The sequence below is a fragment of the Nostocoides japonicum T1-X7 genome, assembly GCF_001046855.1.
GTDB classification, from domain to species: Bacteria; Actinomycetota; Actinomycetes; order Actinomycetales; family Dermatophilaceae; genus Nostocoides; species Nostocoides japonicum.
The window spans coordinates 2,796,648-2,838,772 of the sequence record NZ_HF570958.1; the positions used below are offsets into that span (position 1 = coordinate 2,796,648).

General features: G+C 71.6%; 38 protein-coding genes and 1 pseudogene. 29 read left to right on the forward strand and 10 right to left on the reverse strand.

All coding sequences use genetic code 11. The annotated features are described in order from the left end of the window. Window positions 1-1,666, forward strand: a 1,666-nt coding sequence (rho, locus tag BN12_RS12485) for a transcription termination factor Rho (protein WP_083454619.1), incomplete at its 5' end; no start/stop codon positions are given. Window positions 1,667-1,889: 223 nt separating this feature from the next. Here the strand turns inward: rho and BN12_RS12490 are convergent. The 3 genes from BN12_RS12490 to BN12_RS12500 form a co-directional block, all read right to left on the reverse strand. Then, on the reverse strand, window positions 1,890-2,738 hold the full coding sequence (locus tag BN12_RS12490) for an LLM class flavin-dependent oxidoreductase (RefSeq protein ID WP_048552900.1): 849 nt from the start codon (window positions 2,736-2,738) through the stop codon (window positions 1,890-1,892). A gap of 69 nt (window positions 2,739-2,807) precedes the next feature. After that, the gene (locus BN12_RS12495) at window positions 2,808-5,384 is read right to left on the reverse strand and encodes a glycoside hydrolase family 65 protein (RefSeq protein ID WP_083454620.1); all 2,577 of its coding nucleotides are present in this window, start codon (window positions 5,382-5,384) and stop codon (window positions 2,808-2,810) included. Window positions 5,385-5,389: 5 nt separating this feature from the next. Beyond that, the gene (locus BN12_RS12500; RefSeq protein ID WP_083454621.1) at window positions 5,390-6,172 is read right to left on the reverse strand and encodes an HAD family hydrolase; all 783 of its coding nucleotides are present in this window, start codon (window positions 6,170-6,172) and stop codon (window positions 5,390-5,392) included. A 114-nt stretch (window positions 6,173-6,286) separates the two neighbouring features. On the opposite strand from BN12_RS12500, the gene BN12_RS12505 reads away from it, so the two are divergent. From BN12_RS12505 to BN12_RS12590, 18 genes are all read left to right on the forward strand, one after another. Continuing rightward, a complete protein-coding gene (locus BN12_RS12505) occupies window positions 6,287-8,410 on the forward strand; it encodes an MMPL family transporter (RefSeq protein ID WP_083454622.1) in 2,124 nt (707 codons plus the stop codon). 127 nt (window positions 8,411-8,537) lie between these two features. Then, a complete protein-coding gene (rpmE, locus tag BN12_RS12510) occupies window positions 8,538-8,756 on the forward strand; it encodes a 50S ribosomal protein L31 (protein ID WP_048556359.1) in 219 nt (72 codons plus the stop codon). A 128-nt stretch (window positions 8,757-8,884) separates the two neighbouring features. Further along, a complete protein-coding gene (prfA, locus tag BN12_RS12515; protein WP_048552901.1) occupies window positions 8,885-9,964 on the forward strand; it encodes a peptide chain release factor 1 in 1,080 nt (359 codons plus the stop codon). Between the two features lie 55 nt (window positions 9,965-10,019). After that, window positions 10,020-10,907, forward strand: a complete 888-nt coding sequence (gene prmC / locus BN12_RS12520) for a peptide chain release factor N(5)-glutamine methyltransferase (protein ID WP_048552903.1) — start codon at window positions 10,020-10,022, stop codon at window positions 10,905-10,907. 314 nt (window positions 10,908-11,221) lie between these two features. Beyond that, window positions 11,222-12,118 carry an L-threonylcarbamoyladenylate synthase gene (locus BN12_RS12525; RefSeq protein WP_048552905.1) on the forward strand — a complete coding sequence of 299 codons (897 nt, stop codon included), beginning with the start codon at window positions 11,222-11,224 and terminating at the stop codon, window positions 12,116-12,118. Continuing rightward, window positions 12,111-13,385, forward strand: a complete 1,275-nt coding sequence (locus tag BN12_RS12530; protein WP_048552907.1) for a serine hydroxymethyltransferase — start codon at window positions 12,111-12,113, stop codon at window positions 13,383-13,385. Before BN12_RS12525 ends, BN12_RS12530 begins: the two co-directional genes overlap by 8 nt. Before the next feature lie 21 nt (window positions 13,386-13,406). Next, complete coding sequence (locus BN12_RS12535) at window positions 13,407-14,519, forward strand: MraY family glycosyltransferase (protein ID WP_048552909.1); 1,113 nt, start codon at window positions 13,407-13,409, stop codon at window positions 14,517-14,519. A 363-nt stretch (window positions 14,520-14,882) separates the two neighbouring features. Then, a complete protein-coding gene (locus BN12_RS12540; protein ID WP_048552912.1) occupies window positions 14,883-15,335 on the forward strand; it encodes a hypothetical protein in 453 nt (150 codons plus the stop codon). A 15-nt stretch (window positions 15,336-15,350) separates the two neighbouring features. After that, complete coding sequence (locus BN12_RS12545; RefSeq protein WP_157635478.1) at window positions 15,351-15,695, forward strand: AtpZ/AtpI family protein; 345 nt, start codon at window positions 15,351-15,353, stop codon at window positions 15,693-15,695. A 103-nt stretch (window positions 15,696-15,798) separates the two neighbouring features. Continuing rightward, the gene (gene atpB / locus BN12_RS12550) at window positions 15,799-16,611 is read left to right on the forward strand and encodes a F0F1 ATP synthase subunit A (protein ID WP_053080027.1); all 813 of its coding nucleotides are present in this window, start codon (window positions 15,799-15,801) and stop codon (window positions 16,609-16,611) included. Between the two features lie 101 nt (window positions 16,612-16,712). Beyond that, the gene (atpE, locus tag BN12_RS12555; protein WP_048552916.1) at window positions 16,713-16,919 is read left to right on the forward strand and encodes an ATP synthase F0 subunit C; all 207 of its coding nucleotides are present in this window, start codon (window positions 16,713-16,715) and stop codon (window positions 16,917-16,919) included. A gap of 50 nt (window positions 16,920-16,969) precedes the next feature. Continuing rightward, window positions 16,970-17,590, forward strand: a complete 621-nt coding sequence (locus BN12_RS12560) for a F0F1 ATP synthase subunit B (protein ID WP_083454623.1) — start codon at window positions 16,970-16,972, stop codon at window positions 17,588-17,590. Next, window positions 17,590-18,405, forward strand: a complete 816-nt coding sequence (locus BN12_RS12565) for a F0F1 ATP synthase subunit delta (RefSeq protein WP_048552917.1) — start codon at window positions 17,590-17,592, stop codon at window positions 18,403-18,405. Before BN12_RS12560 ends, BN12_RS12565 begins: the two co-directional genes overlap by 1 nt. Window positions 18,406-18,482: 77 nt before the next feature. Continuing rightward, the gene (gene atpA, locus BN12_RS12570) at window positions 18,483-20,120 is read left to right on the forward strand and encodes a F0F1 ATP synthase subunit alpha (protein WP_048552919.1); all 1,638 of its coding nucleotides are present in this window, start codon (window positions 18,483-18,485) and stop codon (window positions 20,118-20,120) included. A gap of 76 nt (window positions 20,121-20,196) precedes the next feature. Further along, window positions 20,197-21,096 carry a F0F1 ATP synthase subunit gamma gene (locus BN12_RS12575; RefSeq protein WP_048552921.1) on the forward strand — a complete coding sequence of 300 codons (900 nt, stop codon included), beginning with the start codon at window positions 20,197-20,199 and terminating at the stop codon, window positions 21,094-21,096. Between the two features lie 42 nt (window positions 21,097-21,138). Continuing rightward, window positions 21,139-22,617, forward strand: coding sequence for a F0F1 ATP synthase subunit beta (atpD, locus tag BN12_RS12580; RefSeq protein WP_048552923.1), 1,479 nt, complete (start codon window positions 21,139-21,141; stop codon window positions 22,615-22,617). Window positions 22,618-22,858: 241 nt separating this feature from the next. Further along, window positions 22,859-23,125 (forward strand): F0F1 ATP synthase subunit epsilon, encoded by a 267-nt coding sequence (locus BN12_RS12585; RefSeq protein WP_048552924.1) that lies wholly within the window; start codon window positions 22,859-22,861, stop codon window positions 23,123-23,125. 16 nt (window positions 23,126-23,141) lie between these two features. Beyond that, complete coding sequence (locus BN12_RS12590; protein ID WP_048552925.1) at window positions 23,142-23,570, forward strand: DUF2550 family protein; 429 nt, start codon at window positions 23,142-23,144, stop codon at window positions 23,568-23,570. Window positions 23,571-23,596: 26 nt separating this feature from the next. On the opposite strand, the gene BN12_RS12595 is transcribed toward BN12_RS12590, so the two are convergent. Together BN12_RS12595 and BN12_RS12600 are read right to left on the reverse strand one after the other, a co-directional pair. Beyond that, window positions 23,597-24,472: a neprosin family prolyl endopeptidase gene (locus BN12_RS12595; RefSeq protein WP_053080028.1), complete on the reverse strand. Its 876-nt coding sequence runs from the start codon at window positions 24,470-24,472 to the stop codon at window positions 23,597-23,599. Window positions 24,473-24,543: 71 nt separating this feature from the next. Then, entirely contained in the window at window positions 24,544-25,167 is a 624-nt protein-coding gene (locus tag BN12_RS12600; RefSeq protein WP_048552926.1) for a cob(I)yrinic acid a,c-diamide adenosyltransferase, read from the reverse strand. Between the two features lie 129 nt (window positions 25,168-25,296). Here BN12_RS12600 and BN12_RS12605 point away from each other — a divergent pair, with 129 nt between their 5' ends. Both BN12_RS12605 and BN12_RS12610 read left to right on the forward strand, forming a co-directional pair. Then, on the forward strand, window positions 25,297-25,635 hold the full coding sequence (locus tag BN12_RS12605; protein WP_048552927.1) for an STAS domain-containing protein: 339 nt from the start codon (window positions 25,297-25,299) through the stop codon (window positions 25,633-25,635). Window positions 25,636-25,764: 129 nt separating this feature from the next. After that, window positions 25,765-27,843 carry a protein meaA gene (locus tag BN12_RS12610; RefSeq protein WP_083454625.1) on the forward strand — a complete coding sequence of 693 codons (2,079 nt, stop codon included), beginning with the start codon at window positions 25,765-25,767 and terminating at the stop codon, window positions 27,841-27,843. 198 nt (window positions 27,844-28,041) lie between these two features. On the opposite strand, the gene nucS is transcribed toward BN12_RS12610, so the two are convergent. After that, window positions 28,042-28,737 carry an endonuclease NucS gene (nucS, locus tag BN12_RS12615; RefSeq protein ID WP_048552929.1) on the reverse strand — a complete coding sequence of 232 codons (696 nt, stop codon included), beginning with the start codon at window positions 28,735-28,737 and terminating at the stop codon, window positions 28,042-28,044. Window positions 28,738-28,956: 219 nt separating this feature from the next. Between nucS and BN12_RS12620 the strand changes: the two genes are divergently transcribed. Further along, a complete protein-coding gene (locus tag BN12_RS12620; RefSeq protein ID WP_048552931.1) occupies window positions 28,957-29,361 on the forward strand; it encodes a hypothetical protein in 405 nt (134 codons plus the stop codon). Between the two features lie 143 nt (window positions 29,362-29,504). Here BN12_RS12620 and BN12_RS12625 read toward each other — a convergent pair whose 3' ends face one another. Together BN12_RS12625 and BN12_RS12630 are read right to left on the reverse strand one after the other, a co-directional pair. Then, window positions 29,505-30,188 carry a response regulator gene (locus BN12_RS12625; protein WP_048552932.1) on the reverse strand — a complete coding sequence of 228 codons (684 nt, stop codon included), beginning with the start codon at window positions 30,186-30,188 and terminating at the stop codon, window positions 29,505-29,507. Next, window positions 30,167-31,351 carry a sensor histidine kinase gene (locus BN12_RS12630; RefSeq protein WP_048552933.1) on the reverse strand — a complete coding sequence of 395 codons (1,185 nt, stop codon included), beginning with the start codon at window positions 31,349-31,351 and terminating at the stop codon, window positions 30,167-30,169. The genes BN12_RS12625 and BN12_RS12630 overlap by 22 nt, the downstream gene beginning before the upstream one ends. Before the next feature lie 139 nt (window positions 31,352-31,490). Between BN12_RS12630 and BN12_RS12635 the strand changes: the two genes are divergently transcribed. The 6 genes from BN12_RS12635 to BN12_RS12660 all read left to right on the forward strand — a co-directional run bounded on the left by BN12_RS12635 (window position 31,491) and on the right by BN12_RS12660 (window position 38,334). Continuing rightward, window positions 31,491-32,387, forward strand: coding sequence for an ABC transporter ATP-binding protein (locus BN12_RS12635; RefSeq protein WP_083454626.1), 897 nt, complete (start codon window positions 31,491-31,493; stop codon window positions 32,385-32,387). After that, window positions 32,384-33,193: an ABC transporter permease gene (locus tag BN12_RS12640; RefSeq protein ID WP_048552938.1), complete on the forward strand. Its 810-nt coding sequence runs from the start codon at window positions 32,384-32,386 to the stop codon at window positions 33,191-33,193. The genes BN12_RS12635 and BN12_RS12640 overlap by 4 nt, the downstream gene beginning before the upstream one ends. A gap of 409 nt (window positions 33,194-33,602) precedes the next feature. Continuing rightward, complete coding sequence (locus BN12_RS12645; RefSeq protein ID WP_048552940.1) at window positions 33,603-35,369, forward strand: MFS transporter; 1,767 nt, start codon at window positions 33,603-33,605, stop codon at window positions 35,367-35,369. Then, a complete protein-coding gene (locus tag BN12_RS12650; RefSeq protein WP_048552942.1) occupies window positions 35,366-35,953 on the forward strand; it encodes a MarR family winged helix-turn-helix transcriptional regulator in 588 nt (195 codons plus the stop codon). The genes BN12_RS12645 and BN12_RS12650 overlap by 4 nt, the downstream gene beginning before the upstream one ends. A gap of 270 nt (window positions 35,954-36,223) precedes the next feature. Next, the gene (locus BN12_RS12655; protein WP_048552945.1) at window positions 36,224-38,002 is read left to right on the forward strand and encodes a 3-hydroxyacyl-CoA dehydrogenase family protein; all 1,779 of its coding nucleotides are present in this window, start codon (window positions 36,224-36,226) and stop codon (window positions 38,000-38,002) included. Window positions 38,003-38,034: 32 nt separating this feature from the next. After that, entirely contained in the window at window positions 38,035-38,334 is a 300-nt protein-coding gene (locus tag BN12_RS12660) for a hypothetical protein (protein WP_048552946.1), read from the forward strand. Here BN12_RS12660 and BN12_RS12665 read toward each other — a convergent pair. Both BN12_RS12665 and ccrA read right to left on the reverse strand, forming a co-directional pair. Then, complete coding sequence (locus tag BN12_RS12665; RefSeq protein WP_048552948.1) at window positions 38,331-39,590, reverse strand: AI-2E family transporter; 1,260 nt, start codon at window positions 39,588-39,590, stop codon at window positions 38,331-38,333. The genes BN12_RS12660 and BN12_RS12665 overlap by 4 nt on opposite strands. A gap of 69 nt (window positions 39,591-39,659) precedes the next feature. Continuing rightward, window positions 39,660-41,000 carry a crotonyl-CoA carboxylase/reductase gene (gene ccrA, locus BN12_RS12670; protein ID WP_048552949.1) on the reverse strand — a complete coding sequence of 447 codons (1,341 nt, stop codon included), beginning with the start codon at window positions 40,998-41,000 and terminating at the stop codon, window positions 39,660-39,662. 236 nt (window positions 41,001-41,236) lie between these two features. Between ccrA and BN12_RS25200 the strand changes: the two are divergent. Beyond that, a pseudogene (locus BN12_RS25200) lies at window positions 41,237-42,125 on the forward strand (hypothetical protein); the annotation flags it as partial.

Sequence of the window (42,125 nt, forward strand, 5' to 3'; positions counted from 1 at the left end):
CGCCACGCTCCGGGACGCGGAGCAGCCCGCCGCCCGCACCGAGTCGGCCGAGCAGCCCGACGCCAGGCCCGAGCGGTCGGCGGCGCAGGCCGAGCCGGCGGCGTCGCATACCTCCCCCGCCACGTCCGCCGGGGAGAAGGGTGCCGAGCGCCCACGCCGGGTGGGGACGACCGACCGTGCGGAGCGCTCGGAACGCCCCGAGCAGGGACAGCGCGACCACGAGGACCAGAGCCGCCAGCGTGGTCAGGGAGCCGCGCAGCGCGGCCAGGGGTCCGCCGCCCAGGGGCACCAGGGAGGTCAGAGCGCCCAGGGTCAGGGCACCCAGGGACAGGGGAGCCAGCAGCAGGGCACCCAGCAGAACAGGCAGGGTGGGCCCGACGACGACGAGGGCCGCGGCGGCCGGCGCCGCCGCAACAGGAACCGCAACCGGGACAAGCGGCGCGGGCGCGGGCAGGACTTCGGCGAGCTCGACCAGGGCGAGACCCCGATCCACGACGACGACGTCCTCCTGCCCGTCGCCGGGATCCTCGACGTCCTCGACAACTACGCCTTCGTCCGCACCTCCGGCTACCTCCCGGGCCCCGGCGACGTCTACGTCCCGCTCGGCATGGTGAAGAAGAGCGGTATGCGCAAGGGCGACGCCGTCACGGGGGCGATCCGCGCGCCGCGCGACGGCGACCAGCCACAGCAGCAGGGCAACCGGCAGAAGTACAACCCGCTCGTCCGGCTCGACACGGTCAACGGTATGACGGTCGAGGAGGCGCGCCGGCGGCCGGAGTTCGGCAAGCTGACGCCGCTCTACCCGCAGGAGCGGCTGCGCCTGGAGACCGAGTCCAACATCCTGACGACGCGGATCATCGACCTCGTCGCCCCCATCGGCAAGGGGCAGCGTGGTCTCATCGTCGCTCCCGCCAAGGCCGGCAAGACGATGGTCATGCAGGCCCTCGCGAACGCCATCACGACGAACAACCCCGAGGTCCACCTCATGGTCGTGCTCGTCGACGAGCGTCCGGAGGAGGTCACCGACATGCAGCGCGCCGTCAAGGGCGAGGTCATCGCCTCGACCTTCGACCGGCCCGCCGACGACCACACGACGGTCGCCGAGCTGTCCATCGAGCGCGCCAAGCGGCTCGTCGAGATGGGCCACGACGTCGTCGTGCTCCTCGACTCCATCACCAAGCTGGGACGCGCCTACAACCTCGCCGCCCCCGCGAGCGGCCGGATCCTCTCCGGCGGTGTCGACAGCGCCGCCCTCTACCCCCCGAAGAAGTTCTTCGGCGCCGCCCGCAACATCGAGCACGGCGGCTCCCTCACCATCCTCGCCACGGCTCTCGTCGAGACCGGCTCCCGGATGGACGAGGTGATCTTCGAGGAGTTCAAGGGCACCGGCAACATGGAGCTGCGGCTCGCTCGCGACCTCGCGAACCGCCGGATCTTCCCGGCCGTCGACGTCAACAACTCCGGCACCCGCCGTGAGGAGATCCTCCTCGCGCCCGAGGAGCTGAAGATCATGTGGAAGCTGCGCCGGGTCCTCGCGGCCCTCGACAGCCAACAGGGCATCGAGCTGCTCCTCGACCGGCTCCGCAAGACGCGGAGCAACTACGAGTTCCTCGTCCAGGTCCAGCAGACCTCCAACATCCGCCTCGACGACGAGGACGCCGGCTGACGAACTGACCGTCGCCCACGGACCGGGCGGCCGGCGCCGGTCGGTCTCACGGTCTGTCCGGTGTGGGTCGGTGTGGTGCACAGGCCCCGATCGGGTGCCAGATCGCCAGGTGGGGGATGCCGGTGGGTCTCACGGTCTGTCCGGTGTGGGTCGGTGTGGTGCACAGGCCCCGATCGGGTGCCAGATCGCCAGCCGGGTGGCGGCGGAAGGGTCGAGGGTCGGCTCAGCGGACGGGGCCGAGGTCGACACGGCGGAACAGCTCGGCGACGCCCTCCTCGCCCCCGGGGAGGTCCCACCAGCTCTCGACCCACCATGTCGCGCCGAGGTCCGCCCACTCCGAGGCGGGCCCGTGGATGTCGCCGAACCCTCCATGGCTGTCGCCCTCGATGACGACGTCGTAGCTCTCCCACGGCAGGCCGAGGTCGGAGCGCACGCGACGGAGGTGCTCGACGATCTCGCCGAGCCCGTCCCGGGTGAGGCCCGAGCTGCCCTCCGGGCCGCCGCTCACCGCCGGGAAGATGCCCTGCCAGCGGGCGGCGCGGTCGAGCGACGGCTGGCGGGACCGGCCCCGGACGAGCATCCCGACGACCCACACCGGCGGGTGCGGCCGCTGGACCGGCGGGGGAGGGACGAGCTCGGTCACGGGGCGGACGGTCCAGAACCGGCCCTCGTGCTCGTAGGGCTGACCGGCCAGCAGCCCGGCATACACCTCCAGGCCCTCGTCGAGCTGGGCCGCCCGGACCGCCCGGCCCTCGTCCGGCGCGAAGGCGAGCCAGTTGCCGTTGACGGCGCCCAGCCCGGCGCCGAGGACGACCCGCCCCTCGGAGAGCCGGTCGACGGTCGCGACGCGTCCCGCGAGGTCCCACGGCCGGTACCGGGGGACGGGCGTCAGCAGCGTGCCGAGCCGGATCCGCGAGGTCTCGACGGCTGCGGCACCGAGCGTGACCCACGCATCCGGACCGTGGACCGCCTCCCACGAGAAGACCGCGTCCCATCCGCGGGCCTCTCCGAGCCGGGCGAGCTCGACGAACTGGCGTTCACTGGCGAAGGGGACGACGAATCCGTAGCGCATGGCTCGAGCAAAGCACAGCCCTCCGACACCGGGTCCGGTCCGCGGGCCGCAGGGCCCCCGGATGGTCCGTCAGCGGGCGGCGTCGCCGCCACCGGGCGCGTCGCCACCGCCGTGCCCGTTCCCGTTCGTCGTCCTCCGCCGCCGGTTGGGGTCGGGCACGCCGGCGGTGTAGACCATCTCGTGCTCGTCGCCGGACCCGACGAGCGGCATGCTCCCGAGGCGCCGCTCGATGACCGGACCCTGGTCGGGGAGGGGGATCTCGCACGGTGCACCGGGCTCCGCGACGCACCGCTCGCCGCGGACGACGACGGGGACCGGGCCGCCCTCGACGACGGTGAGGACGAGCCGGTCCGGCTCGACCCGGACGCGCACCCGGGACCCGCGGTACTGGAGCGGGAACTCCAGGCCGGACCATCCCCGGGGCAGCCGGGGGTCGAAGGACAGCGTCCCGCGGTAGTCCCGCAGGCCGCCGAACCCGTAGACGAGCGCTGTCCAGACCCCACCGGTCGATGCGACGTGGACGCCGTCGGCCGCGTTGCCGTGGAGATCGGCGAGGTCGACGAAGAGCCCGGCGCGGAAGTACCCGAGCGCGAGGTCCGCGTATCCCACCTCGGCCGCGATGATCGACTGGACGACGGCGGACAGCGTCGAGTCGCCCGTCGTGATCGGGTCGTAGTACTCGAAGTCGGCGCGCTTCTGCTCCTGGGAGAACTCGTCGCCCTGGAGGAAGAGGGCGGCGACGACGTCGGCCTGCTTGAGCACCTGGAAGCGGTAGATGACGAGCGGGTGGTAGTGGAGCATGAGCGGGCGCTTGCCGGCGGGGGTCGCCGCGAGGTCCCACACCTCGCGCTCGAGGAAGTGCTGGTCCTGCGGGTGGACCTTGAGCGCCTCGTCGTAGGGGATGTGCATGCCGTCCGCGCACCGTGACCACTCCTGGACCTCCTCGGGGTCCAGCTCGAGGACGTTGACGAGCCGGGCGTGCTTCTCCGGCCACTCCCGCTCGACGCGGGTGCACCAGTAGGCGGCCTGCCGCAGGTTGTGGCGGGCCATGACGTTGGTGAACAGGTTGTTGTTGACGACCGTCGTGTACTCGTCGGGTCCGGTCACGCCGTGGATGTGGAACCGGTCGCCGTCCCGGTGGCGGAGCCAGAAGCCGAGGTCGGCCCACATCCGCGCGGTCTCGACGAGGATCTCGACGCCCTCCCGCAGCATGAAGTCCTCGTCGCCGGTGGCGCCGACATAGCGCGCCATCGCGAAGGCGATGTCGGCGTTGATGTGGTACTGCGCGGTCCCGGCCGCGTAGTAGGCCGACGCCTCCTCACCCGAGATGGTCCGCCAGGGGAACAGGGCGCCCGCCTGCGCCATCTCCCGGGCGCGGCGGCGCGCCGCGGGCAGCTGGCCGTACCGGAACCGCAGGGCCCCCCGGGCCACCCACGGCGAGGTGTAGGAGAGGAACGGCAGGACATAGACCTCGGAGTCCCAGAAGTAGTGGCCCTCGTAGCCGGTGCCGGACACGCCCTTCGCGGCGATCCCGCCCTGCTCGACCCGCAGCGACGCCTGGGCGAGCTGGAAGAGGTTCCAGCGGACCGCCTGCTGCAGCGCGGGCTGCCCCTCGATGACGACGTCGGAGTCGGCCCAGTAGCGGTCGAGGACCTCGCGCTGCGCGACGAAGCAGGACTCGACCCCGTCCTCGCGCACGCGGTCCAAGGTGCGGCGGCAGCGGTCGACGAGCTCGCGCGTCGGCACGCTGCGGGACGTGTGGTATGCCGCGACCTTCGTGATGCGGATCGGCACGCCGGCCCGCGCCCGGACGCGGTAGATCTTCTTCGCGAGATCCTCTTCGGCGTGGGTGAGCTCCTCGTACTCGTTGGCGGTGTCGATGCCGTGGTCGACGCCGACCGCGAGGGTCATTCCCGAGTTCGCGCATCGGTAGCTGAGGACGATCCGCCGCTCGCCGCCCCAGTGGCTCTGGGGCACGAGGACGCGCTCGGAGAACGCCGCCGCGCGCCGCGGGTCGAAGCCCGGGTGCCCCGCCGAGGCGGCTCCCTCCGCGGGGCGGACCGGGCGGGTGCGGTACTCGTCGAGCCCGTCCTGCCGGTTGAGCAGCTGGGAGGAGATGGCGATCGGCGCGTTGCCCTCGAGCATCGTCAGCTCGAACGTCATGACGGCGAGGTGCCGGTGCTCCAAGGACGTCATCCGGCGCGAGTCGACCCGGATGCGCTTGCCCGACGGGGTGCGCCACACGAGCGAGCGGCGGAGCACGCCGGCGGCGAAGTCGAGCGACCGCTCGTAGTGCTCGAGGTCGGCGACGGCGAGCAGGAGAGGCTCGTCGTCGACATACAGCTTGATCGTCGTCGTGTCGGGGGCGTTGACGATGGTCTGGCCGGTCCGGGCGAAGCCGAACGCCTCCTCGGCGTGCCGGATCTGCCACGTCTCGTGGAAGCCGTTGACGAAGGTCCCGTGGGCGTGGGCCAGCCGGCCCTCCTCCGGGGTGCCCCGCATCCCGAGGTACCCGTTGCCGACGGTGAACAGGGTCTCGGTGACCCCGAGATCCTCGGTGCCGTACCACGTCTCGGCGAGCTCCCAGTCCCGGACGGGGAACCGCGTGCGGTCCAGCGGGTCCTCGCCGATCTCCGGTGCGCCCATCGCCCTCAGCCCTCCTCGATGCGCTCGGGGGCGCGGTCGTCCGCGCCCCCGTCGTCGGGTTCCACGAGCTCGTCGGGCTCTACGAGCTCGTCGAGCTCACGGACCACGCGGTCGGCACCTGCGGCGAGCAGCTGCGCGGCGCCGGCACCACGGTCCACGCCGACGACGAGGCCGAACCCGCCGGCCCGGCCGGCCCGGACCCCCGAGAGCGCGTCCTCGAGGACGACCGCGCGCCCCGGCTCCACTCCGAGGAGCTGGGCGGCATGGAGGAAGGTGTCGGGTGCGGGCTTGCCAGCCAGCCCGAGCCGCGCGGCGAGGGCCCCGTCGACGACGACCCCGAACCGGTCGGCGAGGCCGGCGGCGGCGAGGACGGCCGGGGCGTTGCGGGAGGAGGAGACGACGGCCATCCGCACCCCGCGGGCGGCGAGGTGGTCGAGCAGGGCGACCGACGCGGCATACGGTCGTACGCCCTCGGTCTCGAGGATGCGCGCGAAGACGACGTTCTTGCGGTTCCCGAGGCCGCACACCGTCCCGGCCTCCGGCGGGTCCTCGACCGACCCCTCGGGCAGGTCGATGCCCCGGGAGGAGAGGAGAGCCCGGACCCCCTCGTACCGCGGCTTCCCGTCGACGTGGGCGAAGTAGTCCTCGTCCGTGTAGGGCGGCTGGTCCGCGAGGCCGGAGAGGAACGCGGTGAACATCGCGGCCCACGCGTGCATGTGCACCTCGGCGGTCGGCGTGAGGACGCCGTCGAGGTCGAAGAGGGCCGCGTCGTGGTCGTTCCAGGTCACGTGGCAGAGCGTAGAAGCACGAGGGGCCCCCGCGGGGGATCAGGGCTCGTTTGGGGTCGGCTCAGGGTGATAACCCGTGTGCGCGTATCGCGGCGCCGTGGTTCGCTGGATCGCATGCATCAGCGGATCGCGGGTCGACTCACCGGTCGGGTCACCAAGTGGCTCGTCCTCGCCTTCTGGCTCGTCGTCGTGGGCGTCGCCGGGGGGTATGCGGGGAAGCTCACCTCGATCCAGAACAACGAGGCCTCGTCGTGGCTGCCGGCCTCCGCGGAGTCCACCCGTGCCCTCGACAAGCTCGGCCCCTTCCAGGACGAGAACGACATCCCGACCGTCGTCGTCTACGAGCGGACGAGTGGGCTGACCGCCGCCGACGTCGAGGCGGCGACCACTCAGGCGGCCCGGCTGCAGCAGCTGGACGGTGTCGTGGGGAAGGTCGTCGGCCCCGTCCCCTCGCAGGACAAGCAGGCCATGCAGACGGTCGTCACGTTCAACTTCGGCAAGGACGGCTGGAGCAGGATGCCCGACGTCGCGGACGAGATCCGCGCGATCGCCCCCTCGGGGCACGGCCTCTCCGTCCACGTCGCGGGGCCGGGCGGCCAGGCCGCGGACTCGGCCGAGGCCTTCGAGGGGCTCGACAGCACGCTGCTGTTCGCGACGGCCGGCGTCGTCATCGTCATCCTCCTGCTCACCTATCGCAGCCCCGTCCTCTGGCTGCTGCCCGTCGTCAGTGCGGGGGTGGCGCTCACCGTCGCGCAGGGCGTCATCTATCTCGCGGCCAAGCACTTCGACCTCACCGTCAACGGCCAGAGCCAGGGCATCCTCACCGTCCTCGTCTTCGGCGCGGGCACCGACTACGCCCTGCTCCTCGTCGCCCGCTACCGGGAGGAGCTGCGCCGCCACGAGGACCGGCACGAGGCGATGGCCTTCGCCCTCCACCGGGCCGCCCCGGCGATCGTCGCGAGCGGTGCGACGGTCATCCTCGGGATGCTCTGCCTGCTGCTCGCCGAGATGAGCTCGACGGCCGGGCTCGGCCCGGTGGCCGCGATCGGCATCGCCGTCGGCCTCCTCGTCATGATCACCCTCCTTCCGGCGCTCCTGGTCATCTGCGGGCGCTGGGTCTTCTGGCCCGCGCGGCCCTCGTTCGGCTCCGTCGAGCCCACCTCGCGCGGCTTCTGGGCGAGGGTCGGCCGCCGGATCTCCGGGGCGCCCCGGAAGGTGTGGGTCGGGACGGCCGTGCTTCTCGCCGTCGCGAGCCTCGGCATCGTCAAGCTCGACGCGACCGGCCTGACGACCGCGGAGTCCTACACCAAGCAGTTCGACTCGGTCCTCGGCCAGCAGGTCCTCACCCGGCACGGGCTCGCCGACACCTCCAGCCCGCTCATGGTCGTCGCCGACGGTGGCCACGGCCGGCAGGTAGCCGAGGCGCTGAAGGGCGTGAAGGGCGTCGTCGAGGTCGGCGACCCGGTCGTCAAGGACGGCGTCGCCTTCGTCGCCGCGCCCATCAGCGGCGACGCGACGTCCCAGGCCGCCTTCGACACCGTCGAGCGGGCTCGGGACGCCGTCCACGCCGTCACCGGTGCCGACGCGCTCGTCGGGGGCGCGAGCGCCCTCCAGCTCGATGTCGAGAACGCCTCGAACCGCGACAACCGCGTCGTCATCCCCGCCGTGCTCGTCGTCGTCTTCCTCATCCTCATGCTGCTGTTGCGAGCCCTCGTCTCGCCGCTGCTGCTCGTCGGCACCGTCGTGCTGTCCTTCGGCGCCGCGCTCGGGCTGTCGGCCCTCCTCTTCCACTACGTCCTCGGCTTCGCGGGGGCGGACGCGTCGATGCCGCTCTTCGTCTTCGTCTTCCTCGTCGCGCTCGGCATCGACTACAACATCTTCCTCATGACCCGCGTCCGGGAGGAGACGGCGACGCGAGGGACGCGTCAGGGCTCGCTCGTCGCGCTCGCCGCGACCGGCGGGGTCATCACCTCCGCCGGCATGGTCCTCGCCGCGACCTTCCTCGTCCTGTCGACCATGCCGCTCGTCGCGTTCGTCGAGATCGGGGTCGCCGTCGCCCTCGGGGTCCTCCTCGACACCCTCATCGTCCGGTCGGTCCTCGTCACCGCCCTCAACCTCGATCTGGGCAGCCGCATCTGGTGGCCGAGCACGCTCGACCGACCCGGTCCCGGCCGACACGTCTCCACCCCGGCGAGAGCCGCCGAGCCGGGGAATGAGGCCGAGCGGGTGCGCGTTTAGGTGACGGTGCGCCATCTCTGGCACACTTGACCGCTGGACCGGTTCACGGCACGCCCCTGTCGGGGGCAGGACCTGCATCGAGACGATGGGCCCGCCGACCCGGACGACCTCCAAGGAGCGCTCGCACATGAAGAAGGACATCCACCCGGAGTACGTGGAGACCACGGTGACCTGCACCTGTGGCAACACGTTCACCACCCGCAGCACGGCCAAGAACGGCGTCATCCACGCCGAGGTCTGCAGCGCCTGCCACCCGTTCTACACGGGCAAGCAGAAGATCCTCGACACCGGTGGCCGCGTGGCCCGGTTCGAGGCGCGCTACGGCAAGAAGGTCGCCGCCAAGTAGCTTCGCGTCCGCTGCGCCGGTCGCGTCCGAAGGGACGTGGCCGGCGCAGCGGCCTTTTCCCGTATGCCGTCCCGCCCGGACCGGCATCCGGCCCCTGTCCGTCCGTGCGCCGGTGAGGAGGCGACGTCATGCTGGAGTCCGCTCGGGCTCTCGTCGAGGAGCACGCCACCCTCGAGCGGCAGCTCGGCGACCCCGAGGTCGCCTCCGACCCGGACCGGCTCCGCGAGGTGACCAAGCGGTATGCCGCGCTCGGCCCGACCGTCGCCGCCTACCGGGCCTGGCGGGTCGCCGTCGACGATCTCGCGGCCGCCCGCGAGCTCGCCGCGGAGGACGACGGCTTCGCCGACGAGGTGCCGGCGCTCGCGGAGGCCGCCCACGGGGCCGAGGAACGGCTGCGCCGGCTCCTCGTCCCGCGCGACCCGGACGACGACCGCGACGTCATCCTCGAGGTGAAGGCCGGGGAGGGCGGGGAGGAGTCGGCCCTCTTCGCGGGCGATCTGCTGCGGATGTACCTGCGGTACGCCGAGCAGCGCGGCTGGCGGACCGAGATCCTCGACGCGACCGAGTCCGACCTCGGCGGATACAAGGACGTCCAGGTCGCCGTCAAGGCGAAGGGGACGCCACAGCCCGGCGAGGCACCGTGGGCGCGCCTGAAGTACGAGGGAGGCGTGCACCGGGTGCAGCGTGTCCCCGTCACCGAGAGCCAGGGCCGGATCCACACGTCCGCGGCCGGCGTGTGGGTCATGCCGGAGGCCGAGGAGGTCGAGGTGACGATCGACCCGAACGACCTGCGGATCGACGTCTACCGCAGCAGCGGCCCCGGCGGCCAGTCGGTGAACACGACCGACTCCGCCGTGCGGATCACCCACCTGCCGACCGGCCTCGTCGTCTCCTGCCAGAACGAGAAGTCCCAGCTGCAGAACCGCGAGGCCGCGATGCGCGTCCTACGGGCCCGGCTCCACCAGCTCGCGCAGGACGAGGCGGACGCCGAGGCGAACGCGGCGCGCCGGTCGCAGGTCCGCACCGTCGACCGCTCCGAGCGGATCCGGACCTACAACTTCCCGGAGAACCGGGTGAGCGACCACCGGACCGGCTTCAAGGCATACAACCTCGACCGCGTCCTCGACGGCGATCTCGACCCCGTCGTCCAGTCCGCCATCGACGCGGACGAAGCGGCCCGGATGGCCGCGCTGGCGGACGGCTCGTGAGGCCCGGCCCGGGCCGCGCGGCGCGCGTGGCCGCCGTGCGTCCGGTGGTCGGCTCGTGACCAGGGAGCTGGGTGCGGCGGTGCGGGCGGCCACCGCTCGACTGGCCGACGCCGGTGTGCCCTCCCCCGAGGCCGACGCCGTCGCGCTCGCCGCCCACGTGCTCGGCACCAGCGCTGCCGAGGTCCGCAAGGCGATGGTCCTCGGCCGTGCCGCGCCGGACGGCTACGAGACGCTCGTCGACGAGCGCGCCCGCCGGGTCCCGCTCCAGCACCTCACCGGCCGGGCGGGGTTCCGTGGGATCGAGCTGCGCGTCGGGCCCGGGGTCTTCACCCCCCGGCCGGAGACCGAGCTCGTCGCCGGTCTCGCCGTCGAGGCCGCTCGTGTCGTGGCCGCCGGCGGGGCATCACCCGTCGTCGTCGACCTGTGCACCGGCTCGGGCGCCATCGCCCTCGCCGTCAAGGACGAGGTGCCGGGCGCGCAGGTCCATGCCGTCGAGCTGAGCCCGGACGCGTATGCCTGGGCCCTCGCCAACCGCGATGCCCTGGCACTCGACGTCGATGTCCGGCTCGGCGACGCGACGGAGGCCTTCGACGACCTCCTCGGCGCCGTCGACGTCGTCGTGTCGAACCCGCCGTACATCCCGGCGGGCATGGAGCCGGTCGACCCAGAAGTGCGTGACCACGATCCGGGGGTCGCCCTCTACGGCGGCGATCCCACCGGGCTCGCGATCCCGCTCGTCGTCGCGGCGCGGGCGGCCCGGCTGCTGCGTGCCGGCGGCCGGCTGCTCATGGAGCATGCGGACACCCAGGGCGGGACGCTCCCGGCCCGGCTCCGGGCGACGGGGCAGTGGCGCGACGTCGTCGACCACGTCGACCTCAACGGGCGCCCCCGCGCGACGTCGGCCGTCCGGTCCACGGCGAGGTCGGCCGAGGAGCCTGCGTAGGCGACGTCGGCCGTCCGGTCCACGGCGAGGTCAGCCGAGGAGCCTGCGTAGGTGAGGTCGGCCGAGGAGCCCGCGGCGTCGGGCTCGGAGTCGCCGACCACCTCCACCCGTCCCTGACGGCGCCCGCTTTATCGGGTGACCCCGGAAGGCTGAGCCGGACCCGGGAAGCGTTGTCGGGTGAGGCTCAGTGTTATCGGGTGACCCCGGAAGACATGTCCCCCAGCGTTATCGGGTGACCCCGGAAGACGTGTCCCGCAGCCTTGTCGGGTCACCCGATAAAGCGGGACGGCGGAAGGGGCCTACGCTGGGTCGTCGTGAGTCCCGTGTTCGACTGCTCGACCCCGGAAGGGCGCGCCGACGGGGTGCAGAAGGCGACCGACGCGGTGCGCTCGGGCAAGCTCGTCGTCCTTCCCACCGACACCCTCTACGGCATCGGGTGCGACGCCTTCGCCGCGGAGGCGGTCGCCGACCTGTTGGCCGCCAAGGGCCGCGGGCGCGAGATGCCTCCACCCGTCCTCGTCCCCGACGCGCGGACCGTCGACGGGCTCGCGACGGACGTGCCGGCATACGCCCGGGCCCTCATCGAGGAGTTCTGGCCCGGACCCCTCACGGTCGTCCTGCGCTCCCAACCCTCCCTCCACTGGGACCTCGGCGAGACCAACGGCACCGTTGCGGTCCGGATGCCGGACGACGAGCTCGCCCTCGAGGTCCTCCGGGCCATCGGGCCGATGGCGGTGAGCAGCGCGAACCGCACGGGCTATCCCGCGGCCAAGGACATCCTCGACGCGGCGACCCAGCTCGGGGCGGCCGTCCAGGTGTACCTCGACGGGGGACCGGTTCGCGGTGGGCTCGCCTCGACGATCGTCGACTGCACGGGCGAGGAGCCGGAGATCCTCCGCGAGGGGGCGCTCGGCGCCGACGTCGTCGAGGCGGTCGTCGCGCGCGTCCGCGAGACGGAGTCCGCCGACGCCGAGCCGGACACCGACCCCGCGGACGAGCCGACCGCGGACGAGCCGACCGCGGACGAGCCGACCGCGGACGAGGAGTCGACCACGGACGTGCCGACGTCGACGGTCGGCGCCGACCAGCCCACCGATGACGACGACGATCGGGTCACCGAGTCGGCGCCCGGCCCTGGGCCGGATCCGGGCCCCGACCCCATAGAGTTCACGAGCAGCCCCGCCGCGAAGGAGAGCACTGGCGATGAGTGACACGTTCTACGGTTCCGACTACGAGGCCCTCGAGGCGTTCGATCCCGACATCGCGGGGGTGCTCCTGTCCGAGCTGGGCCGCCTGCGCGGCGGGCTCCAGCTCATCGCGAGCGAGAACTTCTCCTCGCCGGCCGTCCTCACCGCCCTCGGCTCGACACTGTCGAACAAGTACGCCGAGGGCTACCCGGGCCGGCGCTACTACGGCGGCTGCTCGGAGGTCGACAAGGCCGAGACGCTCGCCATCGAGCGGTGCAAGGCCCTCTTCGACGCGGACCATGCCAACGTCCAGGCGCACTCCGGCGCGAGCGCGAACCAGGCCGTGTACGGCGCGTTCCTCACACCCGGCGAGACGATCCTCGCGATGAGCCTGCCGCACGGCGGTCACCTCACCCACGGCACGAAGATGTCGTTCTCGGGCAAGTGGTTCGACGCGGTCCACTACGGCGTCGACAAGGACACCGAGGACATCGACTACGACGAGGTCGAGCGGCTCGCCAAGGAGCACCGGCCCAAGGTCATCCTGGCCGGCGGATCGGCGATCCCGCGCCTCATCGACTTCGCCCGGTTCCGGGCCATCTGCGACGAGGTCGGCGCGATCTTCTGGGTCGACGCGGCCCATTTCATCGGGCTCGTCGCCGGGAAGGCCATCCCGAGCCCCGTGCCCTTCGCGGACGTCGTGTCGTTCACGACCCACAAGGTGCTCCGCGGCCCGCGCTCCGGCGCCATCGTCTGCCGGGAGGAGCACGCGTCGGCCATCGACCGGGCCGTCTTCCCGATGATGCAGGGTGGCCCGCAGATGCACACGATCGCCGCGAAGGCCGTCAACTTCAAGGAGTGTGCGACGACCGGGTACCAGGCCTACGCAGCCCAGGTCATCGCCAACGCCAACGTCCTCGCGACCGCGCTCGGCGAGTACGGCATCCGGCCGACGACCGGCGGGACCGACACGCACCTGTCGCTCCATGACCTCCAGTCCGTCCTCGTGACCGGCGTCGAGGCGGAGGCGCGCTGCGACGCGGCGGGCATCACCCTCAACAAGAACGCCATCCCCTTCGACCCGCAGAAGCCCAACATCGCCTCCGGCATCCGCGTCGGCACCCCGTGCGTCACGACCCAGGGCATGGGCGCCGACGAGATGCGAACCATCGCGCGCCTCATCGCGACCGCGGCGACCAAGGGCGACGCCGACCCCGACCACCCCGTCTCCAAGGAGGTGCGGGCCGAGGTGACCGACCTCGTGGCCCGCTTCCCCGCATACCCTCGCTGACGAGGGCACGCCGGGGGCAGGGTGCGCGAGTACCTCTTCGTCATCGTCGTCGCGGCGATCGTCACGTATGCCGCGACGCCGCTCATGCGATGGCTCGCCGTCCGCTTCAGGGCCTACACCCCGGTCCGTGACCGCGACGTCCACAGCGTGCCCATCCCGCGGCTCGGCGGCGTGGCGATGCTCCTCGGCTTCGCCGCGGCCGTCGTCGTCGCGAGCCATCTGCCCTTCCTCACCCAGGTCTTCGACACGGGTGAGGTGTGGGGCGTCCTCACCGGTGCCGCACTCGTCTGTCTCGTCGGGGCCATCGACGACGTCCACGAGCTGTCGGCGCTCACCAAGCTCGCCGGGCAGCTCATCGCCGCGGGGATCATGGCCTTCCAGGGGGTGCAGCTCTTCTCGCTGCCCCTCGGGGGCTACACCGTCCTGCCCGCCCCGATCCTCGTCATGCTGACGATCCTCGTCGTCGTCTTCACGACGAACGCCGTGAACTTCGTCGACGGGCTCGACGGCCTGGCGACGGGCATCGTCGCGATCGCCGCGGTGTCCTTCTTCGCCTACGCCTACGTCATCTCGCACAGCTACAGCCCGGCGAACTACTTCACCCAGGCGGCCTTCATCGCGGCCGGCATCCTCGGCTGCTGCCTCGGGTTCCTGCCCCACAACTTCTTCCCGGCCCGGATCTTCATGGGCGACAGCGGCGCGCTGCTCCTCGGCCTGCTCGTCGCGGCGGCCTCCATCACCCTCACCGGGACGGTGAGCGGCGCCGACATCTCGACGAACCCGGTCGTCGCGACGTTCCTGCCGTTCGTCGTCCCCATCGCGGTCCTCCTGCTGCCCGCGGCGGACCTCCTGTTCGCCGTCGTGCGCCGAACCCGGGCCGGCGTGAGCGTCTGGCAGCCGGACGCCAAGCACCTGCACCACCGGATGCTGCGGATCGGCCACGGGCACCGTCGCGCCGTCGTCCTGCTGTGGGCCTGGGCGGCCGTCGCCGCGATGGGGTCGGTGAGCTTCGTCTTCCTCGACGGCTGGGTCGCCACGGCGCTCGTCCTCGGCGGTGTCGTCGTCCTGGCCGCCCTCACCATGCTCCTGCCGCGTCTGTCGCTGCCCGGCCACCGTCCGCGCCGCATCCCCTGACCCTCCCGCGCCTCGCCGGTGCGCTGGCCGGTCGTCCTGCCCGCCGGCTTTCGCACGTGCCGAGTTGATGTCGTCGAGGAACACGTCGGGGAGCATCTTCTCGGCACGTGTGGGGACCCGCGTCGCACGTGCCGAGTTGATGTCGTCGAGGGACACGTCGGGGAGCATCTTCTCGGCACGTGCGGTGTCGGGACGGAGTGTCGAGCTGGGCGGAGGATGGTCGTGGGGAAGGGACCCTGCCAAGATGTGTGCGCAGAGTGCGATTGGGTATGCCGACGGTGCTTGTGATAGTTTTCACAAGCACCCAAGACCCCTTCGCGAGACCCGACGCAGTGCCCACGACAGGCGGACAGGATGACCGTGATGACGCCCCAGGCGGCCGCCCCCGGCGCTCCCGTCGCCGGCCCGACGCGGGGCGTCTTCGCACCGACCCTGGCGCTCGGTCCGGTGGTCGTCATCGCCGGCGCGGTGCTCGGCGGGGGCCGTGCCGCGCTCGCTGCGTGCTTGGGCTTCCTCGTCGTCGTGGCCTTCTTCGGCCTCGGTCAGCTCGTCACGCGCAGGCTCTCCGTCGCCGTCGACCCGCCGCGCTTCGTCGCCCGGGCGAGCGCGATCGTCCTCGGCCAGCTGATCTTCCTCCTCCTCGTGATCCTCGCCCTCCGCGACGCCGCCTGGCTGGACGGCCCGGCATTCGGCCTCTCGGCGCTCGCGGTGGCCCTCGCCTGGCAGGTCTTCCAGGTGATCGCTTTCGTGCGATCCCGCCGCGTCGTGTTCGACGCGCCGGACAAAACCCGGCAGGATGGGACCCCGCCGACATGACAGGAGGAGCTCACGGTGACCACCCCCTCGCCACGCCCCTCCGGCGGACGCTCCCGCGCGACGTCGTCCGGCGCACCCACCCACGGTGCCTCCACTCCCGCTGCGCCGATGCGCCGGGAGCCCACGTCGAGGACGTCTCCCGGCGCCTCCTCTGCCCGGGAGCCGGACGACGGAACCCCGGCCGAGGAGCTGCGCGCGTGGAACGCCATGGCATACGTCATCACGGGCCCGGTGATGTTCGGTGGGATCGGACTCGGACTCGACCACTGGCTCGGCACATCGTGGCTCGTCGCCGTCGGAATCCTCGGGGGGATGGCCCTGTCGTTGTACCTCGTGTGGGTCCGGTACGGTACCCAGTGACATCCACACGCTGGAGGCCTGGCCTGATGGTCGGGATCGGGCCGGGCATCACCGCCCCCCGCAACATGTGTGGACTGCTGGGTAATACGTTCGAGGAGACTCTGTGAGCCCGACTGCGCTGGCCACCCCCTTCCTCGCCGCCGCGAGCGGCGACGGGGGCGGCTACCACGCCCCAGAACCGCAGGAGTTCTACCAGCCGCTCATCGGCCACGGTGACTGGGCGCTGACCCGCCCGATCGTCGTCATGGCGATCTCGGTCGGGCTCATCGCCTGGTTCCTCCTCGCGACGACCAAGCGGGCGTCCGTGGTCCCGAGCCGCGGGCAGTGGGTCACCGAGGCGCTCCACACCTTCGTCCGTAACTCCCTGGCGCGCGACATCATCGGGAGCAAGGAGTTCCTGCGGTTCGTTCCGGCGCTGTTCACGCTGTTCTCCATCCTCCTCGTGAACAACCTCTTCGGGATCATCCCGCCGATCCAGTTCCCGACGATGGGCCGGATCGGCTTCCCCATCGCGCTGACCCTCGTCGTGTACGTCGTCTACCACACGGTCGGCATCCGGAAGAAGGGCTTCCGCAACTACATCGGCGGGATGATCCCCAAGGGACTGCCCGGCCCGATCTACATCCTCATCGTCCCGCTGGAGCTGCTGACCCAGTTCATCACCCAGCCCCTCACGCTGTCGCTGCGACTCTTCGGCAACATGTTCGCCGGACACATGCTCCTCCTGCTCTTCATCACCGGCGGCCAGTACATGGTGATCCACGGGAGCATCGGCCTGAAGTTCGCCGGCGCGGGGTCGTTCGTCATGGCCTTCGTCCTGATGATCTTCGAGGGCCTGATCGAGCTCCTCCAGGCATACATCTTCACCCTCCTCGCAGCCACCTACATCGCGGCGGCCCTGGCCGACGAGCACTGAGACCACCGGGCCGCAGGCCCCCGACCACCTGACCAACAGAACACCCTGCACTTCTGGGCGGCACGGGCCGCCCAGCGAACAGAAAGCGAAAGAGGTCCTCAATGTCCGGCAACATCGCCATCCTCGGCTACGGCCTGTCCGCCATCGGCCCCGGTATCGGCATCGGTCTGATCTTCGCCGCCTACATCAACGGTGTGGCCCGCCAGCCCGAGGCCCGTGGCATGCTCCAGACCATCGCCATCCTCGGATTCGCTCTCGCCGAGGCTCTCGCCATCTTCGGTCTGGTGCTCGCCTTCGTCTTCAAGTGACGGGCGCGCCCCTCCGCACCCGGCCCGGCATCAACGACTAGGAGTTCCCCGTGCAGCACCTCACCGGCATCCCAGCGACGGTGGGCCTCGCGTCGGCCGACAACACCGCGGAGCGCCTCCCTATCCTTCCGTTGTGGGGCGAGCTCATCTTCGGCCTCGTCGCCTTCGCGATCCTCTACGTCGTGGTGAGCAGGAAGGTCGTGCCCCGGCTGGAGGAGATGTATGCCGAGCGGACCGCGGCCATCGAGGGCGGGATGCAGCATGCCGAGGAGGCGCAGGCCGAGGCCCAGGCGGCGCTGGAGCAGTACCAGGCCCAGCTGCACGAGGCCCGGGCCGAGGCGAACCGGATCCGCGAGGACGCGCGCGCCCAGGGTGCCTCGATCGTCGCCGAGATGAGGGAGCAGGCACAGGCCGAGGCGAGCCGGATCGCCGAGTCGGCGAAGAAGCAGATCGACGCCGAGCGGCAGTCCGCGCTGGTGCAGCTGCGCGCGGAGGTCGGCGGGCTGTCGACCGAGCTCGCGAGCCGGATCGTCGGGGAGTCCCTCCAGCAGGAGGCGCGGCAGTCCGGGATCATCGACCGGTTCCTCGCCGAGCTCGAGTCGGGCGACATCAAGCCCGAGAAGGTCGGAGCCGCCGCCGAGGGCGAGGCGCGAAGCGGCGAGGAGTCCTGATGCAGGGAGCCTCGAGAGCCGCCGCTGCGGAGGGACAGACCGCCCTCGACGCGGCCCTGGGCCACGACGGCGACCGGAACGCACTGGCCGACGACCTGTTCGGCATCGCCGGCGCCCTCGACGGCAGCGCGGCGCTGCGCCGTGCCCTCACCGATCCCTCGCGTGAGGGCGACGTGAAGCGCGGCGTGGCGGAGCGGATCTTCCACGGCAAGCTGCGGGAGTCCGCGCTCGGCATCGTGACGACGCTCGCGGGGCAGCGCTGGACGGCCGACCGGGACCTCACCGACACCATCGCCTCCCTCGCCGTGCAGACCGTCCTCGCGGCGGCGGAGCGTGAGGGCCGGGCCGACGACGTCGAGGACCAGCTGTTCCGGTTCGAGAGGACCGTCGCCGCGTCCCCGGACCTGCGCGACGTCCTCGCCCCCCGCAACACCGACGCCCGCGGCAAGGCGGACCTCGTCGGACGCCTGCTGGAGGGCAAGGCGGCGCCGGAGACGGTGCGTCTGGTCCGGCAGGCCGTCTCCCAGCCCCGGGGCCGGCGGCTGGAGGAGACGCTCGGGGAGTACCTCGTGCTCGCCGCCCGTCGCCGCGACGAGGTGACCGCGGTCGTCACCTCGGCCGTCGCCCTGAGCGAGCAGCAGACGGCCCGGCTGTCCACCGCCCTCGAGGGCATCTACGGCAAGTCCGTCTCGATCCAGAGCATCGTCGACCCCGAGGTGCTCGGCGGCATCCGGGTCCAGGTCGGCGACGAGGTCGTCGACGGCACGATCCTGCGTCGCCTCGACGAGGCCCGCCGCCATCTGTCCGGCGGCTGACCGACCACCGACCACCGAAGACCACACCGCAACGACACGTCGGCCCGACACCGGGTCGCGACCGAGGAGAAGACAACATGACGGAGCTCTCGATCCGTCCGGATGAGATCCGGGACGCCCTGGACAACTATGTCCGGTCCTACGAGCCCGGCGCGGCTTCCCGTGAGGAGGTCGGCCGCGTCGCCGACGCCGGCGACGGCATCGCCCACGTCGAGGGCCTTCCCTCGGCGATGACGAACGAGCTGCTGCGCTTCGAGGACGGAACCCTCGGGATCGCGCTCAACCTCGACGTCCACGACATCGGTGTCGTCGTCCTCGGGGACTTCTCCAGGATCGAGGAGGGCCAGGAGGTCAAGCGGACGGGCGAGGTCCTCTCGGTGCCCGTCGGCGACGCCTACCTCGGCCGGGTCGTCAACCCGCTGGGCCAGCCGATCGACGGTCTCGGCGAGATCGAGACGACCGAGCGTCGGGCGCTGGAGCTCCAGGCCCCGACGGTCGTCCAGCGCAAGTCGGTCCACGAGCCGCTGCAGACGGGTCTGAAGGCCGTCGACGCGATGACCCCCATCGGCCGGGGTCAGCGTCAGCTCATCATCGGCGACCGGCAGACCGGCAAGACGACGGTCGCGGTCGACACGATCATCAACCAGAAGGAGTTCTGGGCGACGGGCGATCCCGACAAGCAGGTCCGCTGCATCTACGTCGCGATCGGCCAGAAGGGCTCGACGATCGCCTCCGTCCGGGGCACCCTCGAGGAGGCCGGCGCGATGGAGTACACCACCATCGTCGCCGCGCCCGCGTCGGACGCCGCGGGGTTCAAGTACCTCGCGCCCTACACCGGCTCGGCCATCGGACAGCACTGGATGTACCAGGGCAAGCACGTCCTCATCGTCTTCGACGACCTGTCCAAGCAGGCCGAGGCCTACCGCGCCGTCTCCCTCCTCCTGCGCCGCCCACCGGGCCGTGAGGCCTACCCGGGCGACGTCTTCTACCTCCACAGCCGGCTCCTCGAGCGCTGCGCCAAGCTGTCCGACGAGCTCGGGCACGGCTCGATGACGGGACTGCCCATCATCGAGACGAAGGCAGGCGACGTGTCGGCCTACATTCCGACGAACGTCATCTCCATCACCGACGGCCAGATCTACCTCCAGGCGGACCTGTTCAACGCCAACGTCCGGCCCGCGATCGATGTCGGCGTCTCCGTCTCCCGCGTCGGCGGCAACGCGCAGATCAAGGCGATGAAGCAGGTCTCGGGCCGGCTCAAGCTCGACCTCGCCCAATTCCGCGCCATGGAGGCGTTCGCGATGTTCGCCTCCGACCTCGACCCCGCCTCCCGGGCCCAGCTGGCCAAGGGCGCCCGGCTCGTCGAGCTGCTCAAGCAGCGGCAGTCCAACCCCTTCCCCGTCGAGGAGCAGGTCGTCTCGATCTGGGCCGGCACGACGGGTCAGCTCGACTCGATCGCCGTCGAGGACGTCAGCCGTTTCGAGACCGAGTTCCTCGACGACGTGCGCCGCAACCACAAGGGACTGCTCGACGCGATCCGCGAGACCGGCAAGTTCGAGGAGAGCACCGAGGCCGAGCTGCAGAAGGCGATCGACGCCTTCAAGGAGACGTTCGAGGCGTCCGGTGAGGAGTCCGTGCCGGTCGGCACCGAGGCCGACCCGGGCGAGCTCGAGGCCGAGCTCGAGCACGACAAGATCGTCAAGCAGCGCAGCTGACCCCGAGGCCGTGTGGCGCCGGCGAAGGCGCGGCACGGCATACCACCGATAGTCCGAGAAGAGAGGCGGAAGCCATATGGGAGCGCAGCAGCGGGTCTACCGCCAGCGCATCCGGTCCGTCCAGGCGACCAAGAAGATCACCCGGGCGATGGAGCTCATCGCGGCCTCTCGCGTCATCAAGGCGCGCCAGCGTGCCGAGGAGGCCCGCCCGTATGCCAACGCGCTCACCCGGGCGCTGTCCGCGCTCGCGACGCACTCCCGGACCGAGCACCCGCTGACGACGGAGGTGGAGAACCCGCGACGCGCCGGCATCCTCATCATCTCCAGCGACCGCGGCCTCGCCGGCGCGTACTCGTCGGCGATCATCAAGGAGTCCGAGCGGCTCACCGAGCAGCTGCGCGAGGAGGGCAAGGAGGTCGTGCCCTACCTCGTCGGGCGCAAGGCGGTGACGTACTACACCTTCCGGCGCCGGGAGTATGCCGAGGAGTGGACCGGCTTCACCGATCAGCCGACCGTCGAGGTGGCCGACGAGATCGCCACCCGGCTCATCGGCGACTTCCTCAAGACCTACGAGGGCGGTGGCCTCGACGAGGTCCACATCGTCTTCACCCGGTTCCGCAACATGGTCACCCAGGAGCCGTGGGTGCTGCGGGTCGCCCCTCTGGAGGTCGTCGAGGGCGAGGAGCCGCCGCGTCCGGAGGACATCGTCCCGCTGTACGTCTTCGAGCCGAGCGCCGAGGAGGTCCTCGACCAGATCCTCCCGCGCTACGTGACGGCCCGGATCTGGAGCTGTCTGCTCTCGGCCGCCGCCTCGGAGCTCGCGGCCCGCCAGCGGGCCATGAAGTCGGCGACGGACAACGCCGAGAGCCTCATCAAGACCTACACCCGACTGGCCAACCAGGCCCGTCAGGCCGAGATCACCCAAGAGATCAGCGAGATCGTGGGCGGCGCCAGCGCCCTCGCCGACGCCACGTAAGAGCGCCCTCGCCGACGTCAAGTAAGAAGGTATGGAGACACCATGACTGCCATCGTCACCGAGAACGACCAGGAGACCCGCGCCGGCGGCGTCGGCCGGATCTCCCGGATCATCGGCCCCGTCGTCGACGTCGAGTTCCCCGCGGACGCGATCCCCGAGCAGTACAACCTGCTGACGACCGAGGTCGACCTGTCCGGCCAGGGAGAGGGCGAGGGATCGGGCCGGAAGAACCTCAACCTCGAGGTCGCCCAGCACATCGGCGACAACATGGTCCGGGCCATCTCGCTGCAGCCCACCGACGGTCTGGTCCGGGGGACGGCGGTCCAGGACACCGGCGGCCCGATCAGCGTCCCCGTCGGCAACGTGACCCTGGGCCACGTGTTCAACGCGACGGGCGAGGTCCTCGACCTCGAGGAGGGCGAGACCCTCGACGTCACCGAGCGCTGGGGCATCCACCGTCCGGCCCCCGCCTTCGACCAGCTGGAGCCCAAGACCCAGATGTTCGAGACGGGCATCAAGGTCATCGACCTTCTCACGCCCTATGTCCAGGGCGGCAAGATCGGCCTGTTCGGTGGCGCGGGCGTCGGCAAGACGGTCCTCATCCAGGAGATGATCGCCCGCGTGGCGCGCGACCACGGTGGTGTGTCGGTGTTCGCCGGCGTCGGCGAGCGGACCCGTGAGGGCAACGACCTCATCGTCGAGATGGACGAGGCGGGCGTCCTCGGCCAGACGGCGCTCGTCTTCGGCCAGATGGACGAGCCGCCCGGCACCCGTCTGCGGGTCGCGCTGTCCGCGTTGACGATGGCGGAGTACTTCCGCGACGTCCAGAACCAGGACGTCCTGCTCTTCATCGACAACATCTTCCGGTTCACCCAGGCGGGCTCCGAGGTCTCCACCCTCCTCGGGCGGATGCCGTCGGCCGTCGGCTACCAGCCGACGCTCGCCGACGAGATGGGCGTGCTCCAGGAGCGCATCACCTCCACGCGGGGTCACTCCATCACCTCGATGCAGGCCATCTACGTCCCCGCCGACGACTACACCGACCCGGCGCCGGCGACGACCTTCGCCCACCTCGACGCGACGACCGAGCTGTCGCGTGAGATCGCCTCCCTCGGCATCTACCCGGCCGTCGACCCGCTCACCTCGACCAGCCGGATCCTCGACCGGCGTTACATCTCCGAGGATCACTACGCGACGGCGGTGCGGGTCAAGCAGATCCTGCAGCGCAACAAGGAGCTCCAGGACATCATCGCCATCCTCGGCATCGACGAGCTGTCCGAGGAGGACAAGATCCTCGTCAACCGGGCCCGCCGTATCCAGCGGTTCCTCTCGCAGAACACCTACGTCGCAAAGCAGTTCACCGGGCTCGAGGGCTCGACCGTGCCGCTCGCCGACACGATCGAGGCCTTCACCAAGATCGCCGACGGCGACTACGACAACGTGCCCGAGCAGGCCTTCTTCATGTGCGGTGGTCTCGACGACGTCGAGCGGCAGGCCGCCGAGATCGAGAAGAGCCTCTGACCCTCCGCACCGCACCGTGCCGCGTCCCGGGGTCGGCATCCGCGCACCACGCGGGTGCCGACCCCGGCGCGACGAGGCGGCGACCGGGTCACCGGCGTCCGGTCACTCCGGCGGCCGCCCGCTGCTGGGGCGGCACACCGAGACCGGGAGCGCCCTCGTGGCGGCGCCAACCGGTGAACGGCGCGGCATACCATCCAGCAGCCCCCGCTAGACTTCGCCAGAGAACTTCCCGGAGGACATCATGAGCAGCCTGACCGTCGACCTCGTCGCCGCCGACCGTGTGGTCTGGCGGGGAGAGGCCCACCAGGTCAACGCCCGGTCGGTGGAGGGTGAGCTCGGTGTCCTGCCCGGGCACGAGCCGCTCCTCACCATCCTCGGCGAGGGCGACGTCACGATCCGTGGCACCGACGGCACATCGCACGCGGCGACGATCGACGAGGGCTTCCTCTCGGTCGACAACAACCACGTGACGATCGTCGCCGAGCACGTGACGGTGACGCAGGCCTAGGACGGACGGCCGGGCGATGTTGATTCTCACGAGTGCTGAGGTCGCCGTCGCCGTCGCGCTCGCCGCGGTCGTCATCGTCTTCTGTTTCGTCTATCTGCGCCGCCGTCGCATTGCCAGCGGTGGTCCCCTCATGGTCTGTGCGTTCCGGACCCCGGCCGAGCCTCGGTGGAGGCTCGGCCTTCTTCGTCTGTCCGGCGACCAGCTCGACTGGTTCAGCGTCGTCGGGCCCTCGATGCGGCCGGCATTGTCGTGGCCGCGCGACGAGCTCGACCTGTCCGCCCCGGCACCCGTCGAGGAGGTCATCCCCGGTCTGCCCGACCCGGTCCACGTGTCGGGCACCGCGGCGGGGGCTGCCCTCGACCTCGCGATGCCGCCGAGCGCGAGCACCGCACTGCGTGCCTGGCTCGAGAGCTCCCCACCGGGCCACAACGTCAACGTCGCCTGAAGGACCCTCAGCCCCGCCTGGCTCGCTCAGGCGGCGGTGCAGGCGCCGTCTCCCGGTCCTCCGAGCCGGAAGGACGTCGGCGTCTCCGCGGCGGCGGTGTACCACCGTGGGCTCGTCACGAGCATCGACAGCCCGATCGGGGTGGTCGAGTCCAGCAGCCGGAAGCGCTCGATGACCGATGCGCGCCGGGCCCCCGCGTAGTGACCCGTGCCCATGTCGTTGCACGTCGGGACGCTCGTCGATGCGACCTCGCCGAACGCCTGGACGAGACCGAGGCGCGTGAACCGACCGCCCCACAGGGTGTCGGGGAAGTACCCGAAGACCGAGCCGTCGACGCTGATCCGCCAGCGGTCCGCGGCATGGTTGATGCGCAGCGTGACGAGCGTGCCGGCCGGCAGACGCATTCCGGCACGCACCCGGCCGGAGGTCGGGACGAAGCCGCAGCCGTTGTAGCACGAGGTCGCGCCGTCGACCCAGTGGTAGACGAACAGGTGTGGGGCGGCGTCACCGTTGAGGCCGCGGTCGACCGTCCAGCCGACCTCGACGATCTGGGTGCCGTCGGCGGACTGGACCGCCAGCTCCTGAAGGGAGTGACCGTCGCGGTCGGCTCGATCCAGCTCGGGCCGGGCGATCCGCATCGTCACCTCGGCGCCCGAGGCGTCGGCATACTGCCGCCCGGCGACGTAGTTGTAGCAGGCGCCGTAGTAGCAGATCGTCCCGTCGCCCGGCCGCGCGGCGCGGTCGCCGGAGGCGGCGGCGGCGGACACGGTGAGAGCGCGTGATCCGGGCGGCAGGGGAGCGGTCGATGCCGTCGACGGGTCGGCGAGGCAGACGAGGGCCACCGCGCAGGCCGAGAGGACGGCGAGAGTGCGGGAGAGGACAGGACGGTACGAACCGGGCACGACAACCTCCTCGGGACGAGGCACCGGTCGGGCACCTCATCGCCAACCTAGACCCGTCGGGCCCGGGGCGCTCAGGACGGACGCGGGCGCTCCTCCCGCCCGCCGCCGGGCTGCCACAGGACGTCGCCGCCGGCCCCGACGTTCGCGACCCGGGCGAGGACGAAGAGCAGGTCGGAGAGCCGGTTGAGGTAGGTCGCCGTCAACGGGTTGACACCGCCTTCCCCCCTGGCCGGGCCGGGCTCGGTGCCGTAGGCGTCGATGGCCGCCCACGTCGAGCGCTCGGCCCGCCGCACGACCGTCGTCGCGACGTGGAGCTGGGCCGCCCCGACGGTCCCGCCGGGAAGGATGAAGGAGCGCAGCTTCTCCAGGTCGGCGAGGAAGCGGTCGCAGTCGGCCTCGAGCTCCTCCACCCACTCGGCCTTGACCCGCAGCGGGGGGTACTCGTAGCTCTCCTGGAGCGGGGTGCACAGGTCCGCGCCGACGTCGAAGAGGTCGTTCTGCACCCGGGTGAGGACCGCGACGACGTCCTCGGACAGGCCGCCGGCCGCCACGGCGACCCCGACGAAGGCGTTGGCCTCGTTGGCGTCCGCGTATGCCGCGAGCCGTGGGTCGGTCTTCCGGGTGCGGCTGAAGTCGCCGAGCGCCGTCGTGCCGTCGTCGCCGGTTCGGGTGTAGATCCGCGTGAGGTTGACCATGCCGCCAGCCTCTCACCTGCCGGGACATACGAAATCTTGACCAATTCTTTGCGTGTCCGAGGCCGTCGCCTCGTGCGGCCATGACGTCTAATGAGGCACGGACTCACGCCGATCTGGGAAGCAGGAGTCATGACGGTCCAGCCCACCGGTCGAACTGCCGCCATCGACGTCACCGTGACGACCCTCGCTCCGGGACAGCGCGTGGTCATCGACGGGCGCATCGACATCCACACGGTGCCCGACCTGCGGCAGCTGCTCCGGCGGATCGTCGACGACTCGCGCGGCCCCCTCGTCATCGACCTCACCGACGCGGTCATCGGGGACGCGACCGCGCTCGGGCTCCTCGTCGAGAGCCATCGCCGGTGCCGGCGGGCCGGTCGCCACATGGTCTTCGAGAACGCCTGCGACCGGGCCGAGCGGCTGCTCCGGGCGGTTCGCCTCCTGCCGACACCCGCCGCCCTCGACTGACGCCCTCGACCCTCGGGCACGGCATACCGGCTCGTCCCGTCAGCGCGAGGTGACCGAGCCCACCATGTGGGCACTCTCACCGGCCCGGGACCTGTCCGGGACCGTCGACCCGCAGGTACCTTCACGTCCATGACCGACGACGCCGTCGCCCCCGGCCGCCCCGACCGGGACCGGCCCTGGGTCATGCGCACGTATGCGGGCCACTCGAGCGCGACGGCGAGCAACGCGCTCTACCGGACCAACCTCGCCAAGGGCCAGACCGGCCTGTCCGTCGCCTTCGACCTGCCCACCCAGACCGGCTACGACCCCGACCATCCGCTGTCCCGCGGCGAGGTCGGCAAGGTCGGCGTCCCGATCTCCCACGTGGGGGACATGCGTGCGCTCTTCGACGGCATCCCGCTGGAGCGGATGAACACCTCGATGACGATCAACGCGACGGCGATGTGGCTCCTCGCGCTCTACCAGGTCGTCGCGGAGGAGCAGGCCGAGGCCGCGGGCCGCGACCCCGTCGAGGCCGTCCGGGCGCTCACCGGCACGACGCAGAACGACATCATCAAGGAGTACCTCTCGCGGGGGACCTACATCTTCCCGCCCGGGCCGTCGCTGCGCCTCATCACCGACATGATCGCCTACACCGTGTCGGAGATCCCGCGGTGGAACCCGACGAACATCTGCAGCTACCACCTCCAGGAGGCGGGGGCGACACCGGTCCAGGAGATCGCGTATGCGATGTCGACGGCGATCGCGGTCCTCGACGCCGTGCGCGACGCGGGTGCGGTCCCGCCCGAACGGTTCGGCGAGGTCGTCCAGCGGATCTCCTTCTTCGTCAACGCCGGGGTGCGGTTCGTCGAGGAGATGTGCAAGCTGCGGGCGTTCGTCGCGCTGTGGGACGAGCTGACCCGCGAGCGGTACGGCGTGACCGACCCGCGCCAGCGCCGGTTCCGGTACGGCGTCCAGGTCAACTCGCTCGGCCTCACCGAGGCCCAGCCCGAGAACAACGTCCAGCGGATCGTCCTGGAGATGCTCGCCGTCACCCTCTCCAAGGACGCTCGCGCCCGCGCCGTGCAGCTGCCGGCGTGGAACGAGGCGCTCGGGCTCCCCCGCCCGTGGGACCAGCAGTGGTCCCTGCGGATGCAGCAGGTCCTCGCCTACGAGTCCGACCTGCTCGAGTACGACGACCTCTTCGAGGGCTCGGTCGTCGTCGAGCGCAAGGTCGCCTCGCTCGTCGAGGGCGCCAAGGCCGAGATGGCGCGGGTCGCCGAGCTCGGCGGCGCCGTCGCGGCCGTCGAGAGCGGCTACATGAAGTCGGCGCTCGTCGCCTCGCACGCGTTGCGGCGGCAGCGGATCGAGAGCGGCGAGGACGTCGTCGTCGGGGTGAACCGCTTCGAGACGACGGAGCCCAACCCGCTCACCGCGGACCTGACGACCGCCATCCAGACCGTCGACCCCGGGGTCGAGGCGGCGGCGGCCGAGGCGGTGCGCGCCTGGCGCGAGGAGCGTGATGCCGACCCGGGCCGCCGCGACCGGGCCGCCGCCGCGCTGTCCCGGCTCGTGGTGGACGCCCGGTCCGGGGTCAACCTCATGCCGGCGTCCCTCGAGTGCGCCCGGGCCGGCGTGACGACGGGGGAGTGGACGGGGGCGCTGCGCTCGGTCTTCGGCGAGTACCGCGCGCCGACGGGTGTCTCCGGCTCGGTCGGCGCCGCCTCGGCCGAGGCCGGTGAGCTCGCCGTGGTCCGCGAGGCGGTCCGTCGCACGGGTGAGGAGCTCGGCCACCGGCTGCGCGTCCTCGTCGCCAAGCCCGGGCTCGACGGCCACAGCAACGGGGCCGAGCAGATCGCCGTCCGCGCCCGCGACGCGGGCTTCGAGGTGATCTACCAGGGCATCCGGCTCACCCCGGAGCAGATCGTCGGCGCCGCCGTCGCCGAGGACGTCCATCTCGTCGGCATCTCGATCCTCTCCGGCTCGCACATGGAGCTCGTGCCGGAGATCCTCGACGGACTCCGCGCGGCGGGGCTCGACGACGTGCCCGTCATCGTCGGCGGCATCATCCCCGAGGCGGACGCGGTGGCCCTGCGCCGCCTCGGCGTCGCCGAGGTCTTCACGCCGAAGGACTTCGGGCTCAACGAGATCATGGCCCGGTTCGTCGGCATCATCCGTGCCGCCCACGACCTGCCACCGCTCGCCGCCCCGGCGGTGACCTCCGCCTGAGCCCCGGTCGCGGAAGCCTGCCCGGCGGCGGTGCGGGGCGGCGAGGTGGGGTTGGCCGCCCCGACAGGGGTGGAGCGGGTGGGCTGCTCGGCCGTCGGCATACCGCACCCGCGCCCTTTCGTCCCGACGGAGAAGTTGCGCGCGGACGGAGGACTTGCTCCGTCCGCGCGCAACTTCTCCGTCCGAGGGGGGACGCCGTCAGAAGAGCCGGAGGGTCGTGTCGTCGAGGCCCTTGAGCTCCGCGTAGTCGAGGACGACGCACCGGATGCCGCGGTCCTCGGCGAGCGTGCGGGCCTGCGGCTTGATCTGCTGGGCGGCGAAGACGCCGGTCACCGGGGCGAGGTGCGGGTCACGGTTCATGAGCTCGAGGTAGCGGGTGAGCTGCTCCACGCCGTCGATCTCGCCGCGGCGCTTGATCTCGACGGCCACCGACTGCCCCGTCGCGTCCCTGCAGAGGATGTCGACGGGTCCGATCGGCGTCTGGTACTCGCGTCGGGTCAGCGTCCACCCCTCGCCGAGGACCTCGATCTGCTCCGCGAGCAGCCGCTGCAGATGGGCCTCGACGCCGTCCTTGACGAGGCCGGGGTCTACCCCGAGGTCGTGCCGGACGTCGTCGTGGACCTCGTGGATGCGGACCCGGAGCCGGTCCTCGCTCTTGGCGTGCTGGACGACCCAGACCGCGACGACCCCCTCGGCGGCCTCCGCCTCGTCGGGCTCCACCTCCGCCATGGCGCACGGTGGAGACATCCAGTTGAGCGGCTTGTACGAGCCGCCGTCGCTGTGGACGAGGACCGAGCCGTCGGCCTTGACCAGGAGCAGCCGCTTGGCGAGGGGCAGGTGGGCCGTGAGGCGACCGTCGTAGTCGACGCTGCACGTCGCGATGACCATCCGCACGACAGGTCACTCTACGTGCCGGCTCGCACCGGCTCCTGCCGACCGGCGCCGCGACGCCCGAGCCGTCGCCCGGTGACCGGCGGGCGGAACCCGGATGCCCCGAGCGGACGGCCGTCGGGAACGCCGGCGGGCACGCGGCGGAGGGCGGGCGGCGTCCGGCTCAGCCATTGCCGCGGTCCGGAGGACGGCGCACACTTGAGGGGCGGAGAGGTGAGAGGCATGGCTGGACTGGTCGCCAACGGCGCGGCGTTCGTCCTGCTGTTGTGCACCCTGACCGGAGTGTTCCGGTGGTTCGTCACCGGCGTGCCGCCCCGCCTCCTGCGACGACCCGTCGAGCGGTTCGAGGCATACCGGGAGGCCCGGCGGCCCAAGCCGCCACCCCTGCCGCCGATCCTCCTCGGCATGGAGCTGCGCCGCATCGCCGAGGACCTCCGCCGGATCGAGGCCGGCAACCAGCCGAACAAGGCCGAGCGCCTCGCGTCGTGCACCCTCGCCTACGACTACGTCCTGCGCGACTACTGCCGGGCGCTCGACCTGCCCGAGCCCGGCGGGGTCGCGGGGCTCTCGAAGATGCAGCGCTTCGAGATGGAGACCCGTCTCATCGGCGCCGGCCACGGCTGGTGACCGCTCGCGACAGCTCCTCCGCGTGGGGAAGGCGATCGGTGTCAGGGCGCCGGGCGCCTTCCCCACATCGACTCCCGGCCGGCGACCCGTCCGCGAGGGCCGGCGGGGCATGATGCCGTCGCCGGTGACGCCCGCCCGCACCGTCAGCCGGCGTCGTGGACGAGGAGGGCGACCTGGACCCGGTTGTCGGCCCCGAGCTTGGTGAGGACCCGGCCGACGTGCGCCTTGACCGTGGCGACCGACATGTAGAGCTCGGCGGCGATCTCCGCGTTCGACAGACCCCGGCCGACGGCCCGCGCCACCTCGAGCTCGCGCTCGGTGAGGCTCGCGAGCCGTTCGCGGGCCTCGGATCGACCGTCGTCCGGCGCGTCGTCGACATCGCGGACGGCGGCGATGAGCTGCGCGGTGATCTGTGGCGAGAGCATGGGGTCACCCGCGGCGACGGACCGGACGGCCTCGACGAGCCGGGCCGGCGGGGTGTCCTTGAGGAGGAAGCCGCTCGCGCCGATCCGCAGGGCCCGCAGGACCATGTCGTCGGTGTCGAAGGTCGTGAGGACGATGACCCGCGGCGGGTCCTCCCGGCGCAGCAGCTCCGCGGTGGCCGACAGGCCGTCGCGGACGGGCATCCGGATGTCCATGAGGACGACGTCGGTCTCCACGCGCTGGACGAGAGACAGTGCCTCCTCCCCGTCCGCGGCCTCGCCGACGATCGACAGCGCAGGGTCGCCGCCGAGGATCATCGACAGGCCGGTCCGCACCATGGGGTCGTCGTCGACGATGACGATCCGGATCGGGGCGGCCTCGGTCACGTCGACCACGGTAGCCATACCGACAGCTCGTAGCCGCCGCCGCTCCCCGGACCGTGGCTGATCCGGCCGCCGAGCCGGCTCACCCGCTCGCCGAGACCGAGCAGGCCGACCCCGGCTCCCGGCATACCGGTGCCTCCGACCCGGACCGACGTCGGGTTCGTCACCCGGATGGTGAGGCCCTCGTCGGGGTCGCCGGCCAGGCGGACCGACACCCGGGTGTCGGGGGCGTGCTTGCGAGCGTTGGTGAGACCCTCCTGGACGACCCGGTATGCGGTCCTCGACACCGTCGCGGGGGGCGTCCCGGTGACGCGGTCGGCGAGCTCGACCCGCATACCGGCTCCGCGTGCCTCGGCGACGAGGTCCGGCACATCGCCGAGAAGCGGCTGGGGACGCTCCGGGGTGAGCCCCGCCGAGGTCGGCTCGCGGAGGACCCCGAGGACGTCGCGCAGCTCCTGGAGAGCGAGATGGGCGTTCTCCTCGATGGTGCGAGCGGCCGTCGCCTGCTCCTCACGGGTGAGGTCGGTGCGGAAGCCGAGGGCCCCGGCGTGCATCGCGACGAGCGAGATCCGGTGGGCGAGGACGTCGTGCATCTCGCGGGCGATCCGGTTGCGCTCCCCGACGCGAGCGGCCTCCTCCCGGGCGGCCTGCTCGCGCTCGGCCGTCTCCGCCCGCTCCCGGAGCCCCGCGAGCAGCTCGCGCCGCTGACCGACGGCGACGCCGACGGCGACGATGACGGCAGTGACGAGGATGCCGATGATGACCGCGACCCACCACGGGCTCTGGTCGGTCGAGTTCGGGTGGACGGCGTCGAGGGCGAATCCGGCGCCGATGTTCGCCGCCGCGACGAGGAGGATCTCCGGCCAGCGACGCCGGGTCGCGACCGACCCGAGCGCGATCGTCGCGCCGCCGGCAGCCGTCGCCGAGACGCAGGACGCGAGGGCGGTGAGGAGGCCGACGGCGAGCGGGTGCCGGCGGACCCAGACGAGGGTGGCGACGAGGGTCACGACGCCGACGACGGGATCGACGACGACGAGCCAGAACTGGGCGAGGTCCCCGCTCGAGCCGGCTGACGCCGCATACTCCGACCAGACGAGACCCCCGAGGGCCGCGCCGATCACGGACCGCCAGGCGACGCCCCAGCGGCCGCGGGGGGCGGGCGCGCTCGGTGCGGCGGACGGCATACGACCAGCGTAGGAGCGCGAGGGACCCTGGACATCGGTCGGAGGGCGCGGTCGCCGGCACGAGACGTAGACCAAGGTCGGGGGTGAGGCAGACCTCGGGCCGATGCGGGACCACCCGTGTCGACGCGAGGCTGGAGCCATGATCGTCATCGAGAACCTCACGAAGCGCTACGGCGACCTCGTCGCCGTCAACGACGTCTCGTTCGTCGCGCGTCCGGGGTCGGTCACCGGGTTCCTCGGGCCCAACGGCGCCGGCAAGTCGACGGCGATGCGGATGATGACCGGCCTCACGCCACCGACGGCCGGTCGCGCCCTCGTCCTCGGCCGCCCGTACAAGCAGCTGCCGAACCCCGGCCGACACGTCGGCGTCATGCTCGACGCCTCCGCGCAGCACCCGGGCCGGACCGGCCGCGAGGTGCTCCGCCTCGCCGCCATCCAGATGGGCGTCGGGCGCGCGGCCGTCGACGCCTCCCTCGACCGGGTCGGCCTCACGTCCAAGGAGGCGGGACGACGCGTGCGGAACTACTCCCTCGGGATGCGCCAGCGGCTCGGGCTCGCCTCGGCCCTCATGGGCGACCCGCAGGTCCTCATCCTCGACGAGCCGGCCAACGGCCTGGACCCGCAGGGCATCCACTGGATGCGTGGCCTGCTGCGCGGGTTCGCCGACCAGGGCGGGACCGTCCTGCTGTCCTCCCACCTCCTCCACGAGGTCCAGATCATCGCCGACGAGCTCGTCATGATTGGGAACGGCCGCATCGTCGCCATCGGCTCGAAGGAGGAGCTGCTCGACAGCCACGGCACCCGGGTGCGCTCCCTCGACGACACGGCGCTCCACGCCGCACTGTCCGCGGCGGGGTTCGGGGTGCGGCACGACGGCACCGTCCTCGTCGCCGAGGCGACCCCCGAGCAGGTGGGCCGGGTCGCCCTCGACGCCCGCATCGTCCTCACCGAGCTGCGCACGAGCGGCTCGGAGGGGCTGGAGGAGATGTTCCTCCAGCTCACCGCCGCACACGCTCGTGAAGGGAGCGCCGCATGACGACCGCCACCGACCGGACGATCTCGACGCCGGACCCGTATGCGGAGCCCGAGGGCTCCGTCCGCGGCCCCGGTGTGCCCTTCCGCCGGCTCGCCCTCGTCGAGCTCCGCAAGATGGTCGACACCCGCGCAGGACTGTGGATGCTCATCGTCATCGGCGCGATCTGCGTCGTCGTCGTGACCGCCGTCCTCATCTGGGGTGACGTCTCGGACTTCACCCTCCAGTCCTTCCTCCAGCTCAACGCCCTCGTCCTCGTCCTCCTGCTGCCCATCGTCGGGATCATGGCGGGGACGTCGGAGTGGAGCCAACGGACCGGTCTGGTCACCTTCACCCTCGAGCCGCGCAGGGGACGGGTCGTCGTCGCGAAGCTCGTCGCTGCGACGATCCTCGGGCTCGCGCTCATCGCCGTCGCCTTCGTCGCGTCCGCTGCCGCACAGCTCGTCGCCCAGGTCGCCCACGGCGCGGACGACGGGTGGCACCTCGGGGCCGGCGTCGGGTTCGGCCTCGTCCTCACGCTCGTCCTCTACGTCCTCCAGGGCGTGGCCTTCGGGTTCGCCTTCCTCAACACGGCGGTCGCGATCGTCGTCTCCCTCGTGCTGCCGACCGTGTGGTCCGTCGCGACGGGCCTCATCTCGTGGCTCGACAAGGCCGCCAACTGGCTCGACCTCAGCCGGGTCACCGACCCGCTGACGAGTGGACACATGCACGGCGACGACTGGGCGCACCTCGCGACGTCGGCCGCGCTCTGGATCGGCATCCCGATGGCCATCGGGGTGTGGCGGGTGCTGACGCGAGAGGTGAAGTAGCAGGGGACCTCACCTCCCGAGTCGGCATCCCCCGCGGGCCCTCTGCCGGGTTCCACGGGTACCGGTCACCTCACCCGACGCCAGGTGTCGGGTGAGGTGACCTCCTGTCGTGGAGCCGGGAGGCGGCTTCGGTATGCCGCGGGCCGCGGGGCGGGTGGTGCGGAAGCCCCGATCGGGTGCCAGATGGCCACCGGTCGACAGGCGGGGTGGTGCACAGGCCCCGATCGGGTGCCAGATGGCCAGGGTGGTGGTGCAGAAGCCCCGATCGGGTGCCAGATGGCCAGAGTGGTGGTACACAGGCCACGATCGGGCGCCAGATGGCCACCGGTCGACAGGCGGGGTGGTGCACAGGCCCCGATCGGGTGGAAGGTGGCGCCGTCTGCGAGATTAGTTAGTACACTTGAAACAAATGACGACGACTGCCACGCTTCCCACACCCCCCACACCCACGCGCGCCGACTCGCCCCGCTACCGCTGGGTGGTGCTCTCCAACACCACGCTCGGGGTGCTCGTCGCGACGATCAACTCCTCGATCCTGCTCATCGCCCTCCCGGACATCTTCCGCGGGCTGCGGGTCAACCCGCTCGACCCGGGCAACACGAGCTTCCTCCTGTGGCTCATCATGGGCTACCTCATCGTGACGGCGGTGCTCGTCGTCAGCTTCGGCCGGCTCGGTGACATGTACGGCCGGGTCCGGATGTACAACGCCGGCTTCGCCATCTTCACGATCTTCTCGATCGCCCTGTCGGTGACGTGGATGACGGGCAGCAGCGGCGCCATCTGGCTCATCGTCATGCGTGTCCTCCAAGGCGTCGGGGGCGCGCTCCTCATGGCCAACTCCAGCGCGATCATCACCGACGTCTTCCCCTCCAACCAGCGCGGTCTGGCCCTCGGCCTCAACATGGTCGCGGGCATCGCCGGGTCCTTCCTCGGCCTCGTCATCGGCGGCGTCCTCGCCCCGATCCACTGGCGGCTCGTCTTCCTCGTCTCGGTGCCGATCAGCCTGTTCGGCACCGTGTGGGCCTACGTCAAGCTCCACGACGACGGCGTCCGCCGCCCCGGACGGATCGACTGGTGGGGCAACCTCACCTTCGGCATCGGCCTCGTCGCCCTCCTCACCGGCATCAACTACGGCATCCAGCCCTACGGCGACCGCATCATGGGTTGGACGAACCCGTGGGTCCTCACGGCACTCATCGGCGGTGTCGCCCTCCTCGCGCTCTTCTGCTGGGTCGAGACGAAGGTCGCGCACCCGATGTTCCACATCGACCTGTTCAAGATCCGCGCCTTCACGGCCGGCAACATCGCGAGCCTGCTCTCGGGCCTGGGCCGCGGCGGCCTCATGTTCGTCCTCATCATCTGGCTCCAGGGCATCTGGCTGCCCCGGCACGGCTACTCCTTCGAGAGCACGCCGCTGTGGGCCGGCATCTTCATGCTGCCGATGACCGCCGGGTTCCTCATCGCCGGCCCGGTGTCCGGCTGGCTGTCGGACCGCTACGGTGCCCGGCCCTTCGCGACCGGTGGCATGATCATCGCCGCCCTCAGCTTCGTCTGGCTGCTCAAGCTGCCCGTCGACTTCTCCTACCTGACGTTCGGCGGCGCCCTCCTGCTCAACGGACTCGGCATGGGCCTGTTCGCCTCGCCGAACCGCGCCGGCATCATGAACGCGCTGCCGGCCATCCGCCGGGGTGTGGGCGCCGGCATGTCGACGACGTTCCAGAACACCGCGATGGTCCTGTCCATCGGGATCTTCTTCTCGCTCATGATCATCGGGCTCGCCGGATCGCTCCCCGGCTCGCTGGCTGCCGGGCTCACGGCGCACGGTGTGCCCGCCCACCAGGCCCAGGCCATCGCGGCGCTGCCGCCCGTCGCGGTCCTGTTCGCCTCGCTCCTCGGGTACAACCCCATCGAGTCGCTCCTCGGCGCGGACACCCTCCACCGGCTGCCGGCACAGGACGCGGCATACCTCTCGGGGCACTCCTTCTTCCCCTCGCTCATCTCCGGGCCGTTCCACGACGGGCTCGCCGTCGCCTTCGGGTTCGCGATCCTCGCCTGCCTCGTCGCCGCGGCCGCGTCGTGGATGCGCGGGAAGCAGTACGTCCACGAGGAGCACTCCGAGGAGGCGCTGGCCGCGCGGTCGCGGGCCGACGCCGAGATCGAGACGAGCGCGTCGTGAGTGCCGCCAAGGTGGTCGCCGACCGGACCGTCGACGCGATGCCCGCGGAGAGTGGCGTCGCACCCGAGACGAGTGACGCGACGCCCGTGACCGGTGGCGACCGGCAGCAGGAGGCGGACGGTCCAGGGCAGGAGGGTGGCGTGACGCCCGAGGTCGCCGACCTCGCGGGGAGGCTGCGGGTCGAGGTCAACCGGCTCGCATACCACCTCCGGAGGCCGGCCACGAGGGAGGGCATCACGCCGAGCCGGCTCGCGGCCCTGTATGCCCTCCGCTTCCAGCCCGACGGGATCCGCCAAGGTGATCTCGCGAGCCAGCTCGGCCTGTCGCCGGCGAGCATGACCCGCCTCGTGGAGATCCTTCTCGACTCCGGCTGGGCGTCCCGCGAGGTCGACCAGGACGACCAGCGGGCCCGGCTCGTGAGCCTCACGCCGGAGGGGATCCGGCTGCTCGACGAGGTGCGCTGTCAGGGTACCCAGCTGTTGAGCGAGGACCTCGCGGCCCTGTCGGAGTCGGATCGCGCGGCGATCGCCTCCGCCGTGCCCGTCCTGCGCGGCCTGGCCGACCGCCGGCTGCAGTCCTCCTGAGCGGGTCGACTCCTTCTGGGGAAGCGAGCCGCAGCCCTGGCTCGCACCAGCTTCCCCACGAGGAGCCTTGCGCTCGGACCGGCGGCTCGGCGCCACGACAACCCCGCACGTGCCGAGTCGATGTCCCGGATCTCGCAGACAGACGACAACAACTCGGCACGTGCGAAGAGGAGGCGTCGGCACGTGCGGTGCGAGGGGAGCGCTGCTCGTGAGGCGGCTCACGTCGCCCGGGCGGAGACGGCCCGGCCCACCTCTGCCAGACTCCCTCGCATGGCTCGTGAGTTCACCAAGGTCGGTGTCATCGGTCTCGGCACAATGGGCGCCGGGATCGTCGAGGTCTTCGCCCGCAACGGGATCGAGGTCGTGGCCGTCGAGGTCGACGAGCCGGCGGTCGCCGTCGGGCGCGGACACCTCGAGCAGTCGACGGGCCGGGCGGTCAGCCGCGGCAAGATGACCCCGGAGGCGCAGGCCGACCTCCTCGGGCGCGTGACCTTCACCGCGTCCCTCGACGACCTCGGCGGCTGCGAGCTCGTCGTCGAGGCGGTCCCGGAGAAGCTGGAGCTGAAGAAGGAGATCTTCGCCAAGGTCGACGCGATCGTCGGACCCGACGCGATCCTCGCGACGAACACCTCCTCCCTCCCGGTGACCGAGATCGCCGTCGCGACGAGCAACCCCAAGCGGGTCGTCGGCATGCACTTCTTCAACCCCGCGCCCGTGCTGCAGTTCGTCGAGGTCGTCCGCACGGTCGTCACCGAGGACGAGGTCTTCGAGGACGTCAAGACGCTGGCCCAGCGCCTCGGCAAGCAGCCCGTCGTCGTCGGCGACAAGGCCGGCTTCATCGCCAACGCGCTGCTCTTCGGCTACCTCAACCACGCCGTGTCGATGTTCGAGAGCCGGTATGCGAGCCGCGAGGACATCGACGCCGCGATGCGCCTGGGCTGCGGCTACCCGATGGGGCCCCTGGCCCTGATGGACCTCATCGGCCTCGACACGGCATACGAGATCCTCGACACGATGTACAAGCAGGGCCGCGACCGGCTCCACGCCCCGACCCCCATCATCAAGCAGATGGTCAGCGCCGGCCTCAAGGGTCGCAAGAGCGGTCGCGGCTTCTACACGTATGCCGCGCCGGGCAGCTCCGAGGTCGTCCCCGACGCGCTGACGCCGGCCGACGCGGGGCAGGCCGACGTCGTCTACCGCGACGTGCGCACCGTCGGCGTCGTCGGCTCGGGGACGATGGCGACGGGGATCGTCGAGGTCTTCGCCAAGGCCGGGATCGCGGTCACCTATGTCGCTCGCGCCCAGAGCAAGGTCGACGCGGTCCGGGCCGCCATCGAGCGGTCCCTGGAGAAGGCGGTCCAGCGCGGCAAGCTGACCGAGGAGGCCAGGGGAGCGGCACTGGCCCACGTGCGGGGCACGACCGCCCTCGACGACCTCGCCGACGTCGACCTCGTCGTCGAGGCCGTCGTCGAGGACCTCGACGTCAAGCGGGCCCTCTTCGAGAACCTCGACGAGATCTGCCGGCCCGGCGCCATCCTCGCGACGACGACCTCGTCGCTGCCGGTCGTCGACTGTGCGGCCGCCACCTCGCAGCCGCAGGACGTCGTCGGGCTCCACTTCTTCAACCCCGCCCAGGTCATGGCGCTCGTCGAGGTCGTCCACACCGTGGCGACGGCACCCGACGTCGTCGCGACCGCCCAGGAGGTCTGCGCCCGCGTCGGCAAGCACGCGGTGACGTGCGGGGACCGAGCCGGTTTCATCGTCAACGCCCTCCTCTTCCCCTACCTCAACGACGCCGTCAAGATGCTCGAGGCGAACTACGCGACCGCCGACGACATCGACACCGCGATGAAGACCGGCTGCGGGCTGCCCATGGGCCCCTTCGAGCTGCTCGACGTCGTCGGCCTCGACGTGTCGCTCGCCATCGAGCGCGAGCTCTACATCGAGTTCCGCGAGCGCGGGTTCGCTCCGACGCCACTGCTCGAGCACCTCGTGACGGCCGGGTACCTCGGGCGCAAGACGGGCCGCGGGTTCCGCACCTACACCTGAGCGGCCCACGCAGGATCGCCGATACTGGCGGTATGCCACGCGCCAACCGCCGCCGTCGCGACGAGCGGCCCATCGCCCTCGACCGCGTCGGGCCGACGACGCAGGAGTGGGACGGCCGCAGCTGGTCGGTGCGGCGCGTCTCCGGGGTGTCCGATGGCGGCGGAGGGCGGACCCGGCTGTGCCCCGGCTGCTCCCAGGACATCGCGCCGGGCACGCCGCACGTCGTCGTGTGGCCCGCGGACGGCGTGGGGGGCGTCGGCGACCGGAGGCACTGGCATACCTCGTGCTGGAACGCCCGCGGCCGGTGGCACGCGCGAGGGTCGATCCGCTAGTTGGCGTTCTGCCGCGGGACGACGACCTCCTGGTAGATGAGGATGATGCCCGCGGCGACGGGGATGGCGATGAGGGCGCCGAGAACCCCCATGAGGGCCCCGCCGATCATCGCGGCGATGACCGTCACGAGGCCGGGGACGGACACGGTGCGCTGCATGACGCGGGGCGCGACGACGTAGTTCTCGAACTGCTGGTAGGCGATGTAGTAGACCGCGGCGATGACGGCGTAGGTGATGTCGGTGAACGCGGCGACGATGCAGACGATGACCGCGCCGAGGGTGGCGCCGACCATCGGGATGAGCCCGAGCAGACCGACGACGACGGCGAGGATCGCGGCATACGGGATGCCGACGATCGTCATCATGACGAACGAGAGGACCCCGTTCACCGACGCGACGGCGACCTGACCGAGGGCGTAGGCGCCGACCCGGCGGAGGATCTCCTCCGACAGCGAGGTGAACCGGGGCCGGCGGCTCATCGGCACGAGGGCGTACATGGCGCCCTTGACCTTGGGGAGGGAGGAGAGCAGGTAGAGCGTCACGACGGTGATGGTGAAGACCTGGAAGACGCCCCCGACGACGGCCTTGCCGGCACCGAGGATGCCGCCGAAGAGCCCGCCGATGACGCTCGAATCCGTCGCGTGCTTCTTCAGCTCCTTCTCGAGGCTGTCCAGGGCGCCGTACTCGTCGTTGAGCTTCTGGACCCACGGCGAGTTCATGAGCTTCTGCACGTAGTCGGGGGCCGCCTGGACGAGGCTGACGGCCTGGGAGACGACCGGCGGGACGACGACGAACGCGAGGACGGCGATGATCCCGAGGAGCCCGAGGGAGACGATCGCCACCGACGGCCCGCGGCCGAGCCCACGACGGGTCAGCCAGCCGACGATCGGGTCGAGAGCGAGGGCGAGGAACGTCGCGACGAGCACGATCGTCATGATCGTGCGCAGGTTGCCGAGCAGGTGCCACAGCCCGACCGCGATGACGACGCCGATGGCACCGACGAAGCCCATGTAGAAGGGCGACCGGCGGTTCAGCGGCTGCCCGGGCGTGCCGAAACGCGTCGGGCGTGGGGCCCCCACGACATCGGTCGCCACCTCACCCGTCTGCTCGATCTCCGCCACCACGTCCTCTCCGGCGGGTCGGGTCGCCGCGTCCGCGTCGCCGGTCCGAGGCGGGGTCGGGTCGGTCGTGTCGTCCTCACGCGCCCCGAGCCGGGCCCGCTGCCGGACCCGGAACTCGCGCCATGTCTCGAACATGTGCCACCTCCGCGGCACACCCTAGCCGCGGGCACCCGGCGCACGGGTCACCCACGACGGGTGGCGTGCTCAGACGTTCGCGAACCGGTTGATGGCCTCCTCGAAGCGGGTCCGCTTCTCGGGGTCGGTCACCCCGAGGCCGGGCCGCGGAGCGAGGGTGAGGACGCCGACCTTGCCCTGGTGGGCGTTGCGGTGCACGTCGAGCGCGGCCTGGCCGACGTCCTCGAGGGCGTAGGTCTTCGACAGCGTCGGGTGGATGAGCCCCCGGTTGATGAGCTCGTTGGCCTCCCACGCCTCGCGGTAGTTCGCGAAATGGCTGGAGACGATGCGCTTGAGGTTCATCCAGAGGTACCGGTTGTCGTACTCGTGCATGAACCCGCTCGTCGAGGCGCAGGTGACGATCGTGCCGCCCTTGCGGGCGACGTAGACGCTCGCGCCGAACGTCTCCCGGCCGGGGTGCTCGAAGACGATGTCGACGTCGTAGCCGCCGGTCAGCTCGCGGATCCGCTTGCCGAGCCGCTGCCACTCCTTGGGATCCTGCCTCGTGCCCTCCTCGTTCCAGAACCGGTAGCCCTCGGCCGTCCGGTCGATGACGAGCTCGGCACCCATGGCGTGGCAGATGGCGGCCTTCTCCGGGCTCGACACGACGCACACGGGGGTGGCGCCCCCGGCCAGCGCCATCTGCGTCGCATACGAGCCGAGTCCTCCGGAGGCGCCCCAGATGAGGACGCGGTCGCCGAGCTTCATCGCCGCACCGTTCTTGGAGACGAGCTGCCGGTATGCCGTGCTGTTGACGAGGCCGGGGGAGGCCGCCTCCTCCCACGTCAGGTGCGCGGGCTTGGGCATGAGCTGGTTGGCCTTGACGACGGCGAGCTCCGCGAGCCCGCCGAAGTTGGTCTCGAACCCCCAGATCCGCTGCTGCGGGTCGAGCATCGTGTCGTTGTGACCGTCGGCGTCCTCGAGCTCGACCGACAGGCAGTGGGCGACCACCTCGGTGCCGGGCTTCCACTTCGTGACGCCCGGGCCGACCCGGAGGACGACGCCGGCGAGGTCGGAGCCGACGACGTGGTAGGGCAGGTCGTGGCGCTTGGCGAACTCGCTCGTGCGGCCGTAGCGCTCGAGGAAGCCGAAGGTCGGCAGCGGCTCGAAGATGCTCGTCCACACCGTGTTGTAGTTGATGGCGCTCGCCATGACGGCGACGAGGGCCTCACCCGGCGCGAGCTCGGGGACCGGGACGTCGTCGACGTGGAGGGACCGGCGGGGGTCCTTCTCCTTCGTCGGAATCCCCTCGAACATCGCGACCTCGTCCTTGTGGACGGTCGCGCCCCGGTAGGTCCGCGGGATCTCGATCCCGGCATACGTCTCCGGGCTCCGGTCGCCGGACAGGATGGCGTCGCGGATGTGCTCCATGGTCGTGGACTACTCCTTCGGGCGGTGCGGTCGTCGGGGCCTGGCCCCACGGCATCGGTGCGCTGGCCCGAACCTACTGACTGGTCACTCCCGCAGCGTCCTCCATGAGACCCGGCTCACGCCGGTCCGGCAGCGGGCCCGCGCGATGCCCGGCATACCGCCACGGGACCCCCGGGCGGGCTGGCAGGATGAGAAGGTCCCACGGTCGATCGCGACGTCCGGGAAGGGGGCTGACGATGGCGATCCGCAGTCGGCGCACGGTCCTCACGTCGCTCGCCGTCGTCGTCGCGCTCCTCACCGTCGTCGCGGTGCGGTCGCCATCCTTCGGCAACGGACGAGGGACGCCCGGCCTCCTCGGGACCCCGGACTGGTACGTCGCGTCCGACGCGCAGAAGGGCCGGACGAACGCCGACACCCTCGCCTGGCTCGCGGCGGGAAGCGTGCCCGGGGCCGACACGGCCTACGAGCCGATGGTCCGCGCCGCGCTCTTGGACCTGCACCGGCTCAGCGCTCCCGACGGAGCGGTCGCCGCGGGGCCCTCGGGCAGCTGGCGCTACGACTGGCCGCGCGACACGGCGTTCGTCGCCGTGGCGCTGGACCGGTCCGGACATCGCGAGGACGCTCTCTCGGCGCTCGGGTTCCTCGCCCGGATGCAGCAGCGTGACGGCGGGTTCGCCGCCCGCTACCGGCTCGACGGATCCGGCGTCCCCGACCGGCGGCCGCGCCAGGCCGACGCCGCCGGCTGGGTCCTCTGGTCGATGGGGGAGCTCTCCGACGACGACCCGTATGCCGTCGGCCCGGCGTCCGCGGCCGTGCGCGCCCGTGATCTGCGGCCCTCCGGGGCGACGCCCGTCGGCCTCGACGCGACGCTCGTGACGATGGCGGAGCGCAGCCTCGCCCACCTCCTCCACCTCACCGACGGCGGGACCCAGCTGCCGCCGGTCACCCCGGACTACTGGGAGATGGCCCAGTCCCAGGTGTCTCTCGGCGAGGTCGCGCCGATGGTCGCCGGGCTCGACGGTGCGGCACGACTCTTCGCCCGACTCGGCGACCCGCGGCGGGCGACGGAGGCGCGCGGGGCCGCGGCGCGGCTGGGGGCGGTGGGGGGGGTGGGGGTTTGTGGGG

What these genes read in the sequence shown, in the direction of transcription:
- BN12_RS12620 (WP_048552931.1), top strand. Translation starts at nt 28,957, where the DNA reads ATGGCTGGACTGGTCGCCAACGGCGCGGCGTTCGTCCTGCTGTTGTGC.
- BN12_RS12530 (WP_048552907.1), top strand. Translation starts at nt 12,111, where the DNA reads ATGAGTGACACGTTCTACGGTTCCGACTACGAGGCCCTCGAGGCGTTC.
- BN12_RS12625 (WP_048552932.1), bottom strand. Translation starts at nt 30,188, where the DNA reads ATGGCTACCGTGGTCGACGTGACCGAGGCCGCCCCGATCCGGATCGTC.
- BN12_RS12565 (WP_048552917.1), top strand. Translation starts at nt 17,590, where the DNA reads ATGCAGGGAGCCTCGAGAGCCGCCGCTGCGGAGGGACAGACCGCCCTC.
- prfA (WP_048552901.1), top strand. Translation starts at nt 8,885, where the DNA reads ATGCTGGAGTCCGCTCGGGCTCTCGTCGAGGAGCACGCCACCCTCGAG.
- BN12_RS12490 (WP_048552900.1), bottom strand. Translation starts at nt 2,738, where the DNA reads ATGCGCTACGGATTCGTCGTCCCCTTCGCCAGTGAACGCCAGTTCGTC.
- atpD (WP_048552923.1), top strand. Translation starts at nt 21,139, where the DNA reads ATGACTGCCATCGTCACCGAGAACGACCAGGAGACCCGCGCCGGCGGC.
- BN12_RS12605 (WP_048552927.1), top strand. Translation starts at nt 25,297, where the DNA reads ATGACGGTCCAGCCCACCGGTCGAACTGCCGCCATCGACGTCACCGTG.
- BN12_RS12585 (WP_048552924.1), top strand. Translation starts at nt 22,859, where the DNA reads ATGAGCAGCCTGACCGTCGACCTCGTCGCCGCCGACCGTGTGGTCTGG.
- BN12_RS12630 (WP_048552933.1), bottom strand. Translation starts at nt 31,351, where the DNA reads ATGCCGTCCGCCGCACCGAGCGCGCCCGCCCCCCGCGGCCGCTGGGGC.
- BN12_RS12600 (WP_048552926.1), bottom strand. Translation starts at nt 25,167, where the DNA reads ATGGTCAACCTCACGCGGATCTACACCCGAACCGGCGACGACGGCACG.
- BN12_RS12540 (WP_048552912.1), top strand. Translation starts at nt 14,883, where the DNA reads ATGACGCCCCAGGCGGCCGCCCCCGGCGCTCCCGTCGCCGGCCCGACG.
- ccrA (WP_048552949.1), bottom strand. Translation starts at nt 41,000, where the DNA reads ATGGAGCACATCCGCGACGCCATCCTGTCCGGCGACCGGAGCCCGGAG.
- atpA (WP_048552919.1), top strand. Translation starts at nt 18,483, where the DNA reads ATGACGGAGCTCTCGATCCGTCCGGATGAGATCCGGGACGCCCTGGAC.
- BN12_RS12610 (WP_083454625.1), top strand. Translation starts at nt 25,765, where the DNA reads ATGACCGACGACGCCGTCGCCCCCGGCCGCCCCGACCGGGACCGGCCC.
- BN12_RS12645 (WP_048552940.1), top strand. Translation starts at nt 33,603, where the DNA reads ATGACGACGACTGCCACGCTTCCCACACCCCCCACACCCACGCGCGCC.
- BN12_RS12495 (WP_083454620.1), bottom strand. Translation starts at nt 5,384, where the DNA reads ATGGGCGCACCGGAGATCGGCGAGGACCCGCTGGACCGCACGCGGTTC.
- BN12_RS12575 (WP_048552921.1), top strand. Translation starts at nt 20,197, where the DNA reads ATGGGAGCGCAGCAGCGGGTCTACCGCCAGCGCATCCGGTCCGTCCAG.
- BN12_RS12660 (WP_048552946.1), top strand. Translation starts at nt 38,035, where the DNA reads ATGCCACGCGCCAACCGCCGCCGTCGCGACGAGCGGCCCATCGCCCTC.
- BN12_RS12655 (WP_048552945.1), top strand. Translation starts at nt 36,224, where the DNA reads ATGGCTCGTGAGTTCACCAAGGTCGGTGTCATCGGTCTCGGCACAATG.
- atpE (WP_048552916.1), top strand. Translation starts at nt 16,713, where the DNA reads ATGTCCGGCAACATCGCCATCCTCGGCTACGGCCTGTCCGCCATCGGC.
- BN12_RS12665 (WP_048552948.1), bottom strand. Translation starts at nt 39,590, where the DNA reads ATGTTCGAGACATGGCGCGAGTTCCGGGTCCGGCAGCGGGCCCGGCTC.
- BN12_RS12505 (WP_083454622.1), top strand. Translation starts at nt 6,287, where the DNA reads ATGCATCAGCGGATCGCGGGTCGACTCACCGGTCGGGTCACCAAGTGG.
- BN12_RS12635 (WP_083454626.1), top strand. Translation starts at nt 31,491, where the DNA reads ATGATCGTCATCGAGAACCTCACGAAGCGCTACGGCGACCTCGTCGCC.
- rpmE (WP_048556359.1), top strand. Translation starts at nt 8,538, where the DNA reads ATGAAGAAGGACATCCACCCGGAGTACGTGGAGACCACGGTGACCTGC.
- BN12_RS12590 (WP_048552925.1), top strand. Translation starts at nt 23,142, where the DNA reads ATGTTGATTCTCACGAGTGCTGAGGTCGCCGTCGCCGTCGCGCTCGCC.
- BN12_RS12640 (WP_048552938.1), top strand. Translation starts at nt 32,384, where the DNA reads ATGACGACCGCCACCGACCGGACGATCTCGACGCCGGACCCGTATGCG.